General features: G+C 74.2%; 57 protein-coding genes, 1 pseudogene and 1 riboswitch (2 of these 59 only partly in view). Of the genes and pseudogenes, 31 read left to right on the top strand and 27 right to left on the bottom strand.

Going from position 1 to position 56,614, the window contains the following annotated elements:
- The 3 genes from gnd to dnaA all read right to left on the bottom strand — a co-directional run.
- Positions 1-636, bottom strand: the 5' portion of a protein-coding gene (gene gnd / locus TEK04_RS07935; RefSeq protein ID WP_336403787.1) for a phosphogluconate dehydrogenase (NAD(+)-dependent, decarboxylating). Its footprint begins 297 nt before the window's first position; the window shows 636 of its 933 coding nt (coding positions 1-636); it begins with the start codon at positions 634-636; its stop codon lies beyond the left edge, outside the window.
- A gap of 16 nt (positions 637-652) precedes the next feature.
- Complete coding sequence (gene dnaN, locus TEK04_RS07930) at positions 653-1,807, bottom strand: DNA polymerase III subunit beta (protein WP_336403786.1); 1,155 nt, start codon at positions 1,805-1,807, stop codon at positions 653-655.
- 611 nt (positions 1,808-2,418) lie between these two features.
- The gene (gene dnaA, locus TEK04_RS07925; protein WP_336403785.1) at positions 2,419-4,239 is read right to left on the bottom strand and encodes a chromosomal replication initiator protein DnaA; all 1,821 of its coding nucleotides are present in this window, start codon (positions 4,237-4,239) and stop codon (positions 2,419-2,421) included.
- 727 nt (positions 4,240-4,966) lie between these two features.
- Here dnaA and rpmH point away from each other — a divergent pair.
- From rpmH to TEK04_RS07885, 8 genes are all read left to right on the top strand, one after another.
- The gene (gene rpmH, locus TEK04_RS07920) at positions 4,967-5,104 is read left to right on the top strand and encodes a 50S ribosomal protein L34 (RefSeq protein WP_040338882.1); all 138 of its coding nucleotides are present in this window, start codon (positions 4,967-4,969) and stop codon (positions 5,102-5,104) included.
- Between the two features lies 1 nt (position 5,105).
- Complete coding sequence (rnpA, locus tag TEK04_RS07915) at positions 5,106-5,513, top strand: ribonuclease P protein component (RefSeq protein WP_336403784.1); 408 nt, start codon at positions 5,106-5,108, stop codon at positions 5,511-5,513.
- Between the two features lie 7 nt (positions 5,514-5,520).
- Positions 5,521-5,841 carry a membrane protein insertion efficiency factor YidD gene (yidD, locus tag TEK04_RS07910; RefSeq protein WP_336403783.1) on the top strand — a complete coding sequence of 107 codons (321 nt, stop codon included), beginning with the start codon at positions 5,521-5,523 and terminating at the stop codon, positions 5,839-5,841.
- Complete coding sequence (yidC, locus tag TEK04_RS07905) at positions 5,834-6,964, top strand: membrane protein insertase YidC (protein ID WP_336403782.1); 1,131 nt, start codon at positions 5,834-5,836, stop codon at positions 6,962-6,964. Before yidD ends, yidC begins: the two co-directional genes overlap by 8 nt.
- 82 nt (positions 6,965-7,046) lie before the next feature.
- A complete protein-coding gene (locus tag TEK04_RS07900; RefSeq protein WP_336403781.1) occupies positions 7,047-7,688 on the top strand; it encodes a Jag family protein in 642 nt (213 codons plus the stop codon).
- Positions 7,685-8,404, top strand: a complete 720-nt coding sequence (rsmG, locus tag TEK04_RS07895; protein WP_336403780.1) for a 16S rRNA (guanine(527)-N(7))-methyltransferase RsmG — start codon at positions 7,685-7,687, stop codon at positions 8,402-8,404. The genes TEK04_RS07900 and rsmG overlap by 4 nt, the downstream gene beginning before the upstream one ends.
- 137 nt (positions 8,405-8,541) lie before the next feature.
- Positions 8,542-9,600: a ParA family protein gene (locus tag TEK04_RS07890; protein WP_336403779.1), complete on the top strand. Its 1,059-nt coding sequence runs from the start codon at positions 8,542-8,544 to the stop codon at positions 9,598-9,600.
- Positions 9,597-10,619: a ParB/RepB/Spo0J family partition protein gene (locus TEK04_RS07885; RefSeq protein ID WP_336403778.1), complete on the top strand. Its 1,023-nt coding sequence runs from the start codon at positions 9,597-9,599 to the stop codon at positions 10,617-10,619. The genes TEK04_RS07890 and TEK04_RS07885 overlap by 4 nt, the downstream gene beginning before the upstream one ends.
- Positions 10,620-10,631: 12 nt before the next feature.
- On the opposite strand, the gene TEK04_RS07880 is transcribed toward TEK04_RS07885, so the two are convergent.
- The 9 genes from TEK04_RS07880 to TEK04_RS07840 all read right to left on the bottom strand — a co-directional run bounded on the left by TEK04_RS07880 (position 10,632) and on the right by TEK04_RS07840 (position 22,758).
- Complete coding sequence (locus tag TEK04_RS07880; RefSeq protein WP_336403777.1) at positions 10,632-11,633, bottom strand: D-alanine--D-alanine ligase family protein; 1,002 nt, start codon at positions 11,631-11,633, stop codon at positions 10,632-10,634.
- Positions 11,630-13,027, bottom strand: coding sequence for an aminotransferase-like domain-containing protein (locus tag TEK04_RS07875; protein WP_336403776.1), 1,398 nt, complete (start codon positions 13,025-13,027; stop codon positions 11,630-11,632). Before TEK04_RS07875 ends, TEK04_RS07880 begins: the two co-directional genes overlap by 4 nt.
- Before the next feature lie 100 nt (positions 13,028-13,127).
- Positions 13,128-14,243 carry an N-acetylmuramoyl-L-alanine amidase gene (locus TEK04_RS07870; RefSeq protein ID WP_336403775.1) on the bottom strand — a complete coding sequence of 372 codons (1,116 nt, stop codon included), beginning with the start codon at positions 14,241-14,243 and terminating at the stop codon, positions 13,128-13,130.
- A 140-nt stretch (positions 14,244-14,383) separates the two neighbouring features.
- Positions 14,384-14,710 (bottom strand): thioredoxin, encoded by a 327-nt coding sequence (gene trxA, locus TEK04_RS07865; protein ID WP_336403774.1) that lies wholly within the window; start codon positions 14,708-14,710, stop codon positions 14,384-14,386.
- An 89-nt stretch (positions 14,711-14,799) separates the two neighbouring features.
- Positions 14,800-15,828, bottom strand: a complete 1,029-nt coding sequence (gene trxB, locus TEK04_RS07860) for a thioredoxin-disulfide reductase (RefSeq protein WP_432277323.1) — start codon at positions 15,826-15,828, stop codon at positions 14,800-14,802.
- Positions 15,829-15,880: 52 nt separating this feature from the next.
- Positions 15,881-17,593, bottom strand: coding sequence for a protein kinase family protein (locus TEK04_RS07855; RefSeq protein ID WP_336403773.1), 1,713 nt, complete (start codon positions 17,591-17,593; stop codon positions 15,881-15,883).
- 67 nt (positions 17,594-17,660) lie between these two features.
- Positions 17,661-19,874 carry a murein biosynthesis integral membrane protein MurJ gene (gene murJ, locus TEK04_RS07850; protein ID WP_336403772.1) on the bottom strand — a complete coding sequence of 738 codons (2,214 nt, stop codon included), beginning with the start codon at positions 19,872-19,874 and terminating at the stop codon, positions 17,661-17,663.
- Positions 19,871-22,237, bottom strand: a complete 2,367-nt coding sequence (locus TEK04_RS07845; protein ID WP_336403771.1) for a DUF6049 family protein — start codon at positions 22,235-22,237, stop codon at positions 19,871-19,873. The genes murJ and TEK04_RS07845 overlap by 4 nt, the downstream gene beginning before the upstream one ends.
- Before the next feature lie 44 nt (positions 22,238-22,281).
- A complete protein-coding gene (locus TEK04_RS07840; RefSeq protein ID WP_336403770.1) occupies positions 22,282-22,758 on the bottom strand; it encodes an NUDIX hydrolase in 477 nt (158 codons plus the stop codon).
- Between the two features lie 43 nt (positions 22,759-22,801).
- Here TEK04_RS07840 and TEK04_RS07835 point away from each other — a divergent pair, with 43 nt between their 5' ends.
- Positions 22,802-24,268 carry a CCA tRNA nucleotidyltransferase gene (locus TEK04_RS07835; RefSeq protein ID WP_336403769.1) on the top strand — a complete coding sequence of 489 codons (1,467 nt, stop codon included), beginning with the start codon at positions 22,802-22,804 and terminating at the stop codon, positions 24,266-24,268.
- 10 nt (positions 24,269-24,278) lie between these two features.
- Here TEK04_RS07835 and TEK04_RS07830 read toward each other — a convergent pair whose 3' ends face one another.
- Complete coding sequence (locus TEK04_RS07830; protein ID WP_336403768.1) at positions 24,279-25,553, bottom strand: MFS transporter; 1,275 nt, start codon at positions 25,551-25,553, stop codon at positions 24,279-24,281.
- A 102-nt stretch (positions 25,554-25,655) separates the two neighbouring features.
- On the opposite strand from TEK04_RS07830, the gene TEK04_RS07825 reads away from it, so the two are divergent.
- Positions 25,656-26,309 carry a YqgE/AlgH family protein gene (locus tag TEK04_RS07825; RefSeq protein WP_336403767.1) on the top strand — a complete coding sequence of 218 codons (654 nt, stop codon included), beginning with the start codon at positions 25,656-25,658 and terminating at the stop codon, positions 26,307-26,309.
- Positions 26,310-26,522: 213 nt separating this feature from the next.
- Here the strand turns inward: TEK04_RS07825 and TEK04_RS07820 are convergent, their stop codons facing one another.
- A complete protein-coding gene (locus TEK04_RS07820; RefSeq protein WP_336403766.1) occupies positions 26,523-27,299 on the bottom strand; it encodes a hypothetical protein in 777 nt (258 codons plus the stop codon).
- Positions 27,300-27,337: 38 nt separating this feature from the next.
- Positions 27,338-28,417, bottom strand: coding sequence for an inositol-3-phosphate synthase (locus TEK04_RS07815; RefSeq protein ID WP_336403765.1), 1,080 nt, complete (start codon positions 28,415-28,417; stop codon positions 27,338-27,340).
- A gap of 208 nt (positions 28,418-28,625) precedes the next feature.
- On the opposite strand from TEK04_RS07815, the gene TEK04_RS07810 reads away from it, so the two are divergent.
- The 3 genes and pseudogenes from TEK04_RS07810 to TEK04_RS07800 all read left to right on the top strand — a co-directional run.
- On the top strand, positions 28,626-29,036 hold the full coding sequence (locus TEK04_RS07810) for a DUF5318 family protein (protein ID WP_336403764.1): 411 nt from the start codon (positions 28,626-28,628) through the stop codon (positions 29,034-29,036).
- Between the two features lie 98 nt (positions 29,037-29,134).
- On the top strand, positions 29,135-31,504 hold the full coding sequence (locus TEK04_RS07805; protein ID WP_336403763.1) for a transglycosylase domain-containing protein: 2,370 nt from the start codon (positions 29,135-29,137) through the stop codon (positions 31,502-31,504).
- A 31-nt stretch (positions 31,505-31,535) separates the two neighbouring features.
- Positions 31,536-32,687: pseudogene (locus TEK04_RS07800) on the top strand (glycosyltransferase family 87 protein); the annotation flags it as partial.
- 315 nt (positions 32,688-33,002) lie between these two features.
- Here the strand turns inward: TEK04_RS07800 and TEK04_RS07795 are convergent.
- Entirely contained in the window at positions 33,003-33,854 is an 852-nt protein-coding gene (locus TEK04_RS07795; protein WP_336403762.1) for a deoxyribonuclease IV, read from the bottom strand.
- A gap of 144 nt (positions 33,855-33,998) precedes the next feature.
- On the opposite strand from TEK04_RS07795, the gene TEK04_RS07790 reads away from it, so the two are divergent.
- From TEK04_RS07790 to TEK04_RS07750, 9 genes are all read left to right on the top strand, one after another.
- Complete coding sequence (locus TEK04_RS07790) at positions 33,999-35,027, top strand: hypothetical protein (protein ID WP_336403761.1); 1,029 nt, start codon at positions 33,999-34,001, stop codon at positions 35,025-35,027.
- A gap of 129 nt (positions 35,028-35,156) precedes the next feature.
- Positions 35,157-35,444 (top strand): 30S ribosomal protein S6, encoded by a 288-nt coding sequence (gene rpsF, locus TEK04_RS07785; RefSeq protein WP_336403760.1) that lies wholly within the window; start codon positions 35,157-35,159, stop codon positions 35,442-35,444.
- A 2-nt stretch (positions 35,445-35,446) separates the two neighbouring features.
- Positions 35,447-35,941 (top strand): single-stranded DNA-binding protein, encoded by a 495-nt coding sequence (locus TEK04_RS07780; RefSeq protein WP_336403759.1) that lies wholly within the window; start codon positions 35,447-35,449, stop codon positions 35,939-35,941.
- 27 nt (positions 35,942-35,968) lie between these two features.
- On the top strand, positions 35,969-36,205 hold the full coding sequence (rpsR, locus tag TEK04_RS07775) for a 30S ribosomal protein S18 (RefSeq protein WP_056296079.1): 237 nt from the start codon (positions 35,969-35,971) through the stop codon (positions 36,203-36,205).
- A 2-nt stretch (positions 36,206-36,207) separates the two neighbouring features.
- A complete protein-coding gene (rplI, locus tag TEK04_RS07770; protein WP_336403758.1) occupies positions 36,208-36,663 on the top strand; it encodes a 50S ribosomal protein L9 in 456 nt (151 codons plus the stop codon).
- A gap of 549 nt (positions 36,664-37,212) precedes the next feature.
- The gene (locus tag TEK04_RS07765) at positions 37,213-40,866 is read left to right on the top strand and encodes a replicative DNA helicase (protein WP_432277322.1); all 3,654 of its coding nucleotides are present in this window, start codon (positions 37,213-37,215) and stop codon (positions 40,864-40,866) included.
- Positions 40,867-40,907: 41 nt separating this feature from the next.
- The gene (locus TEK04_RS07760) at positions 40,908-41,282 is read left to right on the top strand and encodes a phosphotransferase (RefSeq protein ID WP_336403756.1); all 375 of its coding nucleotides are present in this window, start codon (positions 40,908-40,910) and stop codon (positions 41,280-41,282) included.
- Complete coding sequence (locus TEK04_RS07755; RefSeq protein WP_336403755.1) at positions 41,282-42,136, top strand: aminoglycoside phosphotransferase family protein; 855 nt, start codon at positions 41,282-41,284, stop codon at positions 42,134-42,136. The genes TEK04_RS07760 and TEK04_RS07755 overlap by 1 nt, the downstream gene beginning before the upstream one ends.
- 103 nt (positions 42,137-42,239) lie before the next feature.
- Positions 42,240-42,941, top strand: coding sequence for a 4a-hydroxytetrahydrobiopterin dehydratase family protein (locus TEK04_RS07750; RefSeq protein ID WP_336403754.1), 702 nt, complete (start codon positions 42,240-42,242; stop codon positions 42,939-42,941).
- On the opposite strand, the gene TEK04_RS07745 is transcribed toward TEK04_RS07750, so the two are convergent.
- Positions 42,925-43,383, bottom strand: coding sequence for a cupin domain-containing protein (locus TEK04_RS07745; protein WP_336403753.1), 459 nt, complete (start codon positions 43,381-43,383; stop codon positions 42,925-42,927). The genes TEK04_RS07750 and TEK04_RS07745 overlap by 17 nt on opposite strands.
- A 49-nt stretch (positions 43,384-43,432) precedes the next feature.
- On the opposite strand from TEK04_RS07745, the gene TEK04_RS07740 reads away from it, so the two are divergent.
- A complete protein-coding gene (locus TEK04_RS07740; RefSeq protein WP_336403752.1) occupies positions 43,433-44,281 on the top strand; it encodes an alpha/beta hydrolase fold domain-containing protein in 849 nt (282 codons plus the stop codon).
- Positions 44,282-44,307: 26 nt separating this feature from the next.
- Entirely contained in the window at positions 44,308-44,697 is a 390-nt protein-coding gene (locus TEK04_RS07735; protein ID WP_336403751.1) for an MmcQ/YjbR family DNA-binding protein, read from the top strand.
- 79 nt (positions 44,698-44,776) lie between these two features.
- On the opposite strand, the gene TEK04_RS07730 is transcribed toward TEK04_RS07735, so the two are convergent.
- Positions 44,777-45,448 (bottom strand): NUDIX hydrolase, encoded by a 672-nt coding sequence (locus TEK04_RS07730; RefSeq protein ID WP_336403750.1) that lies wholly within the window; start codon positions 45,446-45,448, stop codon positions 44,777-44,779.
- Between the two features lie 54 nt (positions 45,449-45,502).
- Between TEK04_RS07730 and TEK04_RS07725 the strand changes: the two genes are divergently transcribed.
- Both TEK04_RS07725 and TEK04_RS07720 read left to right on the top strand, forming a co-directional pair.
- Positions 45,503-46,540 (top strand): SPFH domain-containing protein, encoded by a 1,038-nt coding sequence (locus TEK04_RS07725; protein ID WP_336403749.1) that lies wholly within the window; start codon positions 45,503-45,505, stop codon positions 46,538-46,540.
- Complete coding sequence (locus TEK04_RS07720; RefSeq protein ID WP_336403748.1) at positions 46,537-47,415, top strand: NAD(+)/NADH kinase; 879 nt, start codon at positions 46,537-46,539, stop codon at positions 47,413-47,415. Before TEK04_RS07725 ends, TEK04_RS07720 begins: the two co-directional genes overlap by 4 nt.
- On the opposite strand, the gene TEK04_RS07715 is transcribed toward TEK04_RS07720, so the two are convergent.
- From TEK04_RS07715 to TEK04_RS07705, 3 genes are read right to left on the bottom strand one after another with little or no spacing between them, the layout of a single operon-like run.
- Positions 47,375-47,992: a class I SAM-dependent methyltransferase gene (locus TEK04_RS07715; RefSeq protein ID WP_336403747.1), complete on the bottom strand. Its 618-nt coding sequence runs from the start codon at positions 47,990-47,992 to the stop codon at positions 47,375-47,377. The genes TEK04_RS07720 and TEK04_RS07715 overlap by 41 nt on opposite strands.
- Positions 47,989-48,384, bottom strand: a complete 396-nt coding sequence (locus TEK04_RS07710) for a type II toxin-antitoxin system VapC family toxin (RefSeq protein WP_336403746.1) — start codon at positions 48,382-48,384, stop codon at positions 47,989-47,991. Before TEK04_RS07710 ends, TEK04_RS07715 begins: the two co-directional genes overlap by 4 nt.
- On the bottom strand, positions 48,378-48,629 hold the full coding sequence (locus TEK04_RS07705) for a type II toxin-antitoxin system Phd/YefM family antitoxin (RefSeq protein WP_336403745.1): 252 nt from the start codon (positions 48,627-48,629) through the stop codon (positions 48,378-48,380). The genes TEK04_RS07710 and TEK04_RS07705 overlap by 7 nt, the downstream gene beginning before the upstream one ends.
- Positions 48,630-48,681: 52 nt before the next feature.
- On the opposite strand from TEK04_RS07705, the gene TEK04_RS07700 reads away from it, so the two are divergent.
- Positions 48,682-50,049: a DNA polymerase IV gene (locus TEK04_RS07700; RefSeq protein ID WP_336403744.1), complete on the top strand. Its 1,368-nt coding sequence runs from the start codon at positions 48,682-48,684 to the stop codon at positions 50,047-50,049.
- Here the strand turns inward: TEK04_RS07700 and TEK04_RS07695 are convergent.
- The 5 genes from TEK04_RS07695 to thiM form a co-directional block, all read right to left on the bottom strand.
- A complete protein-coding gene (locus TEK04_RS07695) occupies positions 50,042-50,929 on the bottom strand; it encodes a potassium channel family protein (RefSeq protein WP_336403743.1) in 888 nt (295 codons plus the stop codon). The two genes, TEK04_RS07700 and TEK04_RS07695, sit on opposite strands and share 8 nt — an antisense overlap.
- Before the next feature lie 51 nt (positions 50,930-50,980).
- Complete coding sequence (locus TEK04_RS07690) at positions 50,981-51,613, bottom strand: TenA family protein (RefSeq protein WP_336403742.1); 633 nt, start codon at positions 51,611-51,613, stop codon at positions 50,981-50,983.
- The gene (gene thiD, locus TEK04_RS07685) at positions 51,610-52,458 is read right to left on the bottom strand and encodes a bifunctional hydroxymethylpyrimidine kinase/phosphomethylpyrimidine kinase (protein WP_336403741.1); all 849 of its coding nucleotides are present in this window, start codon (positions 52,456-52,458) and stop codon (positions 51,610-51,612) included. Before thiD ends, TEK04_RS07690 begins: the two co-directional genes overlap by 4 nt.
- Complete coding sequence (gene thiE / locus TEK04_RS07680) at positions 52,455-53,087, bottom strand: thiamine phosphate synthase (protein WP_336403740.1); 633 nt, start codon at positions 53,085-53,087, stop codon at positions 52,455-52,457. Before thiE ends, thiD begins: the two co-directional genes overlap by 4 nt.
- Positions 53,084-53,890 carry a hydroxyethylthiazole kinase gene (gene thiM / locus TEK04_RS07675; RefSeq protein WP_336403739.1) on the bottom strand — a complete coding sequence of 269 codons (807 nt, stop codon included), beginning with the start codon at positions 53,888-53,890 and terminating at the stop codon, positions 53,084-53,086. The genes thiE and thiM overlap by 4 nt, the downstream gene beginning before the upstream one ends.
- Positions 53,881-53,974: riboswitch (TPP riboswitch) on the bottom strand. (Overlaps the previous gene by 10 nt.)
- Before the next feature lie 117 nt (positions 53,975-54,091).
- Between thiM and TEK04_RS07670 the strand changes: the two genes are divergently transcribed.
- From TEK04_RS07670 to TEK04_RS07655, 4 genes are all read left to right on the top strand, one after another.
- On the top strand, positions 54,092-54,535 hold the full coding sequence (locus TEK04_RS07670) for a flotillin domain-containing protein (RefSeq protein ID WP_336403738.1): 444 nt from the start codon (positions 54,092-54,094) through the stop codon (positions 54,533-54,535).
- A 61-nt stretch (positions 54,536-54,596) separates the two neighbouring features.
- A complete protein-coding gene (locus tag TEK04_RS07665; RefSeq protein ID WP_336403885.1) occupies positions 54,597-54,818 on the top strand; it encodes a FitA-like ribbon-helix-helix domain-containing protein in 222 nt (73 codons plus the stop codon).
- Positions 54,815-55,210 carry a type II toxin-antitoxin system VapC family toxin gene (locus TEK04_RS07660; protein WP_336403884.1) on the top strand — a complete coding sequence of 132 codons (396 nt, stop codon included), beginning with the start codon at positions 54,815-54,817 and terminating at the stop codon, positions 55,208-55,210. Before TEK04_RS07665 ends, TEK04_RS07660 begins: the two co-directional genes overlap by 4 nt.
- On the top strand, positions 55,207-55,638 hold the full coding sequence (locus tag TEK04_RS07655) for a GNAT family N-acetyltransferase (protein WP_336403737.1): 432 nt from the start codon (positions 55,207-55,209) through the stop codon (positions 55,636-55,638). The genes TEK04_RS07660 and TEK04_RS07655 overlap by 4 nt, the downstream gene beginning before the upstream one ends.
- 81 nt (positions 55,639-55,719) lie before the next feature.
- On the opposite strand, the gene TEK04_RS07650 is transcribed toward TEK04_RS07655, so the two are convergent.
- A protein-coding gene (locus tag TEK04_RS07650; RefSeq protein WP_336403736.1) for a DEAD/DEAH box helicase crosses the window boundary here: on the bottom strand, positions 55,720-56,614 show its final stretch. It continues 902 nt past the right edge of the window; only the last 895 of its 1,797 coding nucleotides appear in the window; its start codon lies beyond the right edge, outside the window; its stop codon occupies positions 55,720-55,722.

The raw sequence follows: 56,614 nt of genomic DNA, 5'->3' as shown, positions 1-56,614 counted from the left end.
GGTCCACGAGGCGATGACGCCGGGGACGTCCTCGACCAGGTCGACGGCGGTCAGCAGCTCGTAGCCCTCGCCGTAGGCCTGCATCATCCCGTACTCGATGCCGTTGTGGACCATCTTGGCGAAGTGCCCGGCACCCACGGGGCCGGCGTGCACGAACCCCGCGCCCTGGCCGGCGGGGGAGTCGCTCTCCGCGTCCACCGGCGGCTTGAGGGCGTCGAAGATCGGCTGGACCTTGGCGACGTCCTCCTTCGAGCCGCCGACCATGAGCGCGTAGCCGTTCTCCAGGCCCCACACCCCACCGGAGACGCCGGCGTCGACGTACCCGATGCCCTTCGTCGCCAGCAGGTCGGCGTGCACCTGGTCGTCGGTGAACTTCGAGTTGCCGCCGTCGACCACGACGTCCCCGGACTCGAGCAGGTTCCCCAGTGCCTCGACGGTCTCCCGGGTGGGGTCACCGGCCGGCACCATCACCCACACCACGCGGGGGGCGGTCAGCGCGCCGACCAGGGACTCCAGGCTGTCGACGTCCTGCAGGTCGGGCGAGCGGTCGTAGCCGACCACCTCGTGCCCGGCCCGGCGGACACGCTCGCGCATGTTGCCGCCCATCTTGCCCAGACCGATCAGACCCAGCTGCACAGCGGTTCTCCTCGTCTCAGCCCGGCAGGCGCACGGGCATGATCAGGTAGCGGTAGCTCCCCGGCCGGACCGCGCCGTCCTCGGTGGGCTCCTCGTAGCGCGACAGTACGGCGGGCTTCAGCGCGCTGGTGAAGTCCATGCGGGCACGCTCGGTGTGCACCGCGGCCAGGCCGTCGAGCAGGAACGTCGGGTTGAAGCCGATGGTCAGCGGGTCGCCCTCGAACTCGACGTCGCAGCGCTCCTCGGCCTGCCCCTCGTCGTCGGTGCCCCCGGCCCGCAGCGTCACCTGGCCAGGGGTGAACTCGCAGCGCAGGGGCGTGCCGCGCTCGGCGACCAGGGCTACCCGCTTGGCGGCGTCGGTGAACAGCCCGACCGGGAGGAGGGCGTGCGCGGCGGACTCGGCCGGCATGATCGCCCGGTACTTGACGAACTCGGCGTCCAGCAGGCGGGTGGTGGTCTGCCGGTCCTTGCCCGACAGGCCCAGGATGCCCTCGCCCGACCCGCCCGAGGACAGCGAGAGGGTGACCTCCGGGCCGCTGGTCAGCGTCTTCGCGGCGTCGGCCAGCGTGCGCGCCGGCACCAGGACGGCGGCCGACAGCCCCGAGGTCTCCGGGCGCCAGGCGAACTCGCGGACGGCGAGCCGGTACCGGTCGGTGGCGGCCAGGGTCACCCGGTCGTCCTCGATCTCCAGCCGGACGCCGGTGAGCATCGGCAGCGTGTCGTCGCGGCCGGCGGCCACCGCCACCTGACCGACCGCCTCGGCGAACGCGTCGCTGTCCACGGTGCCGGCCGTGGAGGGCATGGAGGGCAGGGAGGGGTAGTCCTCGACCGGCAGCGTCGGCAGGGAGAACTTGGCGTTGCCGCAGGAGATCGCCAACCGGGCGCCCTCGGCGGTCACCTCGACCTGGTGCGGGGGGAGTGCGCGGGTGATCTCGGCGAGCAGCCGGCCGGGCACCAGCGCGCGACCGTCCTCGGTCGAGCTGACGTCGACCTCGGCGCGGGCGGAGACCTCGTAGTCGAAGCCGGAGACCGACAGGGCGCTGCCCTGCACCTCCAGCAGGATCCCGGCCAGGACGGGGACCGACGGCCGCGGCGGCAGGCTGCGTGCCGTCCACGCCACCGCGTCGGCGAGCACCTCGCGTGCCACCCGGAACTTCATGTCGTCGTCCACCCCTGCTCGTCGTCCGGCGTCCCTGCTGCGTCCGTGCTGCGTCCCTGCTGCGTCTGCGCCGCGTCTCCGCTGCGGGCGACAGTCTCCCCTGTGGCCACCGCCCGCGTCGACCGGCCCCGTCCCCGCTCCGCTGCTGCTCCTGGTGGTCCTCGGGGTCGACTCGTCGACCGCACGTGCACACCCAGTGTGTGGTTCGAGAACTCCTCGAGGGACATCCCTCATCACCGTCATCACAGGTGTGGGTACTGGGGAACCGACCCGTCGGTGCAGGTCAGGGCCGGTGCAGGCCTGTTCGTGCGGTGTGGGCCGGTGAGCGTGCGGCTGGGGTCGACATGGGGATTCGTCGGCCCGGATCCACCGGTGACCCCCCGCATCCACCCCCGGTCCACGTCCTGTCCCGCGTCCACCCCCGGTGGATCCCCAGCGCACCCGTCCGGGGGACGGAACGGGGAGAACCCGTGCACGACCTGGGCACCCACCGGGTCGACATGGGGATCCGCAGTCCCCAACCTGTGCACAGATCTGGGGACAACCGAAGGACCTTGTCGACTCCCCCGCACACGCTGCGCGCGCACGGGGCCCCTGCGACAAGGCCGTTCCAGCCTCGCCTCTTATTGACGCGCGCGGGACTTGATGCGGGCGGTGAGCTCGGTGACCTGGGTGTAGGTGGCGCGGCGCTCGCCCATGAGGCCGGTGATCTTCTTGACCGCGTGCATGACCGTGGTGTGGTCCTTGCCGCCGAAGCTGGCCCCGATGCGCGGCAGCGACAGCTCGGTGAGCTCGCGGCACAGGTACATCGCGATCTGCCGGGCGTTGACCAGGGTGCGGCTGCGGTTGGCGCCCTGCAGCTCCTCCATCGTCACGGAGAAGTACTCGGCGGTGGCGGCCATGATGATCGCGGCGGTGATCTGCGGACCCTGCTCGTCGCTGATGAGGTCCTTGAGCACCAGCTCGGCCAGCGCCAGGTCGACCGGCTGCTTGTTCAGGCTGGCGAAGGCGGTGACCCGGATCAGCGCGCCCTCGAGCTCGCGGATGTTGGTCTGCACCTTGCTGGCGATGAACTCCAGCACCGGGTCAGGAGCCTGCAGCCGCTCGCCGTAGGCCTTCTTCCGCAGGATCGCGATGCGGGTCTCGAGGTCGGGCGCCTGGACGTCGGTGATCAGGCCCCACTCGAACCGGGTGCGCAGCCGGTCCTCCAGCGTCGTCAGCTTCTTCGGCGGCCGGTCGCTGGTGATGACGATCTGCTTGCTGGCGTTGTGCAGCGTGTTGAAGGTGTGGAAGAACTCCTCCTGCGTCCGCTCGGCGCGCTCCAGGAACTGGATGTCGTCGATGAGCAGGAAGTCGATGTCCCGGTAGCGGCGGCGGAAGTCCTCGGCCCGGCCGGAGTGCACCAGGTTGATGAACTCGTTGGTGAACTCCTCGGTGGAGACGTACCGGACCCGCACGTCGGGGAACATCCGCGCTGCGTAGTGGCCGATGGCGTGCAGCAGGTGGGTCTTCCCCAGGCCGGAGTCGCCGTAGACGAACAGCGGGTTGTAGGCCCGGGCCGGGGCCTCGGCGACGGCGACGGCGGCGGCGTGGGCGAAGCGGTTGCTGTTGCCGATGACGAAGCTGTCGAAGACGTACTTGGGGTTCAGCCCCAGGTCGCTGCCACCGGAGCGGCCACCGAACGAGGACGTCCCGCCGCTGGCCGGACGGCGGCCGGCGGCCGCGTCCTCGCCACTGCCGCCCACCCCGCTGCTCACCCCGCCGGCCATCGGGGCCTCGGCGTCCCACGGGGCCGGTCGGCGGGGGTCGCTGCGGGGGGCGTCCCAGGCCGGGGAGCCGCCGCCGGGGCCGGCGCCGTTGCCGCGCGACCAGTCCCGGCCGTCGCCGGACTCGGGCAGCCACACGTCGCTGCGCGGGGCGTCGGTGCGGACGCCGAAGGCGCTGCGGCCGTCGTCGAGCTGGGCCCGGGCGGCGCGGTCCTCGGCGTCCCGGTCGCGCTCGGCGCGCTCGCGCGCGTCGGCGTCCCAGGCGTCCCGCTCGAGGTCGTCGCGGTCCCGCTCGGGACGGCGGAGCTCGTCCTCGCGGACGTCCCGGACGTCCCGGGCCTCCCGGGCCTCCCGGGCGTCGTGGCGGACGTCGTCGCGCAGGTCCCGGACCTCGCGCGGCGGCGCGGCGTCGGGTGCAGGTGCGTCCTCGAGCTGGACGGCGACCTTGGTCTCCCGACCGAACTCGGCGGACAGGGCCTCGGTGAGGGCAGTGCGGATCCGGGACTCGAGCACGGTCTGGGTGAACTCGTTGGGGGCGGCGAGCACGAACACGCCCTCGACCAGGCCCAGCGGGCGGGTGAGGTTGAGCATCGCGTTCTGCTGCCGGGTGAGGTCGCCGGACAGCCGCTCCCGGATGCGGTCCCAGACCGGGCCCAGGTCACCAGTGGTGTCGGCCATCGCCGTGTCGTCCCTTCCGTCCCCGTGGTGCTCGCCGCGTGCTGGCGCGGGCCGATTGCCGTCCCGCCGCCGTGCCCCGTGTTCCGTCCGCCGTCCCTGCCCCCGTCCTCGTCGCTGTCCCCCGCCACGTCCACCGGTGTGGACCGGGGTGGACCACGGGTCCACACCGCTGTCCACAGACTGTGCACGAGGGGTGGGGACGGGCTGTGGCCGGGACCGTCGAGGAGGTCGTGGTCCGAGCGATCCGCCCAGGTCAGCTGCGATCTGGGGGGTGTGGACCGGGCTGGGCGCCGGGTGCGGGCCAGTGGTCTCCGGTCCGCGTCCGGGGACCGTTCCGACCGGTGGCGAGCGAGGCGACGCTAACAGCACCATCCACAGGCGGGCAACGACACCGGTGTGCTTCGGCGAGCCAGTGCGTGGCCGCGCGCCGGCCTCGCCCCGGCGGGTCGGTGGAGGTGCCGGCGGGCGGTCGGGGCAGCATGGGGGGTCGGTCACCGGGGCGGGCCGCCGGTCACGGCCGTTCCTCGGCTATGCTCGACCGGTCTGTGGACAGCGGACGGTTGGCGCGTGCCCGGCACGTGGTCGCACCGACGTCGTCCCCAGCACCACCAGCCCCGGTGCTGGCAGGGGTCCCGGCAGTCCGCCGGGGACGCGCCCCGCGCCGGTGCCGCCGCGTGGCCGGCCCGACCGCCGGTCACCGCCTCGTCGTCGTCAGTGGGAGTACCTCGTGAGCAAGCGCACGTTCCAGCCGAACAACCGTCGCCGGTCCAAGACCCACGGCTTCCGGCTCCGGATGCGCACCCGCGCCGGTCGCGCGATCCTTGCCGGCCGTCGCCGCAAGGGTCGCGAGAAGCTTTCCGCCTGACGTGCTGCCAGCGCAGGCCCGCCTGCGCCGGCGTCCGGAGTTCACCGTGGTCGTCCGCTCCGGCCGGCGTGCCGGGCGCCCCACCATGGTGCTGCACTACCTCCCCGAACGGCCCGTCGTCCGTGGCGGGGGTCCTCGCGACCCCGAGCCCGGACCGCGGGCCGGTTTCGTGGTCGGCAAGGGGGTCGGCAACTCGGTCTGCCGGCACCGGGTCAGCCGGCAGCTGCGGCACCTGGTGCGTGACGAGCTGCACCGGTTGCCGCCCACCGCCGACCTCGTCGTCCGGGCCCGGCCCGAGGCGGCCGGCGCCGACGCGGCCACGCTGCGCCGCGACCTCAGCCGGGGCCTCGACCGGGTCCTCGACCGTGCCCCTGACCGTGCCCCCGACCGGGTGCCGGACCCGTCGTGAACGCCTCGTGAGCGCGGGTGCGCGGGCCCTGCTGGGCCTCATCGGCTTCTACCGGCGCGGCATCAGCCCGCTGCTGGGGCCACGGTGTCGCTTCACCCCCACCTGCAGCGAGTACGCGCAGGAGGCGGTGCAGGTGCACGGGGCCGCCCGCGGGCTGGGTCTGGCGGTCGTGCGCATCGCCAAGTGCGCGCCGTGGCACCGCGGTGGCGTCGACCTCGTGCCCCCCCGCCCCCCGGCCCGGTCCGGAACCGCACAGCTGATCCACTCGTCGGACACGGGGACCCCCTCCCCTGATCCCGCCCCGCCCTCGGAGGCCCGCGTTGCTTGACTGGCTGTACACCGCGATCGCGTGGGTGATGAAGCAGTGGCACGCACTGTTCTCCACCTTCCTCGACCCGGCCGGCGGCATCGCCTGGGCGCTGTCGGTGGTCATGCTCGTGGTGACCATCCGCATCCTGCTGTTCCGGCTGTTCGTCAAGCAGGTGAAGAGCCAGCGGGCGATGCAGGAGATCCAGCCCGAGATCCAGAAGCTGCGCAAGCAGTACGGCAGCGACAAGCAGGGCTTCAGCCAGGCGATGATGGCGCTGCAGAAGGAGCGCGGGGTCAACCCGCTGGCCGGCTGCCTGCCGATCCTGCCGCAGATCCCCATCTTCATCGGCCTGTTCCACGTCCTGCGCCGCATCGCACCGGGCAAGCCCGGCCTCTACAGCTGGGACAACGATCTCACCGACCAGGCCGCCCGCGCCAAGCTCTTCACCGCCCCGATCGCCGCCTCGTTCAACATGGTGGGCGAGAAGGAACGAGCGATCCTCGAGCTCACGGGCGGTAGCTACACCGGCATCCGCGTCGTCGCGTTCATCCTGATCCTGATCATGTGCTTCACGACGTTCTACACGCAGAAGCAGATCCAGAAGCGCTCCGGACCGGTCGAGGGCCAGGCCGCCACCGTGCAGAAGCTGCTGCTCTACGGCATGCCGATCAGCCTCTTCGTCTCGGGCTTCTTCTTCCCGATCCTGGTGCTGCTGTACTGGTTCACCAACAACCTGTGGACCCTGGGCCAGCAGTTCTACATCCTCAAGAAGCTGCCCCCGCCCGGGTCGCCGGCCGCGCTTGCCAAGGCCGAGGCCGACAAGCCGAAGGTCGACCCCAAGCTGCTGGCCCCCAAGCCCGGCGCCAAGCCCGTGCGGTTGAAGAAGGGCTCGGCGACCCCCGCGCCGACCACCGACCTGGCCACCCCGGGCGAGAGCCCCACCGGGAGCCCGGCCGGGGGCGCCGCCGACGGCTCCGGTGCGGGCGCGACGCCGTCCGGCCGCGGGTCGTCGGGCAGCTCCTCGCCCGGGACCGGCTCCGCCGATGGCTCCTCCCCCGGTGGTCGGCCGGCCCCGAACCGCCCGCGGGCCTCGGGCGGCTCGGCCGGGCCGGCCAACCGGGGCAAGCGCAAGCGCCGCTGACCCCGCACCGGTGCGCTGGTCGCGCCGCCACCCACCTCCGGGCCACGACCCGGCCACCGGCACTCCCCCAGGAGGAGACCCCGTGAGCACCCCCGACACCACCCCTGCCACGAGCTCGGACACCACTGCCGACGCCACCCTCGACCCCACTGCCGACCCCACGGCCCTGCCCGACGCCGACCCCGTCGACGCCGACGCGGTCGTCGAGCCGGTCGACGTCGAGGCGTCCGGCACCGACGACGACACCGACGACGAGGAGGTCGACGACCTGCTCGTGCAGGAGGGCGACGTCGCCGGTGACTACCTCGAGCGGTTGCTGGACATCCTCGACGTCGACGGCGACATCGACCTCGACGTGGAGGGCGACCGGGCCTCGGTCGCCGTCGTCGGTGGCGAGCTGAAGACCCTGATCGGCCCCGACGGCGCCGTGCTCGAGGCACTGCAGGAGCTGACCCGGCTGGCCGTCGCGCAGTCCACTGGTACCCGTAGCCGGCTGATGCTCGACATCGGGGGGTTCCGGGCGAAGCGTCGCGCCGACCTGACCGCGCTGGCCGGGCAGGCGGCGTCCCGGGTGGCCGCCAGCGGCACCGCGGAGCGGCTCGCCCCGATGAACCCGTTCGAGCGCAAGGTCGTGCACGACGTCATCGCGGCTGCCGCCGGCGTGCGCAGCGAGTCCGAGGGCGAGGAGCCGAACCGCCGCGTCGTGGTCCTGCCGGGCGCGTGAGCGACCCCCAGGGCGACGGATCGCCGTCGCCGGCCGCACCGTCGTCGGCCCCGCCGTCGACGAGCACCCCGCCGGACGACCAGGCCCCCGAGGTGCCTGCGCTGGCCGCGCAGGCCTTCGGGGACCGGCTGCCCGCCGCGGTGCGCTTCGTCGAGCTCCTCGCCGGGGAGGGCGTCGTCCGCGGGTTGATCGGCCCCCGGGAGGTGCCTCGCCTGTGGGAGCGGCACGTGCTGAACTCGGTCGCGGTGGCCGACGCCGTGCCGCACGGGGCGCGTGTGGTGGACGTGGGCAGTGGGGCGGGTCTGCCGGGCATCCCGTTGGCCCTCGCCCGGCCCGACCTGGCGATGACCCTCGTCGAGCCGATGGCCCGGCGGGTCGACTTCCTCTCCCACGTCGCGGCCGAGCTGGGCACCGACTGGCACGTGGTGCGCGGTCGGGCGGAGGAGAAGAAGGTCGCCCGGCTGGTCGGTGAGGTCGACGTCGTCACCGCGCGCGCCGTGGCCCCGCTGCCCCGCCTCGTGGGGTGGGTGCGCGGCCTGCTGCGTCCCGGCGCCCAGCTGGTGGCGCTCATCGGGAGCTCGGCGGCCGGTGAGGTCCCCGGTCTGGTCCCCGAGCTGACGGCGGCGGGCATGCGGGACATCGAGGTGCGTCCGGTCGGGTCGGCGCTCGGTGAGGCCGCCACGCAGGTCGTGGTCATGACGCGCGGCGGCCGCTGATCGGTGGTCCCGAGGTCGACTCGTCGACCCGTAGGCTGGTGCAGAACACGTCCACGGCTCGCGTTTCACGTGGAACTGGCTACAGCGACCCGATCGGCGTTCCACGTGGAACACGGGCGGGTGAGGAGGACTTCGGCATGACGGACCCGGGCGAACGGCTGCGGAGCAGCTTGGCCGCCGACCTCCCGCCGTCGGCCGGAGCCGAGTTCGACAGCCCCATCGCGATGGAGGCCATGCGGGCCACCCGCGTGCTGCACGCCGACGACCAGGACCCGTTCCCGGCTCCCGGACGCATCCGGGTCATCACCGTGGCGAACCAGAAGGGCGGCGTGGGCAAGACGACGTCGACGGTCAACCTCGGCGTCGCCCTGTCCCTGTTCGGCCTCCGCGTGCTCGTCGTCGACCTGGACCCGCAGGGCAACGCCAGCACCGCGCTCGGGGTGGAGCACACCGTCGGGACGCCGTCGGTGTACGACGCACTCGTCGGCGAGGCCACGCTGGCCGAGGTCACCCACCCGACCACCGCCTCGCCGCACCTGCGGTGCGTGCCGGCCACCATCGACCTGGCCGGCGCCGAGATCGAGCTGGTCAGCGTCGTCGCCCGCGAGCACCGGTTGCGCCGGGCCATCGAGGCGCACCTGCACGAGCTGCCCGCCGAGGAGCGGCCGCACTACGTGCTCATCGACTGCCCCCCGTCGCTGGGGTTGCTGACGCTGAACGCGCTGGTGGCCGGCGACGAGGTGCTCATCCCCATCCAGTGCGAGTACTACGCCCTGGAAGGTCTGGGGCAGCTGCTCAGCAACATTGAGCTCGTCCGCGCGCACCTGAACCCCGGCATCGCGGTCAGCACCATCCTGCTCACGATGCACGACGGCCGCACCAAGCTCGCCGACCAGGTCGCCGACGAGGTGCGCAACCACTTCGGCGAGCTGGTGCTGACGTCGGTCATCCCGCGCAACGTGCGGGTGAGCGAGGCGCCCGGCTACGGGCAGTCGGTGCTCACCTACGACCCGGGTTCACGTGGATCCACCAGCTACGTCGACGCCGCGCGCGAGCTCGCCGTCCGGGGTGCCGCGCTCCCGCCCTTCGTCCCCGTGCAGCCGGCCCCGACGGCCGCACCGCCCCCCGCGGCTCCGCCGCTGAACGCGCTCGTCCTCGGTCAGTCCGTGGCGACCCCAACCCAGGAGGACTCATGAGCAAGCGTGGTGGCCTCGGCCGCGGCCTGGCGGCCCTCATCCCCACCAGCGCCCCGGCGCCGACGGCGACCCCCGCGGCCAAGGCGGCCGAGGCGGTGGAGGCGGCCGCCGAGCGCGCCGCGGCCGGTCCCGCGGCGGATGCGGCGCCCGCCACGCTGACGCCCGTCGCCGACCTCCCCGCGGAGGTGCCAGGTGTCCCCGGCGCCTCGCTGCGCGAGGTGTCGGTGGGCGACGTCGTGCCCAACCCCAAGCAGCCGCGGCACGTCTTCGACGACGAGGCGCTGGAGGAGCTCACGCACTCGGTCAAGGAGTTCGGCCTGCTGCAGCCGATCGTCGTCCGGGAGCGGAGCGAGGGCGGCTACGAGCTCATCATGGGCGAGCGCCGGTTGCGCGCCGCCCGCGCGGCGGAGCTGGAGACCGTGCCGGCGATCGTCCGGGACACCTCCGACGACGCGATGCTGCGCGACGCCCTGCTGGAGAACATCCACCGGGTGCAACTCAACCCGCTGGAGGAGGCCGCGGCCTACCAGCAGCTGCTGGAGGAGTTCGGCGCCACCCACGAGGAGCTGGCCAGCCGCATCGGGCGCAGCCGCTCGCAGGTCACCAACACGATCCGGCTGATGAAGCTGCCCGTGAAGGTGCAGACCCGGGTCGCCGCCGGCGTGCTGTCGGCCGGGCACGCCCGGGCCCTGCTGGGCCTGCCCAGCAACGAGGCGATGGATGCCCTCGCCACCCGCATCGTCGCCGAGGGCATGAGCGTGCGGGCCACCGAGGAGGCCGTCGCGTTGGCCGTCGCCCACGAGCCCGAGGCCAAGCGGAAGGCCGGCCGCACCATCACCGCGCCCGGGGTGGAGGACCTCGCCCACCGGCTCTCGGACGCGTTCGAGACCAAGGTCAAGGTACAGATCGGCCGGGCGAAGGGACGCATCGTCGTGGAGTTCGGCTCGGTGGACGACCTGCAGCGCATCGTGGGCATGATGGCCCCCGACATCACCGGCCGCAGCCAGCCCCCGGCCTGACGGCCGGTTCCGTCACTGACGGAACCGGCCGCGGGTGGCTGCCCTGCGCAGCAGCGTGGTCAGCACGTCACCGAGCCGGTGCCCGGCCGCCTCGACCGCCATCGGGAACATGGACGTCTCCGTCAGCCCCGGGGACACGTTGACCTCGAGGAAGTGGATCGTGCCCTCGGCGTCGACGATCAGGTCGGTGCGCGAGAGGTCGGCCAGGCCCAGCACCTCGTGCACGGTCACCGCGACCTCGGCCACACGCCGGGCGACGTCGGCCTCCAGCCGGGCCGGGGTGTGGTACTCGGTGAGCCCCGGCGTGTAGCGCGAGGTGTAGTCGAAGACACCGGACTCGGGCGCGATCTCCACCGCGGGGAGGGCGTGCGGGCCCTCCCCCAGGTCGACCACCGACACCGCGACCTCCACGCCCTCGACGAAGCGCTCGACGAGCACGGTGTCGCCGTAGGCGAAGCAGCTGACCATCGCGGCGGGCAGGTCCTCGACCCGGGCGACCTTCTGCGCGCCCAGCGCCGATCCGCCCGAGGCCGGCTTGACCATCAACGGCAGCCCGAGCCGGGCGACGATGAGGTCGAGCACGGCGCCGGCGCCCAGCTCCCGGAAGGTGGAGTGCGGCAGCGCCACCCAGTCCGGCGTCCCCACGCCGGCGGAGCGCACGACGGACTTGGCGGCCGGCTTGTCCCAGGCCAGCCGGCAGGCCGCCGCCGGGGAGCCGACGTAGGGGATCCCGGCCAGGTCGAGCACCGCGCGGACGGCGCCGTCCTCACCGGTCGAGCCGTGCAGGGCGATGAACACCGCGTCGGCCGGCGCCGCGGCCAGGCCGGGCAGCAGGTCGCTGTCGGCGTCGCGCAGCTCGGCGTCCAGGCCGGCCCGCAGGAGGGCCTCCACGACCTGGGTGCCCGAGGACAGGCTGACCTCGCGCTCGAAGGTCAACCCGCCGGCCAGGACGACGGCGCGCAGCAGGTCGGTGTCGGGATCGGTGTCGGGGCCGGAGTCGACGGGCTGGGTCACGGCTGGTCCCCCACGGTGTCGGACGACGCCGGGCCGGTGATCGGCTCGGCCGCGGGCACCTGCGGACCGGAGGGCCGGACGGCCCGGAACCGGCCGGTGTCCACGGAGTCGAAGGTGGAGTGCAGGTCGAGCTCGGCCTCGACGACGCGGGCCAACCGGCGCACGCCCTCGCGGATCTGGTCGGGCTCGGGGTAGCAGTAGGACAGCCGCATGAACTCGGTGCCCTGGCCGTCGGCGTAGAAGCCGATGCCGGGCACGTAGGCCACGTGCGCGCTCACCGCCCGGGGCTGCATGCGCTTGGCGTCGAGGCCGTCGGGCAGCTTCAGCCAGACGTAGAAGCCACCGTCGGGGCGGGTCCAGGTCGTGCCCGGCGGCATGAGCGCCGCGAGGGAGTCCAGGGTGGCGTCGCGGCGCTCGCGGTAGAGCTCGATGAAGGTCTTGATCTGCTGCTGCCAGGGCTGGGTGTCCAGGTAGCGGGCGACCGCGTACTGGGTGAGCGAGGGCGGGCAGAGGACCTGCGCCTCGGTGGCCAGCACCAGCTTCTCCCGCACGGCCAGCGGGGCCAGCACCCACCCCACCCGCAGGCCCGGTGAGAAGGTCTTGGAGAACGAGCCCAGGTAGATCACGCGTTCGGCGTCGCGCGCCCGCAGCGCCCGCATCGGTTCGCGGTCGAAGCCGAGCAGGCCGTAGGGGTTGTCCTCGACGACCAGCAGGTCGTACCGGTCGGCGATCTCCATGACCTTCGCCCGGCGCTCCTCGGAGAGGGTGATGCCGGCCGGGTTGTGGAAGTTCGGGATGGTGTAGAGGAACTTGACCTTGTCCCCGCGTGCGCGGCACTCGATGAGCGCGTCCTCCAGCGCCTCGGGCACCAGCCCGTCGTCGTCCATCGTGACGTGCTGGACCCGCGCCTGGGCGGCCTGGAAGACCCCCAGCGCCCCCACGTAGGAGGGCGCCTCGGCCAGGATGACGTCACCGGGGTCGCAGAAGACCCGGGTGACCAGGTCGAGCGCCTGCTGGGAGCCGACGGTCACCACGACCTCGGACGGGGAGGCGTCGGTGATGCCCTCGAGCGCCATGACGTCGCAGATGCGCTCGCGCAGCCGGGGGTCACCCTGGCCCGAGCCGTACTGCAGGGTCTGCGCGCCCATGCCCGAGACCAGGTCGCCGATCATGGAGCCGACGGCGTCCAGCGGCAGGGCGGTGACGGCGGGCATGCCCCCGGCCAGCGAGACCACCTCGGGTCGGCTGACGACGGAGAACAGGGCCCGGATCTCCGAGCTCTTCATGCCGTGCGTGCGGGCGGCGTAGCGGTCGGCCAGCGGGTCCAGCCGCGGGTGACGCGCCGGGACCGGGACCGACGCGCTGACCGAGGGGTCAGGCGTCAGGGAGGACATGTCGGAAGTCTAGGAGACCCGCATGACGAAACCCGGCACGGCCGCCCTGCAGGGGCCCGCGGCGCGCGGAGCGCGTCGTGGGGGGCAGGGTGGTCCTTCCTCAGGCAGGGGTGGAGAGCTGGTAGGTGCCCGTGGGCGGGTCGGCCTCGGCGGGCAGGAACAGGCGCTGGACGGCGGCCAGGACGCTGGAGGCGACCGTGGACCGCAGCCGGGCGTCGAGCAGCAGCTGCCGGTCGACCGGGTGCGACAGGTAGCCGCAGTCGAGCCGGATGGCGGGCATGCGGGTCAGCCGCAGCAGGTCCCAGGTCTTGGCGTGCGAGCCGCAGTCGAGCATGCCGGTGCGGGCGATGACCTCGCGGCGCAGCAGGTTGGCGAACTCCTCGCCCACGGTGGAGGAGGCACCCGACCCGGTGCCGTAGTAGTAGCTGGCCACACCGCGGGCGTGCCGGGAGCCGTGCGCCTCCATGTGCAGCGAGACGAACAGGTCGGCGCGCGCGGAGTTGGCGAAGTCGGTGCGCTCGGCCAGCGAGGGCCCGCCGCGGCGCCCCCGGGTGAGGTAGACCGTCGCGCCGGCCGCGGCCAGCCGGCCCTCGATGCGGGAGGCCAGGTCGAACACGAGGTCGGCCTCGGTGGTCTCCCCGGCGGTGAAGCCGGTGTCCTCGCCGCCGTGGCCGGGGTCGATGACGATGACCCGGCCGATGAGGTGCGGCCCGGACTCGACCATGCCGGCGCTCTGCCGCAGCAGCTGCGGCCGGCCCCCGGTAACCCGGCGACCCAGCTGCCGCAGGGCGCGCAGCGTGCCCGGCCCGCAGGTGCCGTCGACGGTGAGGCCGTAGTCGCGCTGGAAGCTGCGCAGCCCCGCCTCGGTCTCGGCGCCGAGGATGCCGTCGGCCCGGCCGGCGTCGTAGCCCAGCTCCAGCAACCGCTCCTGCAGGCCGTGGACGTCGTCACCGCGCATGGGCCGCTCGGGGTCGTAGCGCAGCACCCGGTCACCCAGCGACCAGCGGGCCTCGGTGAGCGCCCGGTAGGTCTCCTCGCCGACGCGGCCGTCGACGGACAGGCCGCGCACCTGCTGGAAGTGCCGGACGGCGAGCGCGGTGGCCTCGTCGTAGACGTCGGCGCCGGTCGCCTGGGTGGTCAGCAGGCCGAGGGCGCGCAGGGCGGCCTGGACCTCGGTGACGGCGGGACCGGCACTACCGGCTTGCAGAGGCTGCACGCGGGGGTCGCTCCAGGTTTTCGGTCGGTGCGGGTTCGCTCGATTGTCGTCCTCGCCGGTCGCGAGGGCCACACCGGCTCCCCCGGACACGCGAACGGGGGGCCCGGACGAGTGGTCGTCCGGGCCCCCCGTCCGGTGGATCAGATGAAGTCGGCGAGGTCGGAGAGGATGGCGCCCTTGGGCTTGGCGCCGATGATGCTCTTGACCGGCTTGCCGCCCTGGAACACGGTCATGGTCGGGATCGACATGACCTGGTAGTCGCGGGCGATCTGCGGGTTCTCGTCGATGTTCAGCTTGGCGATGGTGAGCTTGTCGGCGTGCTCGCCGGCGATCTCCTCCAGCACGGGGGCGACCATCTTGCACGGGCCGCACCACTCGGCCCAGAAGTCGACCAGCACGGGCTTGTCGCTGCCCAGCACGTCGGTGGCGAAGCTGTCGTCGGTCACGGTCACGGTGTTGCCTGCCATGGCTGCTCTCCTTGATGGTGGATGGAACGGCGCGGCCGCAGGGGCCCGCCGCGAGCTTGCGAGTGGTGGGGGGCGGCCGGGTCCTTCTGCTAGCGCTCGTCGAAGGTGTCGGCGAGCCAGCGCTCGGCGTCGATCGCCGCGGCGGCTCCGGTGCCCGCCGAGGTGATCGCCTGCCGGTAGATGTGGTCGACGACGTCGCCGCAGGCGAAGACCCCGTCGATGCTCGTGCGGGTGGTCGGGTGCTCGACCTGGATGTAGCCGGAGTCGTCGAGCTTGAGCTGACCGGCGAAGATCTCGCTGCGCGGGTCGTGCCCGATGGCCACGAACAGGCCGCTGACGTCCATCGTCTCGGTGGCGCCGGTCTCGGTGTCGGTCAGCTCGACCGACTGCACCTGGTCCTGGCCGTGCACGTCGGTGACCTGCTTGCCCAGCGCCCAGCGGATCTTCTCGTTGTCCTGGGCGCGCTTCTGCATGATCTTGGACGCGCGCAGCTCGGTGCGGCGGTGCACGACGGTGACCGACTTGGCGAAGCGGGTGAGGAAGGTGGCCTCCTCCATCGCCGAGTCACCGCCGCCGACGACGACGATGTCCTGGTCGCGGAAGAAGAAGCCGTCGCAGGTGGCGCAGGCCGAGACGCCGTGGCCGAGCAACCGGGCCTCGTTCTCCAGGCCCAGGTACCGGTACTTGGACCCGGTGGCCACGATGACCGCGTGCGCCCGGTGCACCTCGTCGCCGACCTTGACCACCTTGGGGGTGGCGGTGAGGTCGACCTCGGTGACGTCGCTGGGCACCAGCTCGGCGCCGAAGCGCTCGGCCTGGGTGCGCATGTCGTCCATCAGCTGGGGGCCCTGGATGCCCTCGGGGAACCCGGGGAAGTTCTCGACCTCGGTGGTGGTCATCAGGGCACCGCCGAACTGCGAGCCCTCGAACACCAGCGGGTGCAGGTTGGCGCGGGCGGCGTAGGTGGCGGCGGTGTACCCGGCCGGCCCGGACCCGATGATGATCAGGTCGCGGACGCCGTCGGTCTCGGCCGGCGGGATGGCCGGGGACTGACCCGGGTCACCGGGGACCTGGACGGCGGGGCCGGGGGTGGGCTGGTCGTTCGTCACGGGCGGCACAACGGCCAGGGTAGGGCCGGCATTCCCGGCCCGGGCCCCCGGCCGGGCGGGCTCACCCGGCGGAGAGCGGGGAGACCTCGGCCAGGCCGGCCGCGAACCCCCCGTCGGCCGGCACCAGCTCGGTGACCCAGACCAGCACGTAGCGGGTGGTCACCGGCTCGGCGAAGGACAGGTCCTCGGCGCCACCGCCCAGCGTGCCCTCGGCGGCCACCGCGTAGCCGTCGAGCTCGTCGCCGGACCCCGTGCGCACCTGCACCACGGCGCCCTCGGTGCCCGTGACCGTGACCCCCGACAGGGACTGCTCGGACCCCAGGTCGTAGCGCACGCCGACCCCGGGCTTGAGGTTGCCGAAGGACGCCGAGCCCCGGTAGGTGAGCGTGGGCCAGGAGGTGGCGGGGTCGCCGTCGTAGGACAGCGGGACGTCGTCGTCGTTCTCGGGCTCGCCGTCGCCGAAGGGGTCGAACACGGTGGCCACCGAGATCTCCAGCGGCGTGCCGGCCGGGGTGCCGGTGTCGCCGTCGGTGGCACCCCCGCCGTCCTCGGTCGGTGCGGCTGCGCTGGGGCGGGACCCCTGGACGTCGTCGACGCTGCTGGCGGCCGAGATGACGTTGGTGCCCAGCCACCAGCCCGCGGCGATGACCATGGCCAGGGCCAGCAGCGGGAGGCCGACCACCAGGAGCCGGCGCCGCCACCCGGCCTCCCCGGGCTCGTCGTCGACCTCGTCCTCGTCGTAGCCGGGGGCCCACTCGAGCTCGTCGTCCTCGGCGGTGTCGCTGCCGTCGTAACCGCCGACGTAGCTGCCGTCGTACCCACCGGCGGTCGCGCCCCGGGCCGAGCGCTCGTCGGCGTCGTCGTCGACGAGCGGCACCGGCGGGTAGCTGTCCCGGGTCAGCGGGACCGCGTCGTCGCGACCGGGTCCGGGGTGGCCCGGCGCGGGGTGGCCGGGTGCGGGGCGGGCGGGTGCGGGGCGGGCGGCGGCGTCCTCGGCGTCGCGCCGGTCGCGGAGCTTGCGCAGCCAGCCGCTCTCGGACTCCTCGCCGCGCACGGCCAGGTGCGGGTCGGTGTGGCCGGTGCGCGGCCGGTCACCGAGGAGCGCGGCCATCGCCGCGACGCTGGACAGCGCGGTGCCGGGCTCGGTGGAGCGGGCCCGGCGCACCAGCGCGGCCAGGTCGGGCTGACTGATGTGCGGCGGGGTCGCGCCGGGCTCGTCGCCGCGTTCACCGGTGAGGCACAGCTCGAGCAGCGCGCCCAGCGCGGCCACGTCGCCGGGCACCGTGCCCTCGGCGGCGGGCACGGCCAGCAGGCCCACCAGGCCACCGGGGCGCAGCACGACGTGGTCGGGGGTGAGCCCGCCGACGGCGAGACCGACCCGGTGCGCCTCGGCGACCCCCTCGGCCAGCCGGCGGACGACGACGCGGGCCTCCCGCTCGGGCAGCGGCCCCGAGCGCAGCCGCTCGGTGAGCGTCTGGCCCTCGATCCACTCGTTGACCACGTAGGCCGAGGGGCTGTCGTCGGGTGTGCCCTCGGCGGCGTCGTACACCATCGACAGCGCCGGCGTGGCCAGGCCGCCGGCGGTGAGCGCCCGGGCGATCCAGCTGCGCGCGGCCGCCCCGCCGGGGGTGTGCACCCGCAGCGCGACGTCGCGGTTGAGCACGCGGTCGCGCGCCCGCCACGAGCGGATGACCCCGGTGGCGGTCGGCTCGTCGGGGGCCAGCTGGTCGATGGGGCGGTAGCGGTCGGGCAGGCCGGTGGTCGTCGACGTCACGGACGCTGCCGACCTCCTGGTTCCCCTGCCGGCCTCCTGGTGGGCCGGTCCCGGCCCCGGGCGGGGGTCACCGTCGTGCCCCGCCCAGGCGCGCCCGGACGGCGGCGACCGGACCCGAGACCTCCGGGACCTTCGCCAGCACGACGCCGACCACGACCACGACGCCGATGACCAGGCTACCGACCGCGAGGGTCACGAGCGAGCCGGCGACGGAGGTGCCGGCCACACCGTCGACCAGCTGCACCGCACCCCAGCCGAGGCCGGCGGCGACGGCGGAGACCACCGCCAGCTTCAGCAGCGGCCCGGCGGTCTCCCCGGTGCGCAGGGGGCCCAGCCGGCGGCGCAGCGCGACGTCGCCGGCCACCCAGCCGGCCACGTAGGTCAGCGACGTGGCCACCACCAGGCCGGCCACGACGTGCTCGGGCGCGACGAGGACCGGGACGAGGAGCAGCAGCGGCACCCGCACCACGATCATGGCGACCTGGATGAGGGTCGGCGTGCGGGCGTCCTTCATCGCGTAGAAGACCCGCAGCTGCAGCAGGGTCACCGCCATCGGCAGCAGGCCGAACGCGCCCAGGGCCAGCGCGACCCCGATGGCCCGGGCCTCCTCGAGGCTGGTCTGGCCGTGGCCGAAGGCGACGGTGGTCAGTGCCGGGGACAGGACGGCCAGCAGCGCCGTGACCGGGAGCAGGCCGACCGCCGACAGGCGCATGCCCAGGGACAGGTCGGCCGCGACCGCGGGGACGTCCTGCCGGCTGGCCGCCCGGCTCATCCGCGGCACCAGCGCGGTCAGCAGGGCGACGCCGATGATCCCGTAGGGCATCTGGAACAGCAGGCTGGCGTTCGCGAACGCCAGCGGACCCAGGCCGCCGTCGCGGGAGGCCGCGTTGGCCACCCGGGTGGCCACCAGCACCCCGACCTGGCTGATCGCGACGTAGGCGAGCACCCACAGACCGAGGCCACCCACCTCGCCCAGCCCCGCCCCGCGCAGCCCCCACCGGGGGCGCAGGGGCACCCCCGCGCGGCGCAGCTGCGGCAGCAGGACCACCGCCTGGACGGCGATGCCGAGGGTGGTGCCGGCCCCCAGCAGCCAGACCTGGGTGTCGGTGATGGTGAGCGGGGTGAGTCGCCCGGGGCCGCCGGCCAGGACGAACAGCACCGCGGTGGCCATCACCACCAGGTTGTTCAGCACCGGCGCCCAGGCCGGCCAGCCGAACACCCCGCGGGCGTTGAGGACGGCGGTGGCCAGTGCACCCAGCCCGTAGAACACGATCTGCGCGAGCAGCAGCCGGGCCAGCCAGTTGGCCAGCGGCACCTGGTCGGGGTCGGTGATGCCGTACAGCCGGGTGAGCAGGGGCGCCGCGAGCACCGCCGCGGCGGTCAGCACGGTCAGGGCGACCAGGGCGATGGTGGTGAGGCGTTGCGCGTAGCCCACCCCGCCGTCGCGGTCGCGCTCCTGCGCGTGCACCAGCAGCGGCACCACCACCGAGGTGAGCACCCCGCCGAGCAGCAGCTCGTAGACGATGTTGGGCAACGTGTTGGTGACGGTGTAGGCGTCGCCGACCAGGCCCGCACCGAGCGCGGCGGTGAGCACCACGGTGCGCAGGAAGCCGGTGATGCGGGAGACCAGGCTGGCCACGGCCATGGTGCCGGCCGCGCGCAGGATCCCCCGGCTGCCCCCGGCCCGGCCCTCGCGGGCCTCGTGGGTGCCGGTGTCCTCGTCGTCGTGGGCGGCCGGCACCGGTGGCAGCACCGGGATGATCTGGGTGTCGTCGGGGCCGGGGACGAACCGGGTGCGGAACGACGTCCGCTCCCCCGACCGCGGGTCCGGTGCGGGACGGGCCGGTGCGGCTGCGGACCGGGCCGGGGGCGCGAGGGCCGAACCCAACGGGCTCACCCGGGTGGCCGGGCCGGACCCGTCGGTCGGCGGTCCCTGCGGTCCCCGCGGCTGCTGCGGACGCGGGCGGGCCGGCACCGGCTCGTCGGTGGTGGGGTGCCCGGCGAGCGCGCTGGCCGAGGGCGCCGCCAGCGGCGGGGGCACGGCGCCGTAGGGCGCCGGGGGCAACGTCCGCGCCGCGGACCGGGACGGTGCGGGCGCGGGCCGGGGCGGCACAGGGGTGGGCCGGGGCGGCGCAGGGGTGGGCCGGGCCACCGGCTGCGCGCCGCTGCGCGCACCGGCGGACCGTTCGGTCTCGACCCGCTCGACGAGCTCGGCGACCGTGGCCGCCTCCTCCGAGGCGGGGCCACCCGGCGAGGGCGGGCGGTGGCTGCCGCCGCTCACACCGGGCTCCTGGTCGGCGGTCCGGACCGGGGCCGGCCGGCACCGGTCCCGCCCTCCACCGCCGCCGGGTCGTCGTCGGCGGGCGCGACCTCCCCGCGGCGGCGGCGCAGGACGAACAGCACGAGCCGGCGCAGGAACAGCAGGCCCAGCAGGGCGGCGGCCCCGACGGTGATGGCCAGCGTGACCGGCCCGTAGGCGGTGCTGCTGACCCGCAGCTCCACCTCCTGCCCGAGCTGCCCCCCGGCCGGGGTGGTGACCCGGGCGACCACCGTGAACCCCCCCGACTGGCGGACGGTGGTCGGCACGGTCACCACGGTGCGGGACTCCGGTTCCACCCGCTGCGGGGCCACGGGCCCAGCGGCGAAGCCCACCCCGGCGCGGGCCCGCAGCTCGAGCACGACGGTCACGGGGAAGGGGAGGTCGTTGCGGACGGTGAGCACGAGCGGGGCATCGCTGGAGGCCAGGCTGTACGTGCCGTCGGCCGGGGGCACGAGCCCGACCTGGCCGCGCAGTCCCTGCAGCGTGCGGGCGACGTCGGCCGCGGCCGCGGCGAACCCGTCGGGGTCGTCGCGCCAGGCGGCCGAGGAGCTGCGGGCGATCGCGGCGTCGTAGCGGGCCAGGGCGTCGTCGGCGTCCTCGCCGACGGCGGCGGCCACGTCGTCGCGGACCGCGACCGCCGCCGCGACGTCGGCCAGCCCCGCCGCGCCCAGGGCCGGGGGCGCGGTGGGGGCGACGAGCGGTCCGGCGTCGGCGGACGGCCCGTCGGCGAGGTCGGTCAGGGACGCCGGCGCCAGCCAGGGCTCGCCGACGGTGTCGGCGAGCATCGGGGTGGCCCAGCTCGCGTCGGCCTGCACCTCGCGCGGGGGCACCACGAGGACCGTCTGCGCCACCGCCGGGTCGACCGCGGCCAGCTGGTAGGTGAGCACGCCCAGCTCGGCCAGGTAGCGCTGCTCGGCGACCCGGGCACCACCGGCGGCGGTGTCGGCGCCGGCGACCACGGCGCCCAGCACCCGATCGGCCACCAGCGTGGTCAGCTGCTCGCCGGAGGCGTCCACGGTGACCCGGGCGGCCGCGGCCCGCCCGGTGCGGCCGACCGCGGCACCGGGCTCGGCGTAGGCGTCCTCGGCGAGCACGAGCTGGTCGACGCCGGCGCCGGTGAGCGTGGCCAGGGTGTCGGCCCGCAGCACCCCGCCGGCGGGCCACACCAGGTCGGTGCGCGGGGTGGTGCCCAGGGCGTCGACGATGATCTGCGCGCCGCTGCTCCCGGCCCCCCCGGCGTCGCTCTCCCCGGCGCTGCCGCTCTGACCGGCGCTGCCGTCCGTGGCGCCCGTGCTGGCGGTGGGACCGGCGCTGCCGGTCGCGGCGCCGACCTCGCCGCTGCCGTCCGGGGCGCCGGCGGCCTGGCCGTCACCGCTGCCGTCACCGCTGCCGTCGGTGCTGCCGTCGTCCGTGCTGCCCGGTGCGCCGGGCAGGGCCCGGGTGACCACCCCGGGCAGCCCGGCCGACATCAGCGCGTCGGCGTCGACGTCGGCGTAGGGCAGGGCGACCACGGGGTGGACGGCGGCCAGCGCCCGCAACCGGTCCAGCCAGGAGACCGCGTCCGCCGTGCCCCGCCCGGTGGCGCCGTCGACGGTGTAGCCGCGGGCCATCTCCTGCAGCACCTCGACCAGGGCCGGGTCGACGGCGAGGGTGACCGGCACGGTGCGACCGCCGTCGGGCAGCTCCTCGAGCACGTCGAGGGCCCGGTCGAGGCGGCCGTCGGGGGCGACGGAGTCCGCGAGCTCGTCGTCGGTGAAGGCACCCGAGGCGTCGCGGTGCGGCCGGTCGGTCAGCGGCCACAGCCAGGCCACCGACGTCCGGCTGCTGGTGGCGGCGGAGAAGACGGGCAGGTAGGTCGACAGCTCCCCCACCCGTTCGACCAGTCCGCCGCGGGTGCCGTTGACGTTGACCAGCACCGGGTACACGCCGTCCTCGGTGAGGGCCAGGTCGGCAGCCGGGGTGGAGAACTGGAAGAAGGCGTCGTCGCCCGGTTCCAGGACGGTGTTGGTGACGGGCTGGAAGGGTGCCTGGGCGACCTCGCCGGCCGAGGGCTCCGCGACGTCGGCCGCGAGGTCGTCGCGGCTGGTCAACCGCTCCCCCCGCTGCAGCCGGACCGACAGGTCGGTGATGGTGTCGTCGCTGTCGTTGGTCAGCGTCATGCCGACCACGACCGTGCTGTCGGGGGTGACCGTGCGCGGCTCGAGCGAGCTGATCGTGACGTCCACCGGTGGGGCGCTGCCCGCCGGGGCGGCGGCCGCCGGCGGCGCGGGCAGCAGCACGGCGGCGAGCAGCGCCACCGACAGGGAGATCCAGGTCAGGGCCACCACCCTGGTCGCGGGGCGTCCGGCGCCGCCGGCAGCCCGCCGGTTCACGCGCTGTCGGCCAGCAGGCCGGGGGCGCGCTCGACCAGCGCCCGCTCGTCGGCGTAGGCCAGCCGCCCGGAGAGCTCGCTCAGCGGGACCCAGGCGACCTCGGTGACCTCGACGTCCTCGTCGGAGAGCTCGCCACCGGTCGCGCGCAGCAGGAAGTGGTGCACCGTCTTGTGCACCCGTCGGCCGTCGGCGACGAACCAGAAGTCGATGATGCCCAGCGGCGCCACGATCTCGCCCCGGATGCCGGTCTCCTCGGCCACCTCGCGCACGGCGGTGTCCTCGGGGGTCTCGCCGGCCTCGATGTGCCCCTTGGGCAGGGACCACAGCAGGCGGCCCCGCCGGTCGGTGCGGCCGATGAGCGCTGCGCGCGGCCCGGTGCCGTCGTCGTCGGCCACGACCAGGCCGCCGGCCGAGGTCTCGTCCACCCGGCGCAGACGTCGGCCCGGGCGTCGTCGTCCGCCCGTCGGAGCCATGCTCTGCAGGGTAGCGCGGTCGACCTCAGTAGCCTGGCTGGTCGTGTCCGACGAGCTCCCGCGTCCCGAACCCGCGCCGGTCCCCGAGGCCGTGCAGCAGACCGTCCGCGAGCTGGTCGACCTCACCCCGGTGCTGGGCGCGGTGGGCGAACGGTTCGCCGCCGCCGGCCACGAGGTGCACCTGGTCGGCGGCTCCGTGCGCGACGCGCTGCTCGCCGCCGGTTCCGGCGCCGCCCGCCTCGGCGACCTGGACCTGACCACGTCGGCCACCCCGGAGCAGACGCTGGCCGTGCTCGACGGGGTGGCCAGTTCCACGTGGAACACCGGCATCGCCTTCGGCACGGTGGGCGCCGAGGTCCGCGGCGAGCGGCTGGAGATCACCACGTTCCGGGCCGACCGGTACGACCGCGAGTCCCGCAACCCCGAGGTGGCCTGGGGCAGCTCGCTGCACGACGACCTCGCCCGGCGGGACTTCACCGTCAACGCGATGGCCGTGTCGTTGGGTCCTGACCGCACGGTCACCGACCCCTTCGGCGGTCTGGGTGACCTGCTGGCCGGGCGGCTGCGCACGCCGGGCGCCCCCGAGGACTCCTTCGCCGACGACCCGCTGCGCATGCTGCGCGCCGTGCGCTTCGTCGCGCAGCTGGGGCTCACCCCGGCCCCCGAGGTGGTGGCGGCGATGACCGCGCTGGCGCCCGAGCTGGGCCGGATCACCGCCGAGCGGGTCCAGCAGGAGTTCTCCCGCACGCTGCTGAACCCGGCCCCCCGGGCCGCGCTGGACCTCTTCGTGTCCACCGGGCTGGCCGACGTCGTCCTGCCCGAGCTGGCCGCGCTGCGCATGGAGATCGACGAGCACCACCAGCACAAGGACGTCTACACCCACTCGCTCACTGTGCTGGACCAGGCGATCGCCCTGGAGGAGCCCGGCAGCCCGCCGGACCTCGTGCTCCGGCTGGCCGCGCTGCTGCACGACATCGGCAAGCCCGCCACGCGGCGGCACGAGCCCCGCGGGCGGGTCTCCTTCCACCACCACGAGGTGGTCGGGGCCAAGCTGGTGCGCAAGCGGCTGACCGCGCTGAAGTACCCCAAGGAGGTCATCGAGCAGGTCGCGCGGTTGACCTTCCTGCACCTGCGCTTCCACGGCTACGGGTCGGGCGGGTGGACCGACTCCGCCGTCCGGCGCTACGTCACCGACGCCGGTGACCTGCTCCCCCGGCTGCACAAGCTCGTGCGCTCGGACTCCACGACCCGCAACAAGCGGCGGGCCGCGGCGCTGTCGGCCACCTACGACTCGCTGGAGCAGCGCATCGCCGAGCTGTCGGCCGCCGAGGACCTCGCCCGGGTGCGCCCCGACCTCGACGGCAACCGGATCATGGAGCTGCTGGGCATCCCCCCGGGCCGCGAGGTCGGCGAGGCGTGGCGGTTCCTCAAGGAGCTGCGCCTGGAGCGCGGGCCGCTGGACCCCGAGCAGGCCGAGGCCGAGCTGCTCGCCTGGTGGCGCGCCCGCTGACCTCCGCGGGTCAGCGGAGGGCGGGGGACGGTGCGAACGTGCCGCGCGCGGCGTTCCCGGCGGCCGCGGCGACGTAGAGCACGCCCACCAGCACGAGCGCCGGCACGCTGGCCCCCGACGCGGGCAGCGTCAGGGCGCCGAGCACCAGCGCGAGCACGAAGGTCACGTTGAAGACCGCGTCGTAGACGGAGAACACGCGGCCGCGGAAGTCGTCGTGCACGACCTCCTGCAGGGTGCTGTCCACGCAGATCTTCACCGCCTGGGCGACGAACCCGAGCAGGAAGCCGGCCGCCACGATGGTCGGAGCCAGGAAGGGCAGGCCCAGGCCCAGCTGCCCGGCACCGCCCAGCAGCAGCACCCCCGTCGTCCACCGGCCCTTGCCCCACCGGCGCACCGCCGGCGGGGTGAGCACCGCCGCGAGCAGCGTGCCCACGGCACCGGCACCCAGCACCTGCGCGATCCCGGGCAGACCGACCGGGAAGAACAGGCCCACCGGCTCCAGGGTGGTCCGGTAGAGCAGCAGGGTGAGCAGCGTGAGCACCCCGAAGCAGATGCGGTGCACGGCCATGAGGGTCAGCACCCAGGTGGCCGGTCTCGAGTCCAGGACGTGGCGGGCACCGGCCAGCATCCCGTGCAGCACGTCCCGGGCCGAGGTCGTGGCCGCCCGCGAGGTGTGGTCGGGGCCCAGGTGGTCGCGGGCGAAACCGGCGACGATCGCCGAGCCCAGCAGGTAGGGCCCGGCCGCGCACAGCGCGAGGACGGCGTAGCCGCTGTCGCCCCGGGCCAGCAGCGACTGGACACCGATGGCCACCCCACCGCCCAGCACGGTGGAGACCGCGCCGGCGGTGGTGCTCAGCGCGTTCGCCGACACGAGCGAGGGCCGGTCGCAGGTGTGCGGCAACCCGGCCGACAGCGCCGACAGCACGAACCGGTTGACCGAGAAGACGGCCAGCCCGGCCAGGTAGAACGCCGGTCCCCCGACACCGGCGACCACCAGGGCGGCGACCCCGGCCACGAGCAGGGCGCGCACCGCGTTGGCCACCAGGAGCACCTGGCGGCGGCTCCACCGGTCCAGCCACACGCCGACGAAGGGGCCCAGCAGCGAGTAGGGCACCAGGAGGACGGCGAACCCCGCGGCGACGTCGACCGGGTCGGCGGCCCGCTGGGGGTTGAACAGCACCGTGCCGGCGAGCGCGGCCTGGAACATGCCGTCGCCGAACTGCGAGGCCAACCGGGTGAGCAGCAACCGGCGGAAGTCGGGGCGGCGCAGCAGGCGGCGTGCCACCGCGCCCCGTCCGACCACACCTGCACCCTACGGCTGCCCCGGACGGGTCGGCCGCGCACGCGGGGGCCCCTGCGGGCACCGTCCTGGGGCACACTGGTCGGGATGAACGCGGTGCCCCCGTCGCCCGACCCGGACCGCCGACCCGCCGCCTCCGCCGCGGGCCGGTCCGCCGGTGCCGGCACGCCGCCGCTCACCATCGGTGCGCTCGCCGACGTCGCGGCCGGGACGCTGCTGGTGGCCATGCCGCTGCTGGTCGACCCGAACTTCGCCGGCACCGTGGTGTACGTGGTCGACCACTCCAGCACCGGCACCGTCGGCGTGGTGCTGAACCGGCCCAGCGAGGTGCGCATCGCCGACGTCCTGCCCGGCTGGGCGGGCCTGGCGGTGCCGCCCGGCGTCTTCCACGTCGGCGGGCCCTGCGAGAGCGAGACCGCGCTGTGCCTGGCGTCGGGGCCCGGTGGGGTGCCGCAGCTGCAGCCGGTCGGCGACGGCGTGCACCTGGTCGACCTCGACGGCGACCCCGGGCAGGCCGCCGCGGGCGTCACCGGGTTGCGGGTGTTCGCCGGCTACGCGGGCTGGTCGCCGGGGCAGCTGGGTGGCGAGATCGCCGAGGGGGCCTGGGCCTGCGTCCGGGGGCAGGCCGACGACGTGCTGGCCGTGGACGGCGGGGCCGCGCTGTGGCACCGCGTGCTGCGCCGCCAGACCGGTCCGCGCGCTGTGCTCTCGACCGCCGCCCCGGACCCCACCCAGAACTGAGGGAGGACGCGGCCGGTCGACCGCGTCGCCGGCGCGCCCCACCTGCCCCAGAGGTCTCGCACGGGGGCGGTCGTTCTGGCAGACTGAGCGCTGCGGGAGGGACGGTCTGGGGAAGAGACCGTCCCTCCCGTTTTGATGCCGAACCGGATGGAACGGCCTCGTCGCAGGGTCCCGGCGCGGCGCAGCCGTGCTGGGGGGCGACGAGGTCCTTCCTCAGAAGCCGAGCTCGTCGGCGATCTGCGGGTAGTCGGCGACCAGCGCGGTCTCGGCGTCGTCGGGCAGCGTGATGGTGCGCGACCCGTGGTCGCCCAGCGTGATCGTGACGTCGAACGTCTGGTCGGGCAGCCGGGTCACGTACTGCAGCAGCAGCTCGTCCTCGGCCGACACCACGACGGTGGCGCCGGACCCGGTGCGGTAGACCGAGGCCAGCTGCCCGTCCACGGTGCGCTGGCCCTGCCACGTGTAGCCGCGCTCGAGGATGGCGCGGGGGTCGTCGTCGGCCGGGGCGGCGAGGTTCAGGACGAGCTGGACCAGGACGTCGACCAGGGACGCCGTCCCGCCGGCCTGCAGCGGGGAGAGGGGGCGCTCCAGGTAGGTGGCACCCGGTCGGCCGGCGGCGGCCAGGGCCTCGGTGAGCCCGGGGACGTCGCCGTACCAGAGGTCGGTGTCGGTGAAGAACAGGGTGCGGCTCTCGGTGGCCTGGCCGGTGCTGCCGGTGGTCACGGCCTGGGCGCGCCCGGTGCCGGAGGCGAAGTCGACCTCGCCGGTGAGGGTGAGCACCGCGCCCTCGGCGTACGGCGCGGTGACGGTGACGTCGGCCCCGCCCTCGGTGACGTTGCGGTGCAGCAACCCCGCGAGGGTGTCGGCCTCCTCGCTGGTCACCGGGTCACCGGGCTCGCGGTCGGCCGCCGCCGACCCGTCGCTGCAGCCGGCCAGCACCGTGACGGCGAGGGCGAGCAGCAGGGCGATCAGACGGGGTCGGGCCGGCATGCCCCCAGCGTACGAAGCGGGGCATGCCGGCCCGGTGCTCAGCGCTCGACGTCCCCGCGGATGAAGGCCTCGACGGCGTCGCGGGCCGCGGAGTCGCTGTACTGCACCGGCGGGCTCTTCATGAAGTACGACGACGCCGACAGGATCGGGCCCCCGATGCCGCGGTCCTTGGCGATCTTGGCGGCCCGGACGGCGTCGATGATGATGCCGGCCGAGTTCGGGGAGTCCCAGACCTCGAGCTTGTACTCCAGGTTCAGCGGGACGTCGCCGAACGCGCGGCCCTCGAGCCGGACGTAGGCCCACTTGCGGTCCGACAGCCACGGCACGTGGTCCGAGGGGCCGATGTGCACGTTGTCCTTGCCCATGTCGCGGTCGACCTGGCTGGTCACCGCCTGGGTCTTGGAGATCTTCTTGGACTCCAGGCGCTCGCGCTCGAGCATGTTCTTGAAGTCCATGTTGCCGCCGACGTTGAGCTGCATGGTGCGGTCCAGCTGCACGCCGCGGTCCTCGAACAGCTTGGCCAGCACGCGGTGGGTGATGGTCGCCCCGACCTGGCTCTTGATGTCGTCGCCGACGATCGGCACCCCGGCGGCGGTGAACTTGTCGGCCCACTCCTTCGTGCCGGCGATGAACACGGGGAGGGCGTTGACGAAGGCGACCCCGGCGTCGAGCGCGGCCTGGGCGTAGAACTCCGCGGCCTCCTGGGAGCCCACGGGCAGGTAGCAGACCAGGACGTCGGCGCCGGACTCGCGCAGGGCGGCGACGACGTCGACGGGCTGCTCGTCGGACTCCTCGATGGTCTGCCGGTAGTACTTGCCCAGGCCGTCGAGGGTGGTGCCGCGCTGCACGGTCACGCCGGTCGGCGGGACGTCGCAGATCGTGATCGTGTTGTTCTCGCTGGCGCCGATGGCCGCGGACAGGTCCTGGCCGACCTTCTTGGCGTCGACGTCGAACGCGGCGACGAACTGCACGTCGGAGACGTGGTAGTCGCCGAAGCGCACGTGCATCAGGCCGGGGACGCTCTGCGTCTCGTCGGCCTCCTTGTAGTACTCGACGCCCTGCACGAGCGACGCGGCGCAGTTGCCGACGCCGACGATCGCGACCTTGACCGATCCCATGGGTCCTCCTCGATGCCGGCGACGGTGCGCGGCTGGTTGTGGGTGTGGCGCTCGGTGCTGCTGCCCCGGCCCGGCCGCGCTGCCGGGTGGGGCCGCTGCGGTCGCTGGCGCCCGCAGTCGGAGACGAACATACGGGTCGCTTTGTCATGTTGCATGCCCGACCCTTTGTCACGTCGATCCGGACCGGTCCGGCTCGTACGCTGGACCGGTGCCTCGGCGATCGACGGTCGACTACGTGCTGCGCAAGCGCGCACTGCTGGCCGACGTCCGCCGGGGGCGGGTCGCGCTCGCCGAGGTGTGCGACGCCGCCCCGCAGCTCACCCAGGCCGCGCGGTACCACGGCGAGGACACCGACGACCCCTGCCCGGTGTGCGAGCGGCGCCGGCTGACCCGGGTCAACTTCGTCTACGGTGATGCGTTGGGCACGGTCGCCGGCCAGGCCAAGCGGGAGGCCGAGCTCGCCCGCATGGACGCGATGCAGGACGAGTTCGCGGTGTACGCCGTGGAGGTCTGCCGCGGCTGCGGTTGGAACCACCTGGCCAGCTCCTACGTCCTGGGTGCGGAGCCGGGACCGGGCCGGGTCCCCCGTCGCACCCGGCGCGCAACCCGCTCGGACTGACCCGTCCACAGGTCCACCCATCATCCTGGTCGCCGGCCCCCCGCCCCACCCGGGGCGGTGCCGCACCGCCCACCCGAACCGAGAGAGGGGCCCCCGCCGTGCCTCCCCACGACGAGACCTCACCCGTCGGCCCCCCGGCCGGCTCGGTGCGCCGTCCCCCGCCCGCGCGGGCCGGTCGCGAGGGCGGCGGTCGACCGGACCCCCGCCGTCCCGACCCGCGCACCGCGCGGCGCGGCGACCGCGGCCGGACGACGGCGGCCCGTTCCGGGGGCGGCGCGACGGTCTCCGCCCGCCCCCCGGCCGGCAAGGGGAAGAAGGGCAGGCGGACGGCGAAGCAGAAGCGGCGCCGCGTCTACAAGGTGCTGGCCTCGCTGGTGGTGGGCGGTCTGGTGCTGCTCGGGGTCTTCGTCGGCGTCGTGTACGCCAACACGAGCGTGCCCGACCTCGCCGACGTCCAGCAGAAGCAGCTGTCGATCATCTACTACTCCGACGGCACCACCGAGATGGCTCGGCTGGGCGAGGAGAACCGCATCAACGTGCCGCTGGACCAGGTGTCCGAGCCGGCCCGCGAGGCGGTGCTGGCCGCGGAGAACCGCAACTTCTACAACGACCCCGGCATCTCGGTCACCGGCATCGCGCGCGCGGCGTGGAACAACCTCACCGGCGGGTCGACGCAGGGTGGGTCGACGATCACCCAGCAGTACGTGAAGAACACGCTGCTGACGGCCGACCAGACGTTCAGCCGCAAGTTCCAGGAGCTGTTCCTGGCCATCAAGCTGGACAACAACTACTCCAAGGACGACATCCTGGAGGGCTACCTCAACACGATCTACTTCGGTCGTGGTGCCTACGGCATCCAGGCCGCCGCGCAGACCTACTTCGGGGTCGACGCCAGCGCGCTGACCGCACAGCAGGGCGCCGTCCTCGCCGTCCTGGTCCGCAGCCCCAGTGCCTACGACCCGGCGAACAACCCCGACGTCGCGCAGGACCGCTGGGGCCTGGTGCTCGACGGCATGGTCGAGCAGGGCTGGCTGAGCTCGGCCGACCGGGCGGCGTCGGTCTACCCCGAGGTGCTGCCGGTCTCCACGGCCAACCTCAGCTACCCCGACGGCCCGGAGGGCTTCGTGGCCCGCCAGGTGGTGGCCGAGCTGCAGAGCAAGTACGGCCTCGACGACCAGGACGTCTTCGCCGGTGGGCTGCGGATCACCAGCACGGTGAACAAGGCCTACCAGGACGCCGCCGCGGCCGCGGTCGCCGACGTGATGGAGGGCGAGCCCGAGAACCTCCGCGAGGCCCTGGTCTCGGTGGACCCGCGGACCGGTGCGGTGCTGACCTACTACAGCCCGGTCACCGAGACCGGCACCGACTACGTGCAGGCCCAGCGCCAGCCCGGGTCGTCGATGAAGCCCTACGTGATGGCCACGGCGCTCGAGCAGGGCATCGGCGTGGAGACCCGCTGGGACGGCAGCTCGCCGCAGCGGTTCCCCGACCGCGAGGCCCCGGTGCGCAACTCCGGCGGCGCCTCGTGCGGCAACTGCACCCTGGTGCAGGCCATGACCCGGTCGCTCAACACCACCTTCTACGGGCTGGCCTACGAGGTCGGCCCGGACGCCGTGCGCGACACGGCGCTGGCCGCCACCGGCATGCCCGACACGTGGAGCGGCGGTGCCCTGGACGGCGTCCGGACGCTGGGCAACCGCGAGGGCACCACCGGGTCGGCCATCGGCATCGGCGAGTACGAGATGCGCCCGATCGACCAGGCCGCCGGGTTCGCCACCATCGCCAACGGCGGGGTGCGGCACACCACGCACATCGTGAGCCAGGTCGTGGACTCCGCGGGCGGCGTCGTCGTCTCCCCCGAGTCGGTGGTCGACGCGGGCACCCAGGCCATGCCGGCCGACGTCGCCAGCGACACGACCTACTCGATGGAGGGCGTGGCCGAGTACTCCCGCCGCTCGCTGGACGGCGACCGGCCGGTGGCCAGCAAGACCGGCACCCAGGGCCAGGGCGAGGACAACTCCGACGCCTGGATGGTGGGGTTCACCCCGTCCATCTCGACCGCGGTGTGGATGGGCAACGACAGCCCGAGCGAGCCCATCGTCAACGCCTCGGGGTCGATCATCTTCGGCTCGGGGCTGCCGGGGGCCATCTGGCAGCAGTACATGGACGCCGTCCTGGCCGGCACCCCGGTCGAGGAGCTGCCCAGCGAGCCGATCATCAGCCGCGGCACCGGCAACGGCGTGCCCGAGCCGACCACGCAGGCCCCGCCGCAGACGACGGAGGCCCCGGCACCCAGCACGACGCAGGCGCCGGCGCCGACCACCACCCAGGCCCCGGTGACCACCACGCCGCCGCCCACGACGACGCCGCCGCCGACGACCCCGCCGGTCACGACGACGTCGTCCTCCTCGGCGGGCCTGCTGCCGGGACCCGGGCCCGGGCAGAACAACGGGCAACCGGGGGGCTGAGCACCCCGCACGGCACTATGGCGCCGTGAGCATGCACGACGCGGGCCCGCCGCCGGCCGAGGAGCCGGCGGGCGGGCCCGCGGCGTCCGCACCGGCGATCAGCGCTCCCCCGCAGGTGGCCGCACCGCCGTGGCCCGACCGCGTCGTGCCCACCTGGACCGACCGGGTGGCCGCCCAGGCCAGCGAGGCGGTCGGCGGTCCGTGGGGCCGGCACGCCGTCACCGGGCGGGCCCTGTTCTGGACGCCGCTGCGGGCCTGCCTGCTGTTCTGCGTGGTCGGGCTGGCCCTGGCCTGGGCCAAGCAGTACCCCTGCTCGGACGGCGACTGGGCGGGCTCCAAGCAGTACACCCACTTCTGCTACTCCGACTCGGTGCCGCTGTTCGGCCTGCGCGGCCTGGCCGAGGGCCGGGTGCCCTACCTGGACGCGCCGCTGGAGTACCCGGTGCTGACCGGGGGGTTCATGTGGGTGGCCTCGGTGCTCGCGCGCGGCTACGACTCCCTGGCCGCCACGGTGGGTCTGCTGCCGGCGGTGGTGCCCGTGCAGAGCTACTACGTGGTGACCTGCCTCATGCTCAGCGTCTGCGCGCTGCTGGTCACCAGGGCGGTCGTGGGGCTGTCGGGCGCCCGCCCGTGGGACGCCGCCATGATCGGGCTCTCACCGCTGCTGGTGGTGCACGCCTTCACCAACTGGGACCTGTTCGCCGTCGCGCTGGCGATGCTGGCCCTGTGGGCCTGGGCCCGCCGGCACCCGGCGCTGGCCGGGGTGCTCATCGGCCTGGGCACCGCGGCCAAGCTCTACCCGGTGCTGCTGCTGGGCGTGCTGCTGGTGCTGTGCCTGCGGGCGGGGAAGCTGCGGGCCTGGGCGGTCACCACGGTCGCGGCGGTCGGCGCCTGGGTGGTGGTCAACGCGCCGGTCGCGGTGCTCGCCCCGCAGAACTGGCGCGAGTTCTTCGCCCTCAACGACAGCCGCCCGGCCGACCCGGACACGCTGTGGAACATCGCGCTGCACGCGACCGGTTCCCGCATCCTCGACGGGCCGCTGGCCGCCGGCCAGACGCCGACCGTGCTCAACACCTGGGTCGCGGTGGCCACCCTCCTGGTGTGCGCCGCGGTGGGTTGGCTTGCCCTGGCCGCGCCGGTGCGGCCGCGGGTGGCGCAGCTGGCCTTCCTCCTCGTCGCCGGGTTCCTGCTGGTCAACAAGGTGTGGAGCCCGCAGTACTCGCTGTGGCTGCTGCCGCTGGCGGTGCTGGCCCGCCCGGCCTGGCGCTCCCTGCTGGCCTGGCAGGCCACCGAGGCGGTGCTGTGGGTGCCGCGGCTGCTCTGGTACCTGGGCACCGACGACAAGGGCATCGACGTCGAGTGGTTCTTCCTCGCCGTGGGCGTGCGGGACGCCGCCGTCCTGGTGCTGGTCGGCCTCGTGGTGCGCGACGTGTGGCGACCCGAGCTGGACCGCGTGCGCCGCAGCTGGCCGGGCACCGACGACCCCGCCGGCGGCCCCCTAGACGGCGCCCCGGACCGCGTCGTCCTGCGCCAGCGCGCTGCGCAGCAGCGCGATCTCGGCACGGTGGGAGGCGGGGTCGCCCGGGGTCTCGAGGACGACGGGACAGTCGGCCGCGGCGGCGACGCCCAGCAGTAGCTCCACCGGGATCTGCCCCTGCCCCAGCGGGGCGTGCCGGTCGCGCATCGAGCCGGCCCCGTCGCGGCTGTCGTTGAGGTGCACCAGGTCGATGCGGCCGGTGATCGCCCGGACGTCGTCGACCACCGACGCCAGGTCCCACCCGGCGGCCCAGGCGTGGCAGGTGTCCAGCACGAAGCCGGCGCCGAACTCCCCCACCGCCTCCCAGAGCCGGGCGAGGGCGTCGAGCTCGCGGGCCATGGCCCTGTCGCCGCCGGCGGTGTTCTCCACCAGCACCGGCACGGGGAAGCCGCCGTCGGCGTGCTGGCGCTCGAACAGCTTGCGCCAGTTGTCGAACCCGGCTGCCGGGTCGTCCCCGCCCGTGACGTGCCCGCCGTGCACGACCAGGCCCGCGGCGCCGACCGCCGCCGAGGCCGCCGCGTGCTGGCCCAGGAGTTTGCGGCTGGGGATGCGGATGCGGTTGTTGGTCGAGGCCACGTTGAGCACGTAGGGGGCGTGCACGAAGACGGTGAGGTCGGCCGCCCGCAGGTCGGCGGCGTCGGGCCGCGGGGCCGGGGCCCGCCACCCCTGCGGGTCGGCGAGGAACACCTGGACGGCGGTGGCGTCGACCTCCGCCGCGCGGGCCAGCACGCCCCCGTCGTCGACCTCCGTGCCCACCCCGTCGCTCTCGGTGAGGCCTGTTCCGACGTGTACTCCGACCGGGTGCGACGACATGCCCCCGAACGTAGGCCGTGCGGGTGACATCGAGATGCGGGCGTATCTCCCAGGTCACACACTCGTTCCTGGTTGTGATAGGTGTTACTCGCGGGTACTCCCACACGGGTGCCCGGCACGGGTCTCGACGGAGAGGCGCAGGACATGGACACCGGACGGATCGGCAGGTCGGCACGGCGGGGGATCGCCGTCCTCACCCTGGGCTGGCTGCTGGCGATGGCCGGCTCGGTGCTCGCCGCGCCCACCGCCAGCGCGGCACCGACCGCCACCGTGGACATCCGCACCCTGACCCCACCGGTGGTCAGCATCGACGCCGGCGGCACCGCCACCTTCGTCAACTCCGTGGCCTCCTACCCGGCCAGCATCTCCCTGCCCCTGATCGGCACGCTGGGCTCGACGGTCTACACCGACGTCGCCGTCACCTTCAACGGCTCGACGAAGACGCTGCAGCCCGGCCAGAGCGCCAGCTACACGTTCCCGGCCAGCACGGTCGGTTCGATCACCTACACCTACCGCGTGGTGTCGAACACCAACCTGTCCGCCACGGTGCTGAACCAGCTGGTGAACGGGGTCATCGCCACGCTGCCGCCGCTGCCGGTGGGTACGCCGTTCGTGGTGAACACCCTGGTCCCGCTGCCCAACCTGCCCTCGGCGAACCTGCCCACCCTGCCGCCGGTGACGGTCCCCGGCCCCACCGTGCCGGTGGTGCCCACCCCGCAGACCCCGGTGACCGAGGTCCCCACCACCGACCCCGGGACCCAGCCGACCGAGCCCGCGGCGGAGGTCCCTGCGACCGACGGCACCGGCTACGCCTACTCCGTGCCCGAGTCGGGCGGGCAGCTCGCGCCGGTGGACACCTCGGCCGCCGCCGCCTTCGACCCCTCCCGCTTCGTCACCAGCGACGCCGCGTCCTCCGCCCGCGCCGCCGGCGGCGGTGGCGGGCCGGGCAGCTACGACGGCGCCTCGGTGCCGGTCTTCGGCCAGCTGGCCGGGTTGAACGGCGCCACCCTGCCCGGCAGCGGCGACGGCGTCGAGGTCGCCTCGGACTCCTCGGCCAGCACCCCCGACCCGGCGCTGTCGGTGCCCGCGCTGGCCGCGGTGATCGCCCTCGCCGGGGTGACCGCGGCGCTCGTGCGCACCCACCTGGCCCAGCGCGCGGCCGGGCGCAGTTGACGGCCTGCTAGCCTTGCCGTTGCGCTCCTGTCCGGCTGCTGTCCTGGGCCGCCCAGGGGCGCGACGCGTGCAAGCCCTCCTGCTGCAGATCGTCTGCGGCCGCCGAGACCAGAGGAGGTGGGGTTCTCCGTGCGTCACTACGAATTGATGATCATCCTCGATCCCGAGCTGGAGGAGCGTTCCATCGCTCCCAGCCTGGACCGGTTCCTCTCCGTCGTCACCAACTCCGGTGGCACCGCGAAGACCGAGATCTGGGGCCGTCGCCGCCTGGCGTACGAGATCAAGAAGAACGTCGAGGGCATCTACGCCGTCGTCGACATCCAGGCCGAGCCCGCCGCGGTGGCCGAGCTGGACCGCCAGCTCAACCTCAACGAGTCCATCCTGCGCACGAAGCTGATGCGGCCCGAGGTCCACTGACCATGGCCGGCGAAACCGTCATCACCGTCATCGGCAACCTCACCGCCGACCCGGAGTTGCGTTTCACGCCGTCCGGCGCCGCCGTCGCGAACTTCACCGTGGCCTCCACGCCGCGGACCTTCGACCGTCAGACGTCGGAGTGGAAGGACGGCGAGGCGCTCTTCCTGCGGTGCAACGTGTGGCGGCAGGCGGCCGAGAACGTCGCCGAGTCGCTCACCCGTGGCTCCCGGGTCATCGTCAGCGGTCGTCTCAAGCAGCGCTCCTTCGACACGAAGGAGGGCGAGAAGCGCACCGTCGTCGAGCTGGAGGTCGACGAGATCGGCCCCTCGCTCCGCTACGCCACCGCGAAGGTCACCAAGGCCAACCGCGGCGACGGCGGCGGAGGCTTCGGTGGCGGGTCCGGCGGCGGTGGGGGCTTCGGCTCCTCCTCCGGTAGCAGCTCCTCCAACGACCCCTGGTCGACCCCGGCGTCGTCCTCGGACGAACCGCCCTTCTGATCTCGATACACCTAGAAAGAGAATCCTGTGCCCAAGCCTCCGATTCGCAAGCCGAAGAAGAAGGTCTGCCAGTTCTGCAAGGACAAGGCGACCGGTGTCGACTACAAGGACACGACCCTGCTGCGCAAGTTCATCTCCGACCGCGGCAAGATCCGTGCCCGTCGCGTCAGCGGCAACTGCTCCCAGCACCAGCGTGACGTCGCCGTGGCCGTGAAGAACAGCCGCGAGATGGCCCTGCTGCCCTACACCTCCACGGCGCGCTGACCATGAGCGCATCGAAGCTGATCCTGACCCAGGAGGTCACCGGCCTCGGCTCCGCCGGGGACACCGTCGAGGTGAAGGGCGGGTACGCCCGCAACTACCTCCTGCCCCGCGGCCTGGCCATCAAGGCCACCCGCGGTGCCGAGAAGCAGGTCGCCGGCCTGCGTCGCGCCCGGGCCGCCCGGGACGTGGCCACGCTGGACGAGGCCAAGCAGATCGCCGCCCAGCTGGGCTCGCTCGCCGTCACCGTGCCGGCCAAGGCCGGCAACGGCGGCCGCCTGTTCGGCTCGATCACCACGGCCGACGTCGTCGCCGCGGTGACCGCCGCCGGGGGGCCCTCGCTGGACCGTCGTCGCGTCGAGCTGCCCAGCTCGATCAAGTCGACCGGCGCGCACACCGTCACGGTGCGCGTGCACCCCGAGGTCAGCGCCACGCTGGCCATCGAGGTCGTCGCCGCGTAACCCCAGCACCACCCCGGAGGGGCGTCGGACCGCGAGGTCCGGCGCCCCTCCGTCGTTCCCGGGGCTCCCTGCGCAGCGTTGATCAGGGGGGTGCACGAATGTCCATCCCCCTCCACCAGATCTCGTGGAGGGGGATGGACGTTCGTGGAGGGGGACGGTCCCGGTCCGTGGTCGGACGGCGCCCTGTGGCGGGTGGGACGACGACGCGCCCGGGCGAGCTCGGGACCGAGAAATATCTTCCGTCCACAGCTCCGGGACAGCCGGCGAGCAGGTGACGGGCCCCTTTCCGTCAGGTGACGGGAGCTCGTCCCGCGGCCCTCCACATGGCTACCCGTCCCGTCCACGGGTCCGTCCACAAGTTGTGCAGAGCCCTGTGCACAGCGCTCGTGGACGACCGCGTCAGCTGTGCATAACGTCCTGCTCCGGCCCCAGCGGATCCGACTGCCGCGCAGGAACTGTCGGTGGCCCGCGGTACCAAGGGACCGTGCCGCCGCGCCCCCGGGTGCGGGGCAACGGTGGGTTGACGACGAACGACGGGAGTCCTCTCAGGTGGCAGTGGTCGACGACATCAGCAGGCCGGTGGCCTCGGCCCCGCAGTACGACCGCCAGCCCCCTCAGGACGTCGCTGCCGAGCAGTCGGTCCTGGGCGGCATGCTGCTGAGCAAGGACGCGATCGCCGACGTCGTGGAGGTCCTGCACGGCGCCGACTTCTACCGGCCGGCCCACCAGGTCGTCTTCGACTGCATCCTCGACCTCTACGGTCGCGGCGAGCCCGCCGACGCCATCACCGTCGCCGCCGAGCTGAACCGCACCGACCAGTTGGCCAAGATGGGCGGCGCGGTCTACCTGCACACGCTCATCCAGTCCACGCCCACCGCCGCCAACGCCGGCTACTACGCGGCGATCGTCGCCGAGCAGGCCGTGCTGCGGCGCCTGGTCGAGGCCGGCACCCGCGTGGTCCAGCTCGGCTACGGCGCCGCGGGTGGCAAGGGCGACGTCGACGACATCGTCGACCGGGCCCAGCAGGAGATCTACGACGTCACCGAGAAGCGTATGAGCGAGGACTACTCGCGCCTCGAGGACGTCCTGCAGCCCACGATGGACGAGCTCGACGCCATCGCCAGCCGCGGTGGCACGGCCCGTGGGGTGCCCACCGGCATCCGCGACCTCGACGAGCTCACCAACGGCCTGCAGGCCGGCCAGATGGTCGTCATCGCCGCCCGCCCCGGTGTCGGCAAGGCCCTGGCGCTCGACACCCCGGTGGCGACCCCGACCGGCTGGACCACCATGGGCGAGATCGCCGTGGGCGACGACGTCATCGGCGCCGACGGGCGGCCCACCCGGGTGGTGGCCGCCACCGAGGTCATGACGGGTCGGCCCTGCTACGAGGTGCACTTCTCCGACGGCTCGGTGCTCGTGGCCGACGCGCAGCACCAGTGGCTCACCGACACGCGGGCCAGCCGCCGGGCAGCCCAGGAGGCCCGCGTGCGCGGCGGCGCTCCCCGGGTGCTGCCTGCGGTCCGGACGACGGAGGAGCTGGCCGCCACCGTCCGCTGCGCGACGGCCGATGCCCGGCTGAACCACTCGGTGACCAACACCGCGCCACTGCAGCTCCCGGCGGCGGACCTCCTCGTGCCGCCGTACACGCTCGGCGTCTGGCTGGGCGACGGCACCTCGGCGGCTGCCCAGTACACGAGCGCCGACCCCGAGATCGCGATGTACATCGAGGCCGAGCGCCTGGAGTCCGACGTGCCGTCCGCCGCCGTCGCGGGCCTGCTGCGGTCCCTCGGCGTGCTGGGTGACAAGCACATCCCGGTGGCCTACCTCCGGGCGTCCGAGGCTCAGCGACGGGCGCTGCTGGCCGGGCTGTTGGATACCGACGGCACGGTGGCGCCCAGTGGCGTCGTGCAGTTCGCGGTCACGTCGCGACGGCTCGCCGAGGACGTGCGCGAGCTCGTCGCGGGCCTGGGCTACCGGGTCACCCTGACCACCAAGCGGGTCAAGGGCCGCACGGAGGCCTCCTCCACCTGCTTCACGCTGACCTTCAGCACGCAGGACATGGTGTTCGGGTTGGAACGCAAGCGTCTGGTGCACAAGGAGCGCGGTACCCGGAGCTTCACCGTCAGCGGCAGCCGCTTCATCACCCAGGTGCGCCCCATCGCCAGCGTGCCGGTGCGGTGCATCCAGGTCGCAGCAGACGACCACCTCTTCCTCGCTGGGCGGTCGTTCATCCCCACCCACAACTCGACGCTGGGCCTCGACATCGCCCGCTCGGCGGCCGTGAAGCACCACCTGGCCGCCTGCATCTTCTCGCTCGAGATGAGCAAGCACGAGATCACGATGCGTCTGCTGTCTGCCGAGGCCAAGGTCCCGCTGCACCACATGCGCGCCGGCACGCTCTCCGACGAGGACTGGTCGAAGCTGGCCCGCCGCATGGGTGAGGTCGCCGACGCCCCGCTCTACATCGACGACTCGCCGAACATGACGATGATGGAGATCCGGGCCAAGGCGAGGCGCCTCAAGCAGCGCAACGACCTCAAGCTCGTGGTCATCGACTACCTGCAGCTGATGACCTCGGGCAAGCGCGTCGAGTCCCGTCAGCAGGAAGTGTCGGAGTTCTCCCGAGCGCTCAAGCTGCTGGCCAAGGAGCTCGAGGTCCCGGTCATCGCGATGAGCCAGCTCAACCGTGGCTCCGAGCAGCGACAGGACAAGAAGCCGATGCTCTCCGACCTCCGTGAGTCCGGCTGCCTCACCGCGGACACCCGGATCCTGCGCGCCGACACCGGCGCGGAGGTCACCATGGGCGAGCTGTTCAGCACGGGCGAGACCGACGTGCCGGTCTGGTCGCTCGACGACAACTTGCGCTACGTCAGCAGGCCGCTCACCCACGTGTTCCCGACCGGCACCAAGCAGGTCTTCCGGCTGACCACGTCCTCGGGGAAGACGGTCCGAGCGACGGCGAACCACCCGTTCCTCACCTATGACGGGTTCCGTCCCCTGGAGCAGCTGGAGGTCGGCAGCCGCATCGGTGTTCCGCGGCACGTCCCGGCGCCGGACCACATGACCGTGTGGGAGGACGCCGAGGTGACACTCCTGGCCCACCTCATCGGCGACGGCAGCTTCGTCAAGCGCCAGCCGCTCCGCTACGCCTCGATCGACGAGGCGAACCTGCAGGCCGTGACGACGGCAGCTCTGCACTTCGGGATCGTCGCGGTGCGCGACGACTACGAGGCCGCTCGGTGCACCACCTTGCGGCTGCGCGCGCCGTTCGCGCTGGGCCACGGCAAGCGCAACCCCGTTGCAGCCTGGCTCGACGGCCTCGGTCTGTTCGGTCTCCGCAGCCACGAGAAGTTCGTTCCCGAGCCGGTGTTCCACCTGCCGAAGAAGCAGATCTCCCTGTTCCTCCGTCACCTGTGGGCGACCGACGGCTCGGTCACGGTGAACAAGAACGGCCGCGGCGGACGGGTCTACTACGCCTCCACCAGTCGGCGGCTCATCGACGACGTCTCGCGCCTGCTGCTCCGCTTCGGCATCTCCTGCCGGGTCCGCCGGGTGCAGAAGAGTGGGTACCGCGATGGCTGGACCCTCGACATCAGCGGCTGTGACGACCAGCGTCGTTTCCTGGGCGAGATCGGCGTGCACGGCGCCCGCGGCACGTCCGCCGAGCGCCTGCTCGGCATCGTGCGCGAGTTGTCGGCCAACACCAATGTCGACACCGTCCCGGTCGAGGTGTGGGAGCGGGTACGCACCGTGCTGGAGGAGAAGGGCATGACGCACCGCGCCTTCGCCGCAGCCATGGGTTCGGCGTTCTGCGGCAGCACCATGTGGAAGCACGCCCCCAGCCGGGAGCGGCTGGGCCGGGTGGCTGCGGTGCTCGACGACGCCGAACTCGAGATGCAGGCCGTCAACGACCTGCTGTGGGACTCGGTCATCTCCATCGAGCCCGACGGCGTCGAGGAGGTCTACGACGCCACGGTGCTCGGCGGCCACAACTTCATCGCCGAGGGCATCGCCGTCCACAACTCGATCGAGCAGGACGCCGACATGGTCATGATGATCCACCGCGAGGACATGTACGAGAAGGAGTCCCCGCGGGCCGGCGAGGCCGACATCATGCTGGTCAAGCACCGCAACGGCCCGACCGCGAACGTCACCGTCGCCTTCCAGGGTCACTACTCGCGCTTCGTCGACATGGCCAACTGACTTCGCAATCCGGTGGCGCCGGGCGGCGTCGTCGTGCGGTGATGGGCCGGTGGACGACTTCGCCGACCTGGCCGCGTTCCACCAGCGCGGGCCCGAGGGCGTGCCGGCCGCCGTCCGCCGGCTGGCCCACCAGCACGGCGCCGCCGAGCTCGTGTGGCGCAACGAGCTCGGCGGTCGTCCACGGCGACGCCTGCGCCCCCAACACCCTCGTCGACGACGCGGGCCGCTGGGTAGGACACGTCGACCCCGGTGGCGTCGGCGTCGGCGACCGGTGGGCCGACCTCGCGGTCGCCTCGCTCAGCCTGGACTGCAACGTCGGCGAGGGGCACCAGCCGGAGCTCTCCGCCGCCTACGGCATCGAGCCCGACGAGGAGCGCATCGCGTGGTACCGAGCCCTGTGGCAGCAAGAGAGCTGATGGAGCCCACCGCGGACGTGGTGCGCGCCCTGGTCGCCGAGCAGTTCCCACGGTGGACGGACCGCTCCGTCACCCCCGTCGCACGGCAGGGCAACGACAACCGGACCTTCCGGCTCGGCGCCGACCTCGTCGTCCGGCTGCCGGCCGTGTCCGAGTACGCGGCGGCCGTCGAGAAGGAGGACCGGTGGCTGCCGGTGATCGGCCGGCACGTCTCGCTCGCCGTCCCGGAGGTGGTGGCGACCGGCGGCCCGGGCTGCGGCTACCCGTACCCCTGGTCGGTGCGCCGCTGGCTGCCCGGCGACGTCCCGCCCGCCGCCGGCCCGGTGGACGACGCACGAGTGGGCGCCGACCTCGGCCGCTTCCTGCACGAGCTGCACCGCGCACCGGCCGTGGGTGGGCCACCGGCCGGTGCCCACTCCTTCGGCCGCGGGCTGCACCCGAGCTGCTACGACGACGAGGTGCGCGTCGCCCTGGCGAGACCCGGGCCGGTTGTCGACCGTGATGCTGGCGAGGCGGTCTGGGCCGAGGCGCTGGCCACGACCTGGTCCGGAGACCCGGTCTGGTTCCACGGCGACCTGGCACCGGGCAACGTGCTGGTGACCGGCGGTCGGTTGTCCGCGGTCATCGACTTCGGCACCTGCGGGGTCGGTGACCCCGCCTGCGACCTGGTCATCGCCTGGACCTGGCTGGGTGACGCCGGCCGCACCGCGTTCCGCGACGCCGTCGACCTCGACGCCGGCACCTGGGCCCGGGCGCGCGGCTGGGCGCTGTGGAAAGCGCTGATCACCGAGCCGGGCTCCCCGCTGCGCGCCGAGCAGCAGCGCGCGCTCACCCTGCTGCTGGCCACCGCCTGACCCCACGCACCCGGTCGACGGGCGCCCGGGCGGACGGCGGGGCGGGCAACCGCACCCGGCCCGTGCCGCCGAGATGTCGGACCCACCCGGCAGCGTGCCCGGCATGGACGACGCAGCCCCCCTCACCCGCTCCGAGGCCCAAGGCGCCGTGACCACCCTCGGTTGGCGGCTCCTGCTCGGCGAGCTGGTCACCGTCGTCCCGCTGGACTCGCTCGCCGAGGGCGCCGGCCTGCTGGCCGCGGTGACCGCCGAGCTGGGCGCCGAGGGCGATGCGCACCTGCGCGCCGACCTGCGGCCGGACCGGCTGCGGCTGGCACTCCAGCACCGGGCGAGCGGCACGGTGACGGGCACCGACGTCGCGCTCGCCCACCGGGTGTCCGTCGTCCTCGACCGGCCGGTGGCCCCGGTCGGCGGGCGCCGCACCGATCCGGTGCAGGAGCTCGAGATCGCCGTCGACGCCCTCGACGTCGCCGCCGTCCGGCCCTTCTGGGCCGCGGTGCTCGGCATGGTCCCCCAGCCCGGCGACGACGACGCCCTGGTCGACCCGGCAGGCCGGCTGCCGGCCGTCTGGTTCCAGCGGATGGACGCCGAACGGCCGCAGCGCAACCGCATTCACCTCGACATCACGGTGCCGCACGACGTCGCCGAGCAGCGGGTCGCCGCGGCGCTGGCGGCCGGCGGCACCCTGGTCTCCGACGCCGCGGCCCGGGCCTTCTGGGTGCTGGCCGACGCCGAGGGCAACGAGGTCTGCGTGTGCACCTGGCAGGAGCGGGACCGGCCCGGCGAGGTCAGTCCCGCAGGTTGAGCTGGTCGTACCGGGCGGCCAGCTCGTCCAGCTCCTCCGTGGTGGGTACCCGTCCGCCCGCGTGCAGCTCGACCATGCCGCGGAAGTAGCCCTCCCGCGGAGCGCCCGGCGTGAACAGGATCAGGAACCGGCAGCCGGAGTCGTCGTCCGCGGCGTGGAAGCCGTGCACACCCGACCGGGGCACGTACACCAGGTCGCCGGGCCCGGCCGTCGTCCAGATGTCGCCGTCCAGCACCGCGAGCCGGCCCTCCAGCACGTGGAAGGACTCGCTGAACGTGCGGTGCAGGTGCGGACCCGGGCCCCCACCGCCCGGCGGCAGAGTCACCTCGAACAGGCCGAAGTCGCCCCGGGTCTGCGCACCGGTGGCCACGAACCGGGTCTGGCCGGCCACCTCCTGGTCGGTGTGCCGGGAGGTGGTGGCGGCATCGGGCAGGTAGCTCATGACCGCCGGTCTACCCCATCCGACCGCACGCCCACGACGAACGCCGGGCGTGCGGATCGCCGACCGGCTGCAGGCCATGGCGATGCACGCCACCGCGCGCTGGACGGTCCGCTACGGCGAGGAGCTCCGGTTCGCCGGTTCCGAGCTGCCCGACCCCGAGGTGGTCCGGGTGGACACCCGGCACGGCCCGGTGCCGGTCCACGTGTACGGCAGCGGCACGGACGGGGGGACGGCGGCCCACGTCCACCTGCACGGCGGCGCCTGGCTGATGCGGTTCCCGCAGATGGACGACTGGTGGTGCCGCTACCTCGCCGCGACCACCGGGGCCGTGGTGCACAACGTCGACTTCCGCACCGGCCCCTACGTCGCCTACCCGGTCGCCCAGGAGCAGGCGCACGACGTCGCGTCCTGGGTGGCGCACCGGTTCGGGCGCACCTCGGTGGGCGGCTTCTCCTCCGGCGGCGGCATGGCGGCTGCGGTCGCCCTGATGGCCCGCGACCGGGGCTCCTTCACCCCGGCGCTGCAGGTGCTGGGCATCCCGGCCCTCGACATGGCCTCCGAGGTGCCGGCCGCGGCCGGGATGATCTCGCCGTCGCTGCGCGGGCTGGTGCGCCGCGTCTACTTCCCGGACGTCGCACGGCGCCGCGAGCCCTACGCCTCCCCGCTGCTGGCCCCCGACCTCACCGGCCTGCCCCCGGCGCTCGTGCTCACCGCCGGCCGGGACACCCTCCGCCCGGACGGCGTCCGGTACGCCCAGCGGCTGCGGGAGGCCGGGGTCGACGTCTGGCACCACGACACCCCCGGCGTCGACCACTACTTCCTCACCGAGGACCCGGTGCGCGCCCGCGACACCATGGCGCAGGTCGCCGACCGGGTGCGCTCGGCCCTTGCCGGCTGAGCCGTGACCGGGCCAGGGTGGGCCCCGTGGCCACCTGGGCGGACGTCGAACGCATCGCGACCGGGCTGCCCGCGGTCCAGGAGGGCACCACCTGGGGCAACCGCTGCTGGAAGGTGGGCGGGAAGACCTTCGTGTGGGTGCGGCCGCTCGGGAAGAAGGACCGTGCCGACCTCGGTGACGAGGTGCCGGACGGCGAGGTCATGGCCGTCCGGGTCGACGGCGAGGGCGGCAAGGCGGAGCTGCTGCTCGCCGAGCCCGAGGTCTGCTTCACCATCCCGCACTTCGCCGGGTACAGCGCCGTGCTGGTGAAGCTGGACGAGGTCGACGAGACCCTCCTGGTCGAACTGGTCGAGGATGCCTGGCGGGTGATGGCCCCGCCGAAGATCCGCCGCGATCACGGACTCCAGGACACCTGAGCGCGGCGTGTTGCGCGCACAGGTCCGTGATCAACTGGGAAAGCGGGCAGCGGGCAGCGGGCAGCGGGTAGCGGGCAGCTCAGGTGTCGGCGCGGAGCAGGGGTGGGTGCAGCTGCTCGGCCTCGCCGCGGCGGTACAGCTGCGCCGGGCGGCCGCCGTCCCTCGTGGTGGTCTCCCCCGTCGGGTCGAGCAGGCCGGGGGTGCCGGTGACCTTGCGGTGGAAGTTCCGCGGGTCCAGCGGCCGGCCCCACACCACCTCGTAGACCCGGCGCAGCTGGGCGACGGTGAACTCCGCCCCGCAGAACGCCGTCGCCAGCGCGGTGTACTCCAGCTTGGCCCGGGCCCGCTCGACGCCGTCGGCGAGCACGCGGTCGTGGTCGAAGGCCAGGTCGCGGGCCTGCGCCACCGGCACCCACCGGGCCTCGGCGGCGTCGGTGCCGGCGGTGGGCACCGGCTGGTCGGGGACGAGCGCCAGGTGCGCCACGGTCACTACGCGCTGGCGGGGGTCGCGGTCGGGGTCGCCGTAGGAGGCCAGCTGCTCGAGGTGGCCGACGTCCAGGCCGGTCTCCTCGGCCAGCTCGCGGGTGGCGGCCGCGGCCAGGCCCTCGTCGGGGCGCACGAAGCCACCGGGCAGCGCGTCGCGGCCCAGGAACGGCTCCTCGCCCCGGCGCACCAGCAGCACGCACAGCTCGTCGCCGCGCACGGTCAGCACCACGAGGTCGACCGTCACCGCGAACGGGGGGAACGCCATGCGCCCACCCTAGCGTCAAGTTGACGACAAGCCAGAGTCCTGCTTATCGTCGTGATGACGACAACGAACGAGGAGGACGTCATGGCCGACATCGCCCGCTACCCCTTCACCCGCCACCTGCGGGGGTCGGCGACCGCCTACGTGCAGCACGTGACCGCCGGCCGGCTGCGGCACGGCGGCACCGGTGCCAGCTTCTGGTTCCGCCCGCTGTCGGCCGTGCTGAGCGAGGTCCCGGTCGACGACCGCGAGCTCCCGCTGCTCTTCCACGCCCGCACCGCGGACTTCCAGGACGTCACCGTGCAGATGACGCTGACCTACCGGTTCGCCGACCCCGCGCTGACCGTCGGACGCGTGGACTTCTCGATCGACCCGGACACCGGCCTGTGGCGCGGCACCCCGCTGGAGCAGGTCGCCGGGCTGCTCACCGAGTCGGCCCAGCAGCACGCCATCGACCTGCTCGCCGGCGCCGTGCTGACCGCTGCGCTCACCGGCGGGGTGGGCCCGGTCCGGGACACGGTGGCCGCGGGGCTGGCGGCCGACCCACGACTGGTCGAGACCGGCATCGTGGTCGTCGACGTCCGCGTCGTGGCCATCCGGCCCGAGCCGGAGGTCGAACGGGCCCTGCGGACGCCGACCCGCGAGCAGGTGCAGGCCGACGCCGACGCCGCGACCTACGCCCGCCGGGCCACCGCCGTCGAGCGCGAGCGGGCGATCAGCGAGAACGAGCTGGCCAACCAGGTCGAGCTCGCCCGCCGCGAGGAGGAGCTGGTCGGCCAGCGCGGCGTCAACGCCCGGCGCGAGGCCGAGAACGCCGCGGCCGCAGCCGAGGTCGCCGCCGAGTCGAAGGCCCGCCGCGACCGCGCCGCGGCCCAGGTGGAGGCCGAGCGCACCCGGGTGCAGGGCGAGGCCCGCGGCGCGGCCAACCGCGCCGAGTGGGCCGTCTGGGTGGACATGCCGGTCGAGACGGTGCACGCGCTGGCCCTGCGGCAGCTGGCGAGCAACCTGCCGCAGATCCAGAACATCACCGTCACCCCGGACATGCTGACCGGGCTGCTCGCGAAGCTGGGGACGGGTCAGGGGGCGCAGGAATGAGCCTGGCCCCCCGCGTGGTGCTCGTGACCCGGGCCACCGAGCTCACCGAGCTGGTGGCCCGGCACGGCACCCGCGGGCAGGCCGCGTTCTTCCTGCGCAGCCGGGGCCGCGACGTCGACGATGTCGCCGCGCACGACGCCGCCCAGCGCGCCGCGGTCGCCACCGCCCTGGCCCAGGTCCCGGTCGACTGGCGGCGGGGCAGCGTCGAGCGGGCCGACCTGCCCCGGTTCCTCTTCGCGCCGGACGACGTCGTCCTCGTCGTCGGGCAGGACGGCCTGGTCGCCAACGTGGCCAAGTACCTCGACGGCCAGCCGGTGGTCGGCGTGGACCCCGAGCCCGGCCGCAACGCCGGGGTGCTGGTGCGGCACCGGGCGGCCGACGTCGGCGAGCTGCTCGCCGCCCGTGACCGGGCCGACCGGCTCACGATGGTGCAGGCCCGGGCGGACGACGGGCAGGAGCTGCTCGCGCTCAACGAGGTCTACCTGGGTCAGCCCACGCACCAGACCGCCCGCTACCGGCTGCGGGCCCCCGGTGCGCAGGCCGAGCGGCAGGCGTCGTCCGGGCTGCTGGTCTCCACCGGCACCGGGGCCACCGGGTGGTGCCGGTCGGCGGCGCTGGAGCGGCACAGCCAGGTCCCGCTGCCCGGGCCAGCCGACCCCGGGCTGGCCTGGTTCGTCCGGGAGGCCTGGCCGTCGCCGGCCACCGGGACGACCTGCACCGAGGGCCTGCTCGGCCCGGACGACGAGCTGGCACTGACCGTGGAGAGCGACCGCCTGGTGGCCTTCGGTGACGGCCTCGAGGACGACCACCTCACCCTCACCTGGGGCCAGCAGGTCACCGTGGGCCGGGCGACCCGCCAGCTGCGGCTGGTCTGAGGAGGGCGACGAGGAAGCCGGCGTCGGGGGTGAACGGTCGCAGGTCCCAGGTGGACAGCAGCAGGTCCTCGGCCCAGCCGGTGGCCGCCGCGTCGGCACGGAACTCGGCGAACCCGTAGCCCCGGTGGTCGCCGAACCCGATCGCCATGCGGCCGCCGGGCTCGAGGTGGGCCAGCAACCGGGTCAGGGCGTCGCGGCGCAGCGCGGGCTCGACGAAGGTGATGACGTTGCCGGCGCACACGATGCCGTCGAAGGTCTCGCCGAGGTCGAAGGTGGTCAGGTCGTCGACCAGCCAGCGGGGGCCCGGGTGGTCGACCTCGGCGGCGGCGACGAGCACGGGGTCGCCGTCCACACCGGTGACGTGGTGGCCGGCGCGGTGCAGCGCGCCGCCGACCCGGCCCGGCCCGCAGCCGGCGTCGAGCACCCGCGACCCGCGGGGCAGCAGCGCGTCGACCAACCGGGCCTCGCCGTCGAGGTCGGCGCCCTCGGCGGCCAGGCCGCGGAAGCGGTCGACGTACCACTGGGAGTGGTCCGGGTCCTCGGCGGTGATCGCGGCCCAGCTCGCGTGCTCGCTCACCGGACCGGGTCCAGCGTGCGCAGGCCGAGCTCCTCGGCCACCGACCGCAGGGTCGCGTCGTGGGTGACGACGACCAGGTCGTCGATCCCGGTACGGAGTGCGGACGCCAGGTGGATGGCGTCGAGGGTGCGGACGTGCGGCACGATCGCCTCGGCCTCCTGCAGGACGGCGTGGTCGAGCGGGACGACGGACAGGTGGTCGAGCACCGCGTCGCGGCGGGAGACGGGGACCCCCTCCCGGCGGAGCACCCGGGTCAGCTCGGTGCGGAGCAGCCGGGAGGAGATCACCGGCTCCGCCCCGCCGGTCGCGTCGTCGAACCACGCCCGCGCCGAGGCGTTGCCCAGCAGGACGTGCACGGCGACCGACGTGTCGACGTAGGACGCACTCACCACGGACCCTTCTGGTCCTCGAGCAGCTCGTCGACCGAACCGGCCGTGCGCACCCGGTGCACGGGCAGCTCGGACGTGCGCGCTCGGCCCGTGCGGCGCGGGGGCAGCAGCTGGGCCGACGGCGTCGCCGGGATGATCAGCCCGACCCGACGCTGGTGCCGGGTCAGCTCGTAGACCTCGCCGGCCTCCACGTCGGCGATCATCGCGGTCGGGTTCTGCCGGAGCTCACCGACCGAGATCGACTTCACCGCATCAGTAGACCTCGGTTGTCGACGCATGTCTACGGGCATCATGCAGAGGGTGCGATCCGAGGCCAGCGTGCTCCACCTGGACCTCGACGCCTTCTTCGCCGCCGTCGAGCAGCGCGACAAGCCCTCGCTGCGCGGCAAGCCCGTGGTCGTGGGTGGCACCGGTGGCCGCGGCGTCGTCGCCACCGCCTCCTACGAGGCCCGCGCCTACGGGGCGCGCAGCGCGATGTCCAGCGGCGAGGCCCGCCGGCGGTGCCCCCCGGGGACGGCGTTCCTCGGTGGCCGGTTCGCCGCGTACTCCCTCACCTCGCGGGTGGTCATGGACCTGCTGCGCGAGCTCTCGCCGCTGGTCGAGCAGGTCAGCGTCGACGAGGCCTACGTGGACCTCGCCGCCGGCGGCCACGACCTCACGACCACGGGGCTCACCGCCCTGGCCGCCGACCTCAAGGCGCGCATCCACGAGGCCACCGGCGGGGTGCGCGGCTCGGTGGGCATCGCGTCGTCCAAGACGCTGGCCAAGATCGGCAGCGAGCTGGACAAGCCGGACGGGTTGCGGGTGATCGCGGCCGGCACCGAGCTCGACGTCCTGCACCCGCTGCCGGTGCGCTCGCTGCCCGGCGTGGGCCCGGCCACCGGCGACCGGTTGTCCTCCGTCGGCGTCCGCACGGTCGCCGACCTGCACGAGCGCTCGCTCACCGACCTGGTGGCCCTGGTCGGCCAGGCGCACGGCACCGGGTTGTTCCGGCTGGCCCGGGCCGACGACGAGCGACCCGTCGTGCCCGACCGCGAGGCCAAGAGCGTCTCCGCCGAGCGCACCTACGCCACCGACCTCACCGACCTGGGCCGGCTGGAGAGCGAGCTCCGCTGGCTGGCCGACCGGGTCGTGGCCCGGTTGCAGAAGGACGGGACGGCGGGGCGCACGGTCACGCTGAAGTTCCGCCGCTACGACTTCACCACCCTCACCCGCTCGCAGACGCTCCCCCAACCCGTCGACGACGCCCGCACGATCGCCGAGATCGCCCGCCGGCTGCTGGCCGGGATCGACCGGACCGGTGGGGTGCGGCTGCTGGGGGTCGGTGTCTCGGGGCTGGCCGACTACGTGCAGGGCGACCTGTTCGCCGAGGACGACGACCTGCCCGATGTCGACCCGGGGGCGGAGGCGCCCGCCGAGGGCGACGTCGTCCCCGACGACCCCCGTCCCGGGCCGACGGCGACGCTGTGGCACCCCGGGCAGGACGTCGAGCACGCGCAGATGGGCCGCGGGTGGGTGTGGGGCAGCGGCCTGGGTCGGGTGACGGTGCGCTTCGAGGGTCCGCGGACGCCGCCCGGCCCGGTGCGCACCTACGCCACCGACGACCCCGACCTCTCCCCCGCCGACCCTCCCGACTGGCGGACCACGGCGGAGCGGCTGCTCAGGTGAGCCCGGCCAGCTGCTGACCGTGCGCGGCGGCGTTGGCGGCTGCGAGCTCCCGGTCGCTCCCCCCGACGTGCAGGAACTCCGCATCCACCACCTGCAGGTAGTCCCCCGCCGCAGCCGCGAGCAACGCGCCGGCCCAGCGGACGTCGGGGTCCGGGGCGGCCACGGCCTCCTCGGCCACCGCCAACGCCACGCCGAGCATCGTCGGCAACGAGGCGTCGGGGTCGTGCTCGAGGAACCAGTACATCTCGGCGTGCTGGGTGACGTCGACCCGCAGCTCGACCAGGCCCAGCGCGAGGTCCTGCAGCAGCTGCGGGCCCAGCGTCGTCCCGGAACGGTGCACCAGACCCGGCGTGTCCACCCGGCGCAGCAGCGACAGGCGCACGGCGAAGGCGCGCCGCCGGGTCAGTGCCGGGCTCACCTGCAGGATCCACGTGACCGCCGCGGTGATCAGGCCGAACCCGATGAGGGCCTGCACCGGCACCACCAGCCGCAACCACGCGTCGCTGGGCAGCACGTCGCCGAAGCCGAGGGTGGCGAGCACGACCGCGGAGACGTACACCGCGTCGAGCAGGTCCGACCGGCTGGCCGGGTCGACCGCGCTGACGTAGGAGAAGCCGGTGGTCAGGTGCGGCCAGTAGACCAGCGCGGCACCCACGACCAGCAGCACGAGCCAGCACGAGACCGACACCACCAGCGTCAGCGGACCGGCGAGCCCGCGGAAGCGGGGCAGGGCCAGGCCGGCCCGCCAGCCCGCCCGCATGACCCACCGGCTGAGACCGCCGCGCCCGTTGGGCCGCAGCACGGTCGCGAACAGGTCGTGCAGCACCACCAGCACGAGCACGGTGCCGGCCACCGTCGCCAGCCACTCCACGGCACCCATCGGGGCAGCATGCCCCGCTGCGCCGAGCTCGGCCCGTCGGGGGCGGGAGGATCAGCGCGGGACCGAGGACCAGAAGTCGCGTTCGTAGGCGGTGGCGATCGCGAACGCGCGGTGCATGGCCGGCTCGAGCTCGGGGGTGGCCTCGGCGTCGGTGAGCTCGCGGGCGCGCCGGGTCGACTCCTGGAAGGCCGGGGCGTCGTAGGTGGCCAGCCAGCGCAGGAACGGGTGGTCGGCGACGGCCCGGGCGGCGGGGGCCAGCCGGGCGCCGGTGTGCGCGTACACCCAGAAGCAGGGCAGCACCGCCGCGCAGCCGACCGCGTAGGGCTCGGTGGCCGCCGTGGCCACCAGGTAGGAGACGTAGGCCAGGCAGGTGGGGCTGTGCTGGTCGGTGCGCGCGCCGCCGCCGAGCAGCTCCAGCAGGTCCTCGTGCAGCGCCGTCTCGACCACCGCGGCGCCCTGCGCGGCACCGGCCCAGAACGCCCCCGCCTGCGCCTCGGGTGCCCGGGCGGCCAGCAGCGCGAGGGCCTTGGCGTAGCCGGCGAGGTAGAGCGCGTCCTGCTCCAGGTAGCTGCGGAACGCGGCGGGTGCGAGGGTGCCGTCGGCCAGCTCGGCCAGGAACCCGAGCTCGTCGATCTCGGCGCGCAGCCCGGCGGTGCGGGCCCAGGCGTCGGCGGAGAAGCTCACGAGTCGCCCCACGCGTAGGCGCCGTGGGCCACGGGGCCGTTGCCCGAGCCGACGTCGAGCTGGTCGGCGTGCCGCAGGGCGGCCTGCAGCACGTCCCGGGCCTGCTCGACCAGCGCCGGCCAGTCCGGGGCCGTCCCCGCCGTCCCGGCGAGGGTGGCTCCCGCGGCGAGGGCGGCCGACAGCGTGCACCCGGTGCCGTGGGTGTTCGCGGTGGCGACCAGCGGTCGGCTGCTCAGGTGCACCGACGTCGTCCCGACGTCCTCCCGCACGGCGAGGACGTCGATGCTCTCGCCCAGGTCGCGGGCGAGGTGGCCACCCTTGACCAGCACCGCGCGCGGGCCGAGCGCCAGCAGTGCCACGGCCTGGTCCCGCAGGTCGACCACGGTCCGCGCCGGTTCCACGTGCAACAACCGCGCCGCCTCGGGCACGTTCGGCGTCAGCAGGTCGGTGATCGGCAGCAACGCGGTGCGGACGGCGTCCACCGCGTCGTCGTCGATGAGCTGGTCCCCGCTGGTCGCCACCATCACCGGGTCGACGACGAGCGGCCCGACCGACCGCCGGGACAGCACCTCGACGACGGCGTGCACCACCGCCGACGAGCCGAGCATCCCGGTCTTGGTGGCGTGCACGGTGACGTCGTCGAGCAGGGTGTCCAGCTGCTGGGTGACGAAGGCGGCCGGGACGGGGTGGACGCCGGTGACGCCGTGGGTGTTCTGCGCCGTCAGGCTGGTGAGCACCGCGGTGCCGTAGGTGGTCAGCCCGGCGAAGGTGGCCAGGTCGGCCTGGACGCCGGCCCCGCCGCTGGGGTCGGAGCCGGCGATGGTCAGGGCAACCCGGGCGCTCATCGCAGCGCCGCCCGCAGCTGCTCGGCGGCGGCCCGGGGGTCCCCGGCGGCGCAGATGTCGCTGACCACGCAGATGCCGTCGACCCCGGTGGCGGCCACCGCGGCGGCCCGGTCGGCGTGGATGCCGCCGATCGCCACCGTGGTCAGCCCGCCGGCGCCGCGCACCAGCTCCGCGATGCCCTCGGGGCCCAGCGCCGCCGCGGCGTCGGGCTTGGTCGGGGTGGCCCACACCGGTCCGAGGCCCAGCAGGTTGACGGTCCCCGGCGGCAGGGCGGTCGCGGCGGAGAGCTCGTCCGCCGTCCCCACGGACAGGCCGACGTGCAGGTGCGGGGCGTGCGCCCGGACGTCGGTGACCGGGAGGTCGGACTGGCCCAGGTGGACCCCGGTCGCCCCGGCCAGCAGGGCGACGTCGAGGGCGTCGTCGACCACGACCGCGACGTCGGGCCGGTCCACCAGCGCCGCCTGCACGGCGCGGGTCAGCTCGAGCAGCTCGCGACGGGACGCCGTCTTGTCCCGCACCTGGACGGCGGTGACCCCGCCGGCGACCGCGGCGGCCACCACCTCGGGCACCGACCGGGGCGCGCAGAGGGCGGTGTCGGTCACCAGGTAGAGGTTGGGGTCGAACCTCACGGCTGCTCCACGACGTCGGCGCCGGCCAGCTCGTCGGGGCCGACCGCGTCGAGGGCGTCGAGCCAGGCGGTCGCGAACGACCCGGGCCCGGTGCACACCGCGGCCGCGCGCTCGGCGGCCACCGCGACGTGGGCGTGCGCGGCGACCGCACCCCAGAGGTTGGACCCGGTCGAGGCGACGTAGGCGGCGGTCAGCGCGCCGAGGGCGCACCCGGCGCCGGTGGTGCGGGTCAGCAGCGGGTGGCCGCCCCCGACGCGGACCGTGCCGGTGCCGTCGGTGACCAGGTCGACCTCGCCGCTGACGGCGACCACCCCGCCGGTCCGCCGGGCCAGGTCGGCGGCGGCCTCCGCAGCGCTGTCGACGCCGACCGTGCTGTCGGTGCCCCGCCCGCCCGCGCCGGCCCCGGCCAGCGCGATGACCTCGGAGGCGTTGCCGCGGACGACGTCCGGGCGGTGCTCGAGCAGCTGGGCCGCCAGCCGGGTGCGGAAGCCGAGCGCGCCGACGGCGACCGGGTCGAGCACCCAGGGCGTGGCGTCGTCGGCGGCCCGTGCGGCGGCCGCGCGCATCGCCTCGGCCGTGCGGGCGGTGAGCGTGCCGACGTTGACCAGCACCGCCGAGGCGAGGCCTGCGAACTCGGCGGCCTCCTCGGGGGCGTCCACCATCGCCGGCGAGGCCCCGACGGCCAGCAGCGCGTTCGCGGTGAACGCCTGCACGACAGTGTTGGTCAGGCAGTGCACCAGCGGGCGCGCCTGCGTCAGCGCGGCCCGGGCCGCCATCAGCGACGCGGTCGTGGAACGGCTCATGTCGACATCCCTTCGCCAGTACGAGCTGGAGCAGGTTCGACGGGTGTCATCTCAGCCCCCGGTGGGGCACCCCGTGTCGCCCCCGATCCTGGCACGGCTCCCCCGATCGGGTGAGCCGGGAGGTGGTTCCGGCACCCGCGTGCTCGAGGAGGCCTCCATCGCCGAGGCTCGGCCCGCCAGGCCGCCCAGCAGGAGCAGCTGGTGGCCGACGAGGCCATCGCGGTCTCCCAGCGGCAGCTGGCGCTTAAGCAGGCCGAGACCGACGCCGAGATCGACGCAGCCAAGGCCGAGGCCGCCGCGATCCTGGCCAAGGGCAAGGCCGAGGCCGAGTCGATGGACGCCCGCTCCCAGGCGTTCAGCACCTACGGCGAGGCCGCGATCCTCGACCTGCTGGTGAAGGTCCTGCCCGAGGTCGTGTCCGCCGCGGCCGCGCCGCTGTCGAGCGTGGAGAAGATGACCGTCATCAGCGCCGACGGCCCGGGATCGCTGTCGAAGTCGGTGGCCGCCAACGTCGCCCAGGGCCTGCAGCTCTCGGGCGACCTGACCGGCCTCGACGTCCCCGCGCTGCTCAAGCGGCTCTCCGGCGCCGCGGCCGACGGCTCGGGCCCGGCCTCGCCCGAGCGGGTCCCCGTCGACGGAGCGTGAGATACATGCGTGTCACATGCGAACGCATGTGACACGCATGCAAGGTGGCCGGGTGACGAAGATGCTGCAGGTCCGCAACGTGCCGGACGACGTCCACGCCCGCCTGCAGGAACGGGCATCGGCGGCCGGCATGTCGCTGTCGGAGTACACCCTGCGCGAGCTGAGCAAGGTCGCGGCTCGGCCGACCCAGGAGGAGATCTTCCGCCGAGCGGAGTCCTCGGGCCTGTCGATCTCGTTCGACGAGGCGGTCGCACTCGTCCACGAGGGCCGGGCCGAGCGCTGATCGTCCTCGACACGTCCGCCCTGCTGCCTGTGCTCGCAGACCAGGGCGGTCACGGTGCCCGGGCTCGCGAGATGGTACGAGGGCGGGATCTGCACGTGCCGGAGCTGGCCGACGTCGAGTTCCTGCAGGCGGTGCGCCGCAAGGTCCTGGCTGGCCTGTGGACGGTGGACCGGGGTGAGCTGGTGCTGGATCTGCTCGCCGGCTTCCCTGTCCAACGGCACGGGCACCGGGCTCTCGTGGCACGAGCGTGGCGGCTGCGCGACTCGGTGTCGGCCTACGACGCCCAGTACGTGGCGCTCGCCGAGGTGCTCGGGGCGACGCTGGTGACCGCCGACGTCCGGCTCTCCCGGGTGCCTGGCCTGCGCTGCGAGGTGCGAGTGTTGACCGCGTGATCGTGGAGAAGCGGTTCGCCGAGCTGACCCCCGCCGAGCTGTACGGCCTGCTCAAGCTGCGGGTCGACGTCTTCGTGGTCGAGCAGGCCTGCCCCTATCCCGAGCTCGACGGCCGGGACGCCGAGCCGGGCACGCTGCACGTCTGGGTGGCCGAGGACGACGTCCCCGTGTCGTGCATCCGGGTGCTGGAGAACGGCGAGCACCGGGCGATCGGCCGGGTCGCGACGGCGGTGTCCGCCCGGGGGCGTGGGTTGTCGGCGCAGTTGATCGCGCGCGGCCTGGAGCTGTGCGCCGGCCGCACCGTCGACATCGGCGCCCAAGCCTACCTGGAGGGCTGGTACGCGCGGTTCGGCTTCGAGCGGTCGGGGCCGGACTACGTGGAGGACGGCATCCCCCACCTGCCGATGCGGGTCATCGCCCCCCGTTGACCATGCACGGGCGCCACGCCGGCACCCCGCCCACCGGCGCGGCGCCGTTGCTGAACTGCGAGGTCGACGCCGCGCGGGGCGTCAGTCCGCGCCCGTGAGGGAGGCCTGCGGGAGCCAGTCGGCGTCCAGCAGCTCGGCGATCTGCTGCAGGCCGGCGGTGTCCCCGCCCGCCGTCGACCCGGTGACCGCCAGGCGCTCGACCATCACCTTCGCGACCTGCTCCTCGACGGTGTCCTCGGCGTAGGCGATGCGCCACGGCGACACCTGGTGGTCGCGGTGGGTGCGGCCGGTGACCTGGCGGGCCGCGATGCCGGAGAACCGCGGCTGGTGGAACAGCCCCACCCGCGGGGTGGTCGACGCCGTCCGTCCGCCGGGCAGCTGCTCGCCGGCGTGCAGGCTGATCGAGGCGGTCACGGTGAACACGCACACCGGCGACTCGCCGCGCTGGAACCGCAGCCGCTCGGCCTCCACGTCGAACCGGTCGCGGCCGTAGATGCCCGAGACGCCGATCCCGGCCGCCTGGAGGGCCTCGCGGATCGGGTCGGCCGCGGTCTCGACGAACTCCACCGACACCGCCACCTGCCGGCCGGCCTCGACCTGCGCCTTCACCCAGTCGACGGTGGCCGGCACCCGGATCAGCCCGGCCTTCTGCCGGAACCGCAGCAGCGCCGCCCGGCCCCGCGCGGTCTGCCGCGCCCGCCGAGCGAGCTGCATCTCGGCGCGGAAATCGCTCCACTCCTGCTCGTAGGCCGCCCGCTCGGCGGGGGTGAGGGCCACCGGCGTCCCGGTCACCTGGACGTCGCCCCACGGTGCGGGCCGGTGCAGCGTCGACGGCGGGTCGGTGTCGGCCAGCCAGCTGCGCAGCAGCGCCAGGTCGGCTCGGCGCTCGTCGGCGTCCTCGGTCCAGGTGCTGCCGTAGCGGCCGCGTTCCACGTGGAACCCGTGCTCGGCCAACCGGGCCGGCAGGTCGGCCCAG

The organism is Klenkia sesuvii, from assembly GCF_037083825.1.
Classification (GTDB): domain Bacteria; phylum Actinomycetota; class Actinomycetes; order Mycobacteriales; family Geodermatophilaceae; genus Klenkia; species Klenkia sesuvii.
The sequence above is the reverse complement of the archived record's forward strand: the minus strand, read 5'-3'. Positions and strand labels throughout refer to the sequence as shown.

Coding starts and splice junctions, on each gene's coding strand:
- dnaA (WP_336403785.1), bottom strand. CDS start 4,239: ATGGCCGACACCACTGGTGACCTGGGCCCGGTCTGGGACCGCATCCGG.
- TEK04_RS07890 (WP_336403779.1), top strand. CDS start 8,542: ATGACGGACCCGGGCGAACGGCTGCGGAGCAGCTTGGCCGCCGACCTC.
- TEK04_RS07885 (WP_336403778.1), top strand. CDS start 9,597: ATGAGCAAGCGTGGTGGCCTCGGCCGCGGCCTGGCGGCCCTCATCCCC.
- TEK04_RS07875 (WP_336403776.1), bottom strand. CDS start 13,027: ATGTCCTCCCTGACGCCTGACCCCTCGGTCAGCGCGTCGGTCCCGGTC.
- trxA (WP_336403774.1), bottom strand. CDS start 14,710: ATGGCAGGCAACACCGTGACCGTGACCGACGACAGCTTCGCCACCGAC.
- TEK04_RS07840 (WP_336403770.1), bottom strand. CDS start 22,758: ATGGCTCCGACGGGCGGACGACGACGCCCGGGCCGACGTCTGCGCCGG.
- TEK04_RS07825 (WP_336403767.1), top strand. CDS start 25,656: ATGAACGCGGTGCCCCCGTCGCCCGACCCGGACCGCCGACCCGCCGCC.
- TEK04_RS07820 (WP_336403766.1), bottom strand. CDS start 27,299: ATGCCGGCCCGACCCCGTCTGATCGCCCTGCTGCTCGCCCTCGCCGTC.
- TEK04_RS07815 (WP_336403765.1), bottom strand. CDS start 28,417: ATGGGATCGGTCAAGGTCGCGATCGTCGGCGTCGGCAACTGCGCCGCG.
- TEK04_RS07795 (WP_336403762.1), bottom strand. CDS start 33,854: ATGTCGTCGCACCCGGTCGGAGTACACGTCGGAACAGGCCTCACCGAG.
- TEK04_RS07790 (WP_336403761.1), top strand. CDS start 33,999: ATGGACACCGGACGGATCGGCAGGTCGGCACGGCGGGGGATCGCCGTC.
- TEK04_RS07780 (WP_336403759.1), top strand. CDS start 35,447: ATGGCCGGCGAAACCGTCATCACCGTCATCGGCAACCTCACCGCCGAC.
- rplI (WP_336403758.1), top strand. CDS start 36,208: ATGAGCGCATCGAAGCTGATCCTGACCCAGGAGGTCACCGGCCTCGGC.
- TEK04_RS07760 (WP_336403756.1), top strand. CDS start 40,908: ATGGGCCGGTGGACGACTTCGCCGACCTGGCCGCGTTCCACCAGCGCG.
- TEK04_RS07755 (WP_336403755.1), top strand. CDS start 41,282: ATGGAGCCCACCGCGGACGTGGTGCGCGCCCTGGTCGCCGAGCAGTTC.
- TEK04_RS07750 (WP_336403754.1), top strand. CDS start 42,240: ATGGACGACGCAGCCCCCCTCACCCGCTCCGAGGCCCAAGGCGCCGTG.
- TEK04_RS07745 (WP_336403753.1), bottom strand. CDS start 43,383: ATGAGCTACCTGCCCGATGCCGCCACCACCTCCCGGCACACCGACCAG.
- TEK04_RS07730 (WP_336403750.1), bottom strand. CDS start 45,448: ATGGCGTTCCCCCCGTTCGCGGTGACGGTCGACCTCGTGGTGCTGACC.
- TEK04_RS07725 (WP_336403749.1), top strand. CDS start 45,503: ATGACGACAACGAACGAGGAGGACGTCATGGCCGACATCGCCCGCTAC.
- TEK04_RS07720 (WP_336403748.1), top strand. CDS start 46,537: ATGAGCCTGGCCCCCCGCGTGGTGCTCGTGACCCGGGCCACCGAGCTC.
- TEK04_RS07695 (WP_336403743.1), bottom strand. CDS start 50,929: ATGGGTGCCGTGGAGTGGCTGGCGACGGTGGCCGGCACCGTGCTCGTG.
- thiD (WP_336403741.1), bottom strand. CDS start 52,458: ATGAGCGCCCGGGTTGCCCTGACCATCGCCGGCTCCGACCCCAGCGGC.
- thiM (WP_336403739.1), bottom strand. CDS start 53,890: ATGAGCCGTTCCACGACCGCGTCGCTGATGGCGGCCCGGGCCGCGCTG.
- TEK04_RS07665 (WP_336403885.1), top strand. CDS start 54,597: ATGCTGCAGGTCCGCAACGTGCCGGACGACGTCCACGCCCGCCTGCAG.